58 protein-coding genes (2 of these 58 cut by a window edge) are annotated in these 57,671 nt (G+C 50.8%); 27 read left to right on the top strand and 31 right to left on the bottom strand.

Annotation, left to right across the window (positions count from 1 at the left end):
* The 4 genes from glmM to rlmE all read right to left on the bottom strand — a co-directional run.
* Window positions 1-537, bottom strand: partial view of a phosphoglucosamine mutase gene (gene glmM, locus EH228_RS16765; RefSeq protein ID WP_152322761.1) — the beginning only. It extends 798 nt beyond the left edge of the window; only the first 537 of its 1,335 coding nucleotides appear in the window; it begins with the start codon at window positions 535-537; the stop codon falls past the left edge of the window.
* A 4-nt stretch (window positions 538-541) separates the two neighbouring features.
* Window positions 542-1,378 carry a dihydropteroate synthase gene (gene folP / locus EH228_RS16770; protein ID WP_152322762.1) on the bottom strand — a complete coding sequence of 279 codons (837 nt, stop codon included), beginning with the start codon at window positions 1,376-1,378 and terminating at the stop codon, window positions 542-544.
* Window positions 1,379-1,477: 99 nt separating this feature from the next.
* Entirely contained in the window at window positions 1,478-3,409 is a 1,932-nt protein-coding gene (gene ftsH, locus EH228_RS16775; RefSeq protein ID WP_152322763.1) for an ATP-dependent zinc metalloprotease FtsH, read from the bottom strand.
* Between the two features lie 180 nt (window positions 3,410-3,589).
* On the bottom strand, window positions 3,590-4,219 hold the full coding sequence (rlmE, locus tag EH228_RS16780; RefSeq protein WP_152322764.1) for a 23S rRNA (uridine(2552)-2'-O)-methyltransferase RlmE: 630 nt from the start codon (window positions 4,217-4,219) through the stop codon (window positions 3,590-3,592).
* Window positions 4,220-4,347: 128 nt separating this feature from the next.
* Between rlmE and yhbY the strand changes: the two genes are divergently transcribed.
* Window positions 4,348-4,641 carry a ribosome assembly RNA-binding protein YhbY gene (gene yhbY, locus EH228_RS16785; protein WP_152322765.1) on the top strand — a complete coding sequence of 98 codons (294 nt, stop codon included), beginning with the start codon at window positions 4,348-4,350 and terminating at the stop codon, window positions 4,639-4,641.
* A gap of 121 nt (window positions 4,642-4,762) precedes the next feature.
* Here yhbY and greA read toward each other — a convergent pair whose 3' ends face one another.
* On the bottom strand, window positions 4,763-5,239 hold the full coding sequence (gene greA / locus EH228_RS16790) for a transcription elongation factor GreA (RefSeq protein WP_152322766.1): 477 nt from the start codon (window positions 5,237-5,239) through the stop codon (window positions 4,763-4,765).
* A gap of 251 nt (window positions 5,240-5,490) precedes the next feature.
* Between greA and dacB the strand changes: the two genes are divergently transcribed.
* From dacB to pmrB, 3 genes are read left to right on the top strand one after another with little or no spacing between them, the layout of a single operon-like run.
* A complete protein-coding gene (gene dacB / locus EH228_RS16795; RefSeq protein ID WP_152322831.1) occupies window positions 5,491-6,924 on the top strand; it encodes a serine-type D-Ala-D-Ala carboxypeptidase in 1,434 nt (477 codons plus the stop codon).
* A 5-nt stretch (window positions 6,925-6,929) separates the two neighbouring features.
* The gene (gene pmrA / locus EH228_RS16800; protein WP_152322767.1) at window positions 6,930-7,592 is read left to right on the top strand and encodes a two-component system response regulator PmrA; all 663 of its coding nucleotides are present in this window, start codon (window positions 6,930-6,932) and stop codon (window positions 7,590-7,592) included.
* Complete coding sequence (gene pmrB / locus EH228_RS16805; RefSeq protein WP_152322768.1) at window positions 7,589-8,644, top strand: two-component system sensor histidine kinase PmrB; 1,056 nt, start codon at window positions 7,589-7,591, stop codon at window positions 8,642-8,644. Before pmrA ends, pmrB begins: the two co-directional genes overlap by 4 nt.
* Before the next feature lie 20 nt (window positions 8,645-8,664).
* Here pmrB and EH228_RS16810 read toward each other — a convergent pair whose 3' ends face one another.
* From EH228_RS16810 to rplU, 5 genes are all read right to left on the bottom strand, one after another.
* Entirely contained in the window at window positions 8,665-10,944 is a 2,280-nt protein-coding gene (locus tag EH228_RS16810; RefSeq protein WP_152322832.1) for a TonB-dependent siderophore receptor, read from the bottom strand.
* A gap of 238 nt (window positions 10,945-11,182) precedes the next feature.
* Entirely contained in the window at window positions 11,183-12,151 is a 969-nt protein-coding gene (gene fepB, locus EH228_RS16815; RefSeq protein ID WP_152322769.1) for a Fe2+-enterobactin ABC transporter substrate-binding protein, read from the bottom strand.
* Between the two features lie 291 nt (window positions 12,152-12,442).
* The gene (cgtA, locus tag EH228_RS16820; protein WP_152322770.1) at window positions 12,443-13,609 is read right to left on the bottom strand and encodes an Obg family GTPase CgtA; all 1,167 of its coding nucleotides are present in this window, start codon (window positions 13,607-13,609) and stop codon (window positions 12,443-12,445) included.
* Window positions 13,610-13,849: 240 nt separating this feature from the next.
* The gene (gene rpmA, locus EH228_RS16825) at window positions 13,850-14,107 is read right to left on the bottom strand and encodes a 50S ribosomal protein L27 (protein ID WP_152322771.1); all 258 of its coding nucleotides are present in this window, start codon (window positions 14,105-14,107) and stop codon (window positions 13,850-13,852) included.
* A 15-nt stretch (window positions 14,108-14,122) separates the two neighbouring features.
* Complete coding sequence (rplU, locus tag EH228_RS16830; protein WP_067427523.1) at window positions 14,123-14,434, bottom strand: 50S ribosomal protein L21; 312 nt, start codon at window positions 14,432-14,434, stop codon at window positions 14,123-14,125.
* A 256-nt stretch (window positions 14,435-14,690) separates the two neighbouring features.
* On the opposite strand from rplU, the gene ispB reads away from it, so the two are divergent.
* Entirely contained in the window at window positions 14,691-15,662 is a 972-nt protein-coding gene (ispB, locus tag EH228_RS16835) for an octaprenyl diphosphate synthase (protein WP_152322772.1), read from the top strand.
* Window positions 15,663-15,877: 215 nt separating this feature from the next.
* Entirely contained in the window at window positions 15,878-16,138 is a 261-nt protein-coding gene (locus EH228_RS16840) for a helix-turn-helix domain-containing protein (RefSeq protein ID WP_152322773.1), read from the top strand.
* A gap of 56 nt (window positions 16,139-16,194) precedes the next feature.
* Here the strand turns inward: EH228_RS16840 and murA are convergent, their stop codons facing one another.
* The 7 genes from murA to mlaF form a co-directional block, all read right to left on the bottom strand.
* The gene (gene murA, locus EH228_RS16845; RefSeq protein ID WP_152322774.1) at window positions 16,195-17,457 is read right to left on the bottom strand and encodes a UDP-N-acetylglucosamine 1-carboxyvinyltransferase; all 1,263 of its coding nucleotides are present in this window, start codon (window positions 17,455-17,457) and stop codon (window positions 16,195-16,197) included.
* A gap of 74 nt (window positions 17,458-17,531) precedes the next feature.
* Window positions 17,532-17,786 carry a BolA family iron metabolism protein IbaG gene (ibaG, locus tag EH228_RS16850; RefSeq protein WP_152322775.1) on the bottom strand — a complete coding sequence of 85 codons (255 nt, stop codon included), beginning with the start codon at window positions 17,784-17,786 and terminating at the stop codon, window positions 17,532-17,534.
* Window positions 17,787-17,910: 124 nt separating this feature from the next.
* Entirely contained in the window at window positions 17,911-18,207 is a 297-nt protein-coding gene (gene mlaB / locus EH228_RS16855; RefSeq protein WP_152322776.1) for a lipid asymmetry maintenance protein MlaB, read from the bottom strand.
* Window positions 18,207-18,842: a phospholipid-binding protein MlaC gene (gene mlaC / locus EH228_RS16860; RefSeq protein WP_152322777.1), complete on the bottom strand. Its 636-nt coding sequence runs from the start codon at window positions 18,840-18,842 to the stop codon at window positions 18,207-18,209. The genes mlaB and mlaC overlap by 1 nt, the downstream gene beginning before the upstream one ends.
* Window positions 18,842-19,408: an outer membrane lipid asymmetry maintenance protein MlaD gene (gene mlaD / locus EH228_RS16865; RefSeq protein ID WP_152322778.1), complete on the bottom strand. Its 567-nt coding sequence runs from the start codon at window positions 19,406-19,408 to the stop codon at window positions 18,842-18,844. The genes mlaC and mlaD overlap by 1 nt, the downstream gene beginning before the upstream one ends.
* Before the next feature lie 4 nt (window positions 19,409-19,412).
* Window positions 19,413-20,195, bottom strand: a complete 783-nt coding sequence (gene mlaE, locus EH228_RS16870; RefSeq protein ID WP_152322779.1) for a lipid asymmetry maintenance ABC transporter permease subunit MlaE — start codon at window positions 20,193-20,195, stop codon at window positions 19,413-19,415.
* Window positions 20,196-20,202: 7 nt separating this feature from the next.
* Entirely contained in the window at window positions 20,203-21,015 is an 813-nt protein-coding gene (gene mlaF / locus EH228_RS16875; protein WP_152322780.1) for a phospholipid ABC transporter ATP-binding protein MlaF, read from the bottom strand.
* A gap of 230 nt (window positions 21,016-21,245) precedes the next feature.
* Between mlaF and EH228_RS16880 the strand changes: the two genes are divergently transcribed.
* The 11 genes from EH228_RS16880 (at window position 21,246) to npr (ending at window position 29,356) form a co-directional block, all read left to right on the top strand.
* Window positions 21,246-22,226 carry a calcium/sodium antiporter gene (locus EH228_RS16880; protein WP_152322781.1) on the top strand — a complete coding sequence of 327 codons (981 nt, stop codon included), beginning with the start codon at window positions 21,246-21,248 and terminating at the stop codon, window positions 22,224-22,226.
* A gap of 15 nt (window positions 22,227-22,241) precedes the next feature.
* Window positions 22,242-23,216, top strand: coding sequence for an arabinose-5-phosphate isomerase KdsD (gene kdsD / locus EH228_RS16885; RefSeq protein WP_152322782.1), 975 nt, complete (start codon window positions 22,242-22,244; stop codon window positions 23,214-23,216).
* 17 nt (window positions 23,217-23,233) lie between these two features.
* The gene (gene kdsC, locus EH228_RS16890; RefSeq protein ID WP_152322783.1) at window positions 23,234-23,800 is read left to right on the top strand and encodes a 3-deoxy-manno-octulosonate-8-phosphatase KdsC; all 567 of its coding nucleotides are present in this window, start codon (window positions 23,234-23,236) and stop codon (window positions 23,798-23,800) included.
* Window positions 23,797-24,372, top strand: coding sequence for an LPS export ABC transporter periplasmic protein LptC (gene lptC, locus EH228_RS16895; RefSeq protein ID WP_152322784.1), 576 nt, complete (start codon window positions 23,797-23,799; stop codon window positions 24,370-24,372). Before kdsC ends, lptC begins: the two co-directional genes overlap by 4 nt.
* On the top strand, window positions 24,344-24,901 hold the full coding sequence (lptA, locus tag EH228_RS16900; protein ID WP_152322785.1) for a lipopolysaccharide ABC transporter substrate-binding protein LptA: 558 nt from the start codon (window positions 24,344-24,346) through the stop codon (window positions 24,899-24,901). The genes lptC and lptA overlap by 29 nt, the downstream gene beginning before the upstream one ends.
* 6 nt (window positions 24,902-24,907) lie before the next feature.
* Window positions 24,908-25,633: an LPS export ABC transporter ATP-binding protein gene (lptB, locus tag EH228_RS16905; protein WP_152322786.1), complete on the top strand. Its 726-nt coding sequence runs from the start codon at window positions 24,908-24,910 to the stop codon at window positions 25,631-25,633.
* A 48-nt stretch (window positions 25,634-25,681) separates the two neighbouring features.
* Entirely contained in the window at window positions 25,682-27,121 is a 1,440-nt protein-coding gene (gene rpoN, locus EH228_RS16910) for an RNA polymerase factor sigma-54 (RefSeq protein WP_152322787.1), read from the top strand.
* Between the two features lie 22 nt (window positions 27,122-27,143).
* Window positions 27,144-27,431, top strand: a complete 288-nt coding sequence (gene hpf / locus EH228_RS16915) for a ribosome hibernation promoting factor (protein ID WP_152322788.1) — start codon at window positions 27,144-27,146, stop codon at window positions 27,429-27,431.
* A gap of 203 nt (window positions 27,432-27,634) precedes the next feature.
* Window positions 27,635-28,117 carry a PTS IIA-like nitrogen regulatory protein PtsN gene (gene ptsN / locus EH228_RS16920; protein WP_193323372.1) on the top strand — a complete coding sequence of 161 codons (483 nt, stop codon included), beginning with the start codon at window positions 27,635-27,637 and terminating at the stop codon, window positions 28,115-28,117.
* A gap of 115 nt (window positions 28,118-28,232) precedes the next feature.
* On the top strand, window positions 28,233-29,087 hold the full coding sequence (gene rapZ / locus EH228_RS16925) for an RNase adapter RapZ (RefSeq protein ID WP_152322790.1): 855 nt from the start codon (window positions 28,233-28,235) through the stop codon (window positions 29,085-29,087).
* Entirely contained in the window at window positions 29,084-29,356 is a 273-nt protein-coding gene (gene npr / locus EH228_RS16930; RefSeq protein ID WP_152322791.1) for a PTS phosphocarrier protein NPr, read from the top strand. The genes rapZ and npr overlap by 4 nt, the downstream gene beginning before the upstream one ends.
* Before the next feature lie 48 nt (window positions 29,357-29,404).
* On the opposite strand, the gene mtgA is transcribed toward npr, so the two are convergent.
* Window positions 29,405-30,121: a monofunctional biosynthetic peptidoglycan transglycosylase gene (gene mtgA / locus EH228_RS16935; RefSeq protein WP_152322792.1), complete on the bottom strand. Its 717-nt coding sequence runs from the start codon at window positions 30,119-30,121 to the stop codon at window positions 29,405-29,407.
* Between the two features lie 875 nt (window positions 30,122-30,996).
* Window positions 30,997-33,333, bottom strand: a complete 2,337-nt coding sequence (arcB, locus tag EH228_RS16940) for an aerobic respiration two-component sensor histidine kinase ArcB (RefSeq protein ID WP_152322793.1) — start codon at window positions 33,331-33,333, stop codon at window positions 30,997-30,999.
* Window positions 33,334-34,337: 1,004 nt separating this feature from the next.
* On the opposite strand from arcB, the gene gltB reads away from it, so the two are divergent.
* A complete protein-coding gene (gltB, locus tag EH228_RS16945; protein ID WP_152322794.1) occupies window positions 34,338-38,795 on the top strand; it encodes a glutamate synthase large subunit in 4,458 nt (1,485 codons plus the stop codon).
* A 9-nt stretch (window positions 38,796-38,804) separates the two neighbouring features.
* Window positions 38,805-40,223, top strand: coding sequence for a glutamate synthase small subunit (locus tag EH228_RS16950; protein ID WP_152322795.1), 1,419 nt, complete (start codon window positions 38,805-38,807; stop codon window positions 40,221-40,223).
* 97 nt (window positions 40,224-40,320) lie between these two features.
* Here EH228_RS16950 and sspB read toward each other — a convergent pair whose 3' ends face one another.
* The 6 genes from sspB to zapE all read right to left on the bottom strand — a co-directional run bounded on the left by sspB (window position 40,321) and on the right by zapE (window position 45,216).
* A complete protein-coding gene (gene sspB, locus EH228_RS16955; RefSeq protein WP_152322796.1) occupies window positions 40,321-40,821 on the bottom strand; it encodes a ClpXP protease specificity-enhancing factor in 501 nt (166 codons plus the stop codon).
* A gap of 5 nt (window positions 40,822-40,826) precedes the next feature.
* Complete coding sequence (gene sspA / locus EH228_RS16960; protein WP_152322797.1) at window positions 40,827-41,468, bottom strand: stringent starvation protein SspA; 642 nt, start codon at window positions 41,466-41,468, stop codon at window positions 40,827-40,829.
* A 338-nt stretch (window positions 41,469-41,806) separates the two neighbouring features.
* Window positions 41,807-42,562 carry an aspartyl/asparaginyl beta-hydroxylase domain-containing protein gene (locus tag EH228_RS16965; RefSeq protein WP_152322798.1) on the bottom strand — a complete coding sequence of 252 codons (756 nt, stop codon included), beginning with the start codon at window positions 42,560-42,562 and terminating at the stop codon, window positions 41,807-41,809.
* 442 nt (window positions 42,563-43,004) lie between these two features.
* A complete protein-coding gene (gene rpsI, locus EH228_RS16970) occupies window positions 43,005-43,397 on the bottom strand; it encodes a 30S ribosomal protein S9 (RefSeq protein WP_152322799.1) in 393 nt (130 codons plus the stop codon).
* A gap of 15 nt (window positions 43,398-43,412) precedes the next feature.
* On the bottom strand, window positions 43,413-43,841 hold the full coding sequence (rplM, locus tag EH228_RS16975; RefSeq protein ID WP_013507644.1) for a 50S ribosomal protein L13: 429 nt from the start codon (window positions 43,839-43,841) through the stop codon (window positions 43,413-43,415).
* Window positions 43,842-44,088: 247 nt separating this feature from the next.
* Complete coding sequence (gene zapE, locus EH228_RS16980) at window positions 44,089-45,216, bottom strand: cell division protein ZapE (RefSeq protein ID WP_152322800.1); 1,128 nt, start codon at window positions 45,214-45,216, stop codon at window positions 44,089-44,091.
* Window positions 45,217-45,403: 187 nt separating this feature from the next.
* Between zapE and zapG the strand changes: the two genes are divergently transcribed.
* The 3 genes from zapG (at window position 45,404) to degS (ending at window position 48,438) form a co-directional block, all read left to right on the top strand.
* Window positions 45,404-45,808, top strand: a complete 405-nt coding sequence (gene zapG, locus EH228_RS16985; protein WP_152322801.1) for a Z-ring associated protein ZapG — start codon at window positions 45,404-45,406, stop codon at window positions 45,806-45,808.
* Between the two features lie 121 nt (window positions 45,809-45,929).
* Window positions 45,930-47,303 carry a serine endoprotease DegQ gene (gene degQ / locus EH228_RS16990; protein WP_152322802.1) on the top strand — a complete coding sequence of 458 codons (1,374 nt, stop codon included), beginning with the start codon at window positions 45,930-45,932 and terminating at the stop codon, window positions 47,301-47,303.
* Window positions 47,304-47,379: 76 nt separating this feature from the next.
* Window positions 47,380-48,438, top strand: a complete 1,059-nt coding sequence (gene degS / locus EH228_RS16995; RefSeq protein ID WP_152322803.1) for an outer membrane-stress sensor serine endopeptidase DegS — start codon at window positions 47,380-47,382, stop codon at window positions 48,436-48,438.
* Window positions 48,439-48,498: 60 nt separating this feature from the next.
* On the opposite strand, the gene mdh is transcribed toward degS, so the two are convergent.
* Window positions 48,499-49,434: a malate dehydrogenase gene (gene mdh, locus EH228_RS17000; protein ID WP_152322804.1), complete on the bottom strand. Its 936-nt coding sequence runs from the start codon at window positions 49,432-49,434 to the stop codon at window positions 48,499-48,501.
* A 445-nt stretch (window positions 49,435-49,879) separates the two neighbouring features.
* Here mdh and argR point away from each other — a divergent pair, with 445 nt between their 5' ends.
* The 4 genes from argR to yhcN (EH228_RS17020) all read left to right on the top strand — a co-directional run bounded on the left by argR (window position 49,880) and on the right by yhcN (EH228_RS17020) (window position 51,828).
* Window positions 49,880-50,350 (top strand): transcriptional regulator ArgR, encoded by a 471-nt coding sequence (gene argR, locus EH228_RS17005; RefSeq protein ID WP_152322805.1) that lies wholly within the window; start codon window positions 49,880-49,882, stop codon window positions 50,348-50,350.
* A gap of 463 nt (window positions 50,351-50,813) precedes the next feature.
* A complete protein-coding gene (yhcN, locus tag EH228_RS17010; protein ID WP_152322806.1) occupies window positions 50,814-51,077 on the top strand; it encodes a peroxide/acid stress response protein YhcN in 264 nt (87 codons plus the stop codon).
* A gap of 115 nt (window positions 51,078-51,192) precedes the next feature.
* A complete protein-coding gene (gene yhcN / locus EH228_RS17015) occupies window positions 51,193-51,462 on the top strand; it encodes a peroxide/acid stress response protein YhcN (RefSeq protein ID WP_152322807.1) in 270 nt (89 codons plus the stop codon).
* 102 nt (window positions 51,463-51,564) lie between these two features.
* Window positions 51,565-51,828 (top strand): peroxide/acid stress response protein YhcN, encoded by a 264-nt coding sequence (yhcN, locus tag EH228_RS17020; protein WP_152322808.1) that lies wholly within the window; start codon window positions 51,565-51,567, stop codon window positions 51,826-51,828.
* 86 nt (window positions 51,829-51,914) lie between these two features.
* On the opposite strand, the gene EH228_RS17025 is transcribed toward yhcN (EH228_RS17020), so the two are convergent.
* The 4 genes from EH228_RS17025 to aaeX all read right to left on the bottom strand — a co-directional run bounded on the left by EH228_RS17025 (window position 51,915) and on the right by aaeX (window position 55,510).
* On the bottom strand, window positions 51,915-52,184 hold the full coding sequence (locus tag EH228_RS17025; RefSeq protein WP_152322809.1) for a barstar family protein: 270 nt from the start codon (window positions 52,182-52,184) through the stop codon (window positions 51,915-51,917).
* A 219-nt stretch (window positions 52,185-52,403) separates the two neighbouring features.
* On the bottom strand, window positions 52,404-54,362 hold the full coding sequence (aaeB, locus tag EH228_RS17030; protein ID WP_152322833.1) for a p-hydroxybenzoic acid efflux pump subunit AaeB: 1,959 nt from the start codon (window positions 54,360-54,362) through the stop codon (window positions 52,404-52,406).
* 4 nt (window positions 54,363-54,366) lie between these two features.
* On the bottom strand, window positions 54,367-55,299 hold the full coding sequence (aaeA, locus tag EH228_RS17035) for a p-hydroxybenzoic acid efflux pump subunit AaeA (RefSeq protein ID WP_152322834.1): 933 nt from the start codon (window positions 55,297-55,299) through the stop codon (window positions 54,367-54,369).
* Between the two features lie 7 nt (window positions 55,300-55,306).
* Window positions 55,307-55,510: a p-hydroxybenzoic acid efflux pump operon protein AaeX gene (gene aaeX, locus EH228_RS17040; RefSeq protein ID WP_152322810.1), complete on the bottom strand. Its 204-nt coding sequence runs from the start codon at window positions 55,508-55,510 to the stop codon at window positions 55,307-55,309.
* A 268-nt stretch (window positions 55,511-55,778) separates the two neighbouring features.
* Here aaeX and aaeR point away from each other — a divergent pair, with 268 nt between their 5' ends.
* Window positions 55,779-56,696, top strand: a complete 918-nt coding sequence (gene aaeR / locus EH228_RS17045; protein ID WP_152322811.1) for an HTH-type transcriptional activator AaeR — start codon at window positions 55,779-55,781, stop codon at window positions 56,694-56,696.
* Between the two features lie 79 nt (window positions 56,697-56,775).
* Here aaeR and tldD read toward each other — a convergent pair whose 3' ends face one another.
* A protein-coding gene (gene tldD / locus EH228_RS17050) for a metalloprotease TldD (RefSeq protein WP_152322812.1) crosses the window boundary here: on the bottom strand, window positions 56,776-57,671 show its 3' portion. Its footprint extends 550 nt past the window's final position; the window shows 896 of its 1,446 coding nt (coding positions 551-1,446); its start codon lies off the right edge, out of view; it ends in the stop codon at window positions 56,776-56,778.

Genomic DNA, 57,671 nt, shown 5'->3' on the forward strand with positions numbered 1-57,671 from the left:
CACCACGATTTTTAAACCATTCAGACTCAGTTCACTTGGAAACGTGCCTTTGCAGAATTCAATATAGCGACCGGCAGCATCAACGATGCGACTGGCGCGGCCCAGTTCGGCGGATTCCACACAGGTAATCGGCTTATTCATCTCAGCTTCAATGGCCTCTTCTACTTCATCCGGCAGTTTGGTGCCTTCAATAGAGAAGAATTTAATGCCATTGTCATCGAACGGGTTATGTGAGGCGGAGATGACAATTCCAGCCTCAGCCCGGAAGGTTCGGGTCAGATAAGCAATGGCTGGCGTCGGCATCGGACCGGTAAAAGCGGCAGACAGGCCTGCTGCTGCCAGCCCAGCCTCCAGTGCAGATTCCAACATGTAACCGGAAATGCGCGTATCCTTACCAATAATAATTTTCTTTGAGCCGTTTCTCGCCAGTACCTTACCCGCAGCCCAGCCCAGTTTCAGCACGAAATCAGGGGTAATTGGCGATTCACCGACTTTGCCACGGATGCCATCGGTACCAAAATACTTACGGTTGCTCATAGCGTTACTCTTCCTTCGCTGACAGTGTTGCTTCGACGACGCGCATCGCCTCAACGGTTTCTTTAACATCATGAACGCGCAGGATATGCGCGCCCTGCATGGCGGCAATCACCGCACAGGCCAGGCTGCCGGTCAGGCGTTGCGACGGTCCGACATTCAGCAACTGGCCAATCATACTTTTACGTGACATCCCCACCAGCAATGGCAAACCAAAACGGTGGAAATCGCCCAGATGGGCAAGAAGCTGATAATTGTGGGAGAGATTCTTACCGAAACCGAATCCAGGGTCGAGCAACAGCTGCTCTTTTTTAATGCCCGCCGCTTCACAGCGGGCAATATGTTTAACAAAGAAGGCGTCCACATCTTGCAGAAGGTGCTGATACTTCGGTGCCTGCTGCATTGTCCGGGGCTCGCCCTGCATATGCATCAGACAAACGGGCAGACCGCTAGCGGCAGCGGCTTCCAGAGCGCCAGGTTCCTGCAGGGAACGGATATCGTTGATCAAATGCGCGCCAGCATTAGCCGATTCACGGATAACTTCAGGTTTAGAAGTATCCACCGAGATCCACGCCTCGAAACGTTGAGAAATCGCTTCCACTACCGGTATCACTCGCTCCAGCTCCTGCTCAACACTCACCTCATCGGCACCAGGTCGAGTGGATTCGCCACCAATATCGATAATGGTGGCGCCGGCATTGATCATACCATTGGCATGAGTGAGAGCCTGGACTAAATCGTTATGCTTACCGCCATCTGAAAAGGAGTCCGGCGTCACATTCAAAATCCCCATCACGTGGGCATGTGATAAATCAAGCACGGAATCTCTGGCATAAAGCTTCATAACAGCTGTTCTCCTGACGGGTCTTACCGATAGCGGGTTTTTCGGGATATAAAAAACCCCGGTCATCGCCGGGGTTTGGGGTAACTCAAGCCAGGCGGTTTATTTATCGCCCAGTTGCTCTGACAGAGGATTGCCAGGGCTTGGCGCACGCGGCTCATCAGCCGGGCGAGGTGCCTTTGGCGTACCGTTGTTGCCAGAATTGTTAGTGTCTGGTTCTTCCCATCCTGCCGGTGGACGCACTTCACGGCGAGCCATCAGGTCATCGATCTGCGGCGCATCAATAGTTTCATACTTCATCAGCGCGTCTTTCATCGCGTGAAGAATGTCCATGTTTTCGTTCAGGATACGACGAGCACGTTGGTAATTACTCTCCACCAACGCTTTCACTTCCTGATCGATAATGCGTGCAGTCTCATCAGACATGTGCTTCGCTTTGGCGACGGAACGGCCAAGGAATACTTCACCTTCTTCTTCCGCATACAACAATGGTCCCAGTTTCTCTGAGAAGCCCCATTGAGTCACCATGTTACGTGCTATTGACGTCGCTACCTTAATGTCGTTAGACGCACCGGTAGAAACATGCTCTGGACCGTAAATGATCTCTTCAGCCAGACGGCCACCGTACAAAGTAGAAATCTGACTTTCCAGTTTCTGGCGGCTGGCGCTAATCGCATCACCTTCAGGCAAGAAGAACGTCACCCCTAATGCACGACCACGAGGAATAATGGTAACTTTGTGCACGGGATCATGTTCCGGCACCAGGCGACCAATAATGGCATGCCCCGCTTCGTGATAAGCCGTCGATTCTTTCTGCGCTTCCGTCATCACCATGGAACGACGTTCCGCCCCCATCATGATCTTGTCTTTCGCTTTCTCGAACTCAACCATCGAAACCACACGGCGATTACCACGAGCAGCGAACAGCGCAGCTTCGTTCACCAGGTTAGCGAGGTCGGCACCAGAGAAACCAGGCGTACCACGCGCGATGACCGACGCATCAATGTCGGTAGCCAGTGGTACACGGCGCATATGCACTTTCAGTATTTGCTCACGACCACGCACATCCGGCAGACCCACCACGACCTGGCGGTCAAAACGTCCTGGACGCAGCAACGCAGGGTCAAGAACATCTGGACGGTTAGTTGCAGCAATAACAATGATACCTTCATTGCCTTCAAAACCATCCATCTCGACCAACATCTGATTCAGCGTCTGTTCACGTTCATCGTGACCACCGCCTAATCCTGCGCCACGCTGACGCCCTACAGCATCAATCTCATCGATAAAGATGATACAAGGTGCCGCTTTTTTAGCCTGCTCAAACATGTCACGGACACGTGATGCACCTACACCAACGAACATTTCTACGAAATCAGAGCCAGAGATGGTGAAGAATGGGACTTTTGCTTCACCCGCGATGGCTTTCGCCAGCAGCGTTTTACCGGTACCCGGAGGGCCGACCATCAACACGCCTTTGGGAATTTTACCGCCCAGTTTCTGGAAACGGCTTGGCTCGCGCAGGTATTCAACCAGCTCGGCCACTTCTTCTTTCGCTTCGTCGCAACCAGCCACATCAGCAAAAGTGGTTTTAATCTGATCTTCCGTCAACATACGGGCTTTGCTTTTGCCGAAGGACATCGCGCCCTTACCGCCGCCGCCCTGCATCTGACGCATAAAGAATATCCAGACACCGATAAGCAAGAGCATTGGGAACCATGAAATGAAGATCGACGCCAACAGACTCGGCTCTTCAGGCGGTTCACCAACCACTTTTACATTTTTAGTCAACAGGTTATCGAGTAACTTGGGATCGTTGACGGGAATGTAGGTCGTGTATCGATTACTGTCTTTTCTGGTAACGTTGATCTCACGCCCGTTAATACGTGCCTCGCGGACCTGATCCTGGTTCACTTCCGACAGGAAGGTTGAATAGTCAACCCTACGGCCATTCGACTCGCTGGGCCCAAAACTCTGGAAGACAGACATCAGCACAACGGCTATGACTAACCAGAGAATCAGGTTTTTCGCCATGTCACTCAAGGGATTAACCTCTTATTACAACTGTGTTAACAGACAGCGTAGGGTACTATATATCCTTCATACTTGGAACCACTGCGGTATTGGCTGCGATCATTCACCCAAATCACTTACCTGTGTAAGCTCATAGAATTCACACATTTGTCGCCTTGCAGAGATTGCAATTATTTTGGGCTATACTTTGCGCCCTGTCGCTACAATATACACTTCACGCGAACGAGAGCGCGAAGCGTCCGGCTTACGAATTTTCACTTTCGTAAACAGGGAGCGAATTTCCCGGAGGTAATCTTCAAAGCCATCTCCCTGAAACACTTTCACTACAAAACTACCGCCAGGTGCCAGTACATCCCGGCACATCTCCAGCGCAAGCTCAACCAAATACATTGATTTGGGGATGTCTACCGCAGGCATCCCGGTCATATTGGGCGCCATATCAGACATGACAACCTGTACTTTCGCGTCACCAACACGGTCCATCAAAGCCTTCAGCACCCGTTCATCACGGAAATCGCCCTGAAGGAAATCAACACCGACGATAGGATCCATTGGCAGAATATCACAAGCGATTATGCGACCTTTATCACCAATCTGAGTCACAACATACTGAGACCAGCCGCCGGGCGCCGCCCCAAGGTCGACCACCGTTATCCCCGGTTTAAACAACTTGTCACCTTGCTGTATTTCATCAAGTTTAAACCAGGCACGCGATCGAAGCCCTTTTTTCTGCGCCTGTTGCACATATTTATCGCTAAAGTGTTCCTGCAGCCAGCGGCTGGAGCTGGCTGAACGCTTTTTACCAGTCATACTATTTCCAACGTTGATTCAACGTACGCGATAAATAAACCGCGCAAATCAGCAAGCCGATTTGGTGATACATCAGAGATGGCGGTAGAATGACCCGTTTTCAATCCCAATGTAAGTAAAAAAATACGATGAATCTGAGTACCAAACAAAAACAGCACCTGAAAGGCCTTGCTCATCCGCTGAAGCCCGTGGTGATGCTGGGCAACAATGGCCTGACCGAAGGCGTACTGGCCGAGATCGAACAAGCGCTGGAGCACCATGAGCTCATCAAGGTGAAAATCGCGACGGAAGACCGTGAGACGAAAAACCTGGTTATTGACGCTATCGTGCGCGAAACCAGGGCCGCAAAGGTGCAGGTTATCGGCAAGACGCTGGTGCTGTACCGTCCAACGCAGGAACATAAAATCACGCTGCCACGTTGAGGAGCAGGCGCTACCCATCAATTTAGTCACGGTAAAATGCCACACCCTTGATGCTGATAAAAGGCCGCAACGCGGCCTTTTTCTTTCTTTTACAATCTGACTTGCTTATGCGGCTCCGCAATCAGATGTATTCAACCTTCAGGATTTCATACTCGACATCGCCACCCGGCGTTTTGATAACGGTGACATCATCCACTTCTTTACCGATCAGGCCACGGGCCATTGGCGAGTTCACCGAAATCAGATTCTGTTTAAAATCGGCTTCGTCATCACCGACAATGCGATAGGTCGACTCTTCGTCCGTCTCCAGATTCAACACGGTAACGGTAGAACCGAAAATAACGCGACCATTCGCGTTCATTTTAGTCACGTCGATCACTTGCGCATTTGACAACTTGGCTTCAATTTCCTGGATTCGTCCTTCACAGAAGCCCTGCTCTTCACGTGCGGCATGATACTCTGCGTTTTCTTTTAAGTCACCGTGCTCACGCGCTTCAGCAATTGAGGCAATAATTCTGGGGCGTTTAATGGTTTTCAGCTCTTCGAGCTCTTCGCGCAGTTTCTCTGCGCCCCTTAACGTCATCGGAATCTGATTCATCTCAATACCTCGTAAACTCTGTCCTGTACAAAAGTTAGCCATCCTGACAGATTTTAATGCAGAAAAAGCGTTCTGCGACGCTGGCCACTGAATTACAAACAAAATAGACCTCCCCCGGAGGTACGCTCCAGAGGCCGAAGGTTTTGCATTTTGATACGTATTTTACCGCAGAGTTCCTTATGGGTCATCGTTTACTTTCGACCTTAATGCACCGTAGTATGACAGCATCACCTGTCAGTAAACGCGAGATTATGCGATTTTCACGAATTGTAGCCGGTTTAGCCTGCGTATTTATGCTGAATGCCAACGCCACCCCGGTTGAAGAATACACACAATATTTACCTGATGGCGCAAACCTGGCGCTAATTGTACAAAAAATAGGTGCAAGCACGCCCTCGATTGACTATCACAGCAAGCAAATGTCGCTGCCTGCCAGTACCATGAAAGTGATCACCGCTCTGGCAGCTTTGCTGCAATTGGGACCCGATTTTCGCTTTCACACCCAGTTAGAAAGCAAAGGAACCATTAGCGGCGGAACGCTAAAAGGGGATCTGGTGGCACGGTTTGGCGGTGATCCCACGCTGACCCGCCAGGATCTGCACAACATGGTCGCCACGCTGAAAAAACAAGGCATACAGCATATTCAGGGGAACCTGGTTATCGATACCTCTGTTTTTGCCAGCCATGACAAGGCGCCAGGCTGGCCCTGGAACGACCTGACGCAGTGCTTCAGCGCGCCGCCCGGCGCGGCTATCGTTGACCGCAACTGTTTTTCAGTATCACTTTACAGCGCGTCAACTCCCGGTGATAACGCCTTCATTCGTGTAGCGTCTTATTATCCGGTCAATATGTTTAGCCAAGTGCGTACGCTCGCCCGCGGCTCGTCTGAGGCGCAATACTGCGAGCTGGACGTGGTGCCTGGCGAACTGAATCGTTTTACGCTCACAGGTTGTATGACTCAGCGCGCGGAACCACTGCCACTGGCCTTTGCTATCCAGGACGGTGCCAGCTATGCCGGTGCTTTGCTGAAAGCCGAACTGCAGGACGCCGGTATTGATTATTCAGGTCACCTGTTGCGCCAGACGCAAGCTACCTCCCCCGCCACCACTCTGGCAGAAAAACAGTCAGCACCATTGCATGACTTGCTGAAAATCATGTTGAAGAAGTCCGACAACATGATCGCCGACACGGTATTCCGCACCATTGGTCATGCACGTTTCGGTGTACCTGGCACCTGGCGCGCCGGGTCCGATGCCGTACGCCAAATTCTGCGACAAAAAGCCAACATCGATCTGGGTAACAGCGTCCAGGTTGATGGTTCTGGACTTTCTCGTCATGATCTGGTTGCGCCTGCTACTATGATGCAAGTGTTACAGTACATTGCAAAAAACGATCAACAGCTGAACTTTATTTCAATGTTACCGTTGGCCGGCTATGACGGCACATTACGCTATCGCGGTGGTCTGCACGAAGCCGGCCTGGATGGCAAGGTCTCAGCAAAGACCGGTTCGCTACAAGGTGTATACAACCTTGCTGGTTTTATAACCACTTCCAGCGGGCAACGGGTGGCCTTCGTCCAGTATCTTTCAGGCTATGCCGTTCCCCCGCAGGATCAGAAACAGCGCCGTATTCCGCTGGTTCGCTTTGAAAGCCGACTCTATAAGGATGTTTACCAAAACAACTAACAACAATGAAACTACTGATTATTGAAGATGACGCTCTCTTGCTGGGGGGGCTGGTTCGGGCGTTAACCAGTGAAGGCTACGCTGTAGACTCGGCAACAAAAGGGGCAGAAGCCAGTGCCCTGTTGCAGAGTGGGCAGTATAGCTTGATCGTGTTGGATCTGGGGCTACCGGATCGCGACGGAGGTGATTTGTTGCGTCAGTGGCGTAAAGAGAATGTCGATCTGCCGGTACTGATCCTTACGGCCCGTGACTCGTTGGAAGACCGGGTTGAAGGGCTTGATGCCGGGGCCGATGACTATCTGGTGAAACCTTTCGCACTGGCTGAACTAAAGGCTCGTGTACGGGCACTGATCCGTCGTTATCAGGGACGAAGCGATAATTTACTCCAGCATGGCGATATTTCGCTGAACCTCTCTTCACAGCAAGTTTATCTCGATAGTCAGCCGGTAGAAATCACCCCAAAAGAGTTCTCCCTGCTAACCCGTTTACTGATGCGTATCGGGCAAACTGTTCACCGGGAAACACTGCAACAGGATCTCTACAGTTGGCAGGATGATACCGGTTCCAACACGCTGGAAGTGCACATCCACAACCTTCGTCGTAAACTGGGGAAAGATCGGATCAAAACCGTGCGTGGCGTGGGTTACCGTTTGGAAGAAAGATCGTGAACAGTATGCGTCGGCGTTTGCTGATTATGTTGGCGCTCATTCTTCTGACCTGTCAGTTGATGAGCGCAGCCTGGCTGTGGCATGAAAGCCGTGAGCAGATTGGTTTTCTGGTCAATGAGACGCTGTCAGCCCACGCTCGCAATGAACGGGTCGAAAGAGAGATTCACGAAGCCATCGCCTCACTCCTGCTGCCCTCTATCGTGATGGTCTGCTTCACCCTACTGCTGTCGTTCTGGGCGATCAGCTGGATTATTAGCCCACTGCGTTCGCTGCAAAAAAGTCTGTCAGAACGCTCAGCCGATAACCTCACGCCCTTACCACATTTCTCGGATATGGATGAGATTGCCGCCGTAACGGGTGCAATAAACCAACTACTGGCCAGACTTGACCATACGCTGCGGCAAGAAAGGTTATTTACCGCGGATGCCGCGCATGAATTACGCACGCCGCTCGCCGGATTGCGTCTGCATCTTGAACTGCTTGAACAGCAGGGAGTGACACAAGGGCCGATGCTTATCCAACGTATAGACCAGTTGATGCATGTCATTGAACAATTGATGATGCTGTCACGTGCCGGCCAGGCACTGGCCAGTGGCCATTATCAGGTAGTGAGCTGGCACGAGGTGTTTGAACCGCTGCAACTGGAAATGCTCGAAATGCTGTCATTGCGCAAACAGACCCTTGAACTTACAGGAAACACCGCGCAGGAGGTCCAGGGCGATGCGGTACTACTCCGGCTCATGCTGCGTAATCTGCTGGAGAATGCCTCCAGATACAGTCCGGAAGGCAGTCATATCATCCTGATTGTGCAGCAAGAACAGCATGGCAGCAGCTTCACGGTCCAGGATGAAGGCCCTGGCATCGCTCCCTCCGCTGCGCAGGAACTCACCAAAGCCTTTCGACGGCTGGATCAACGCTACGGCGGGAGCGGGCTGGGCTTGAATATTGTTCAGCGGATAGCCCAACTCCACCACGGTGAACTGCGTCTGATCAATCGTCAGGATCGTAGCGGACTGAATGCCACCTGCTGGCTGCCCGCTAAACTGAACTGACACTCAGCCGCCAGTTCTGATCAAAAATGTGTATTGACACTCATGTACCAGGTACGACCTGATTCGTTATAGGTATTCGCGCCAGCGCCGTACATATAGGCACCCGTGGTGGCATTCCCTGTGGTCTGCGCATTCCCTTCACGGAAGTGGCGTTTGTCAAACAGGTTATCGACACCCAAAGTGACGCTGGCATATTTATTTACCTCATAAGTGCCACTCAGGCCCAGTATCGAGTAAGGGCTAACGGTGGATTTCTCCGTACCGGTGACCGCCTCTCCCTTGTAGTTGTACTTCTTCGGCGTCTGGCGCCCATACCAGGTGAAGGTGGTTTGTAGCGACAGGTCTTCTGTCACCTGCCATGCCAGCGTCGAGTTGAGGGTGTATTTCGGGATAACTGATAAACGGTCGCCGGTGCTTTTGTTCTTACTCTGCAGCATGTAGGTCAGGTTATTATTCCAGGTTAGGGTATCGATAACCGGGAAGTTCACTGTTCCTTCCAGACCTTCAACCACGGCTTTGGGGACGTTTTCCCATTTGTAAACATCAGTGCTGCCGGTGGTAGACACGCCACTTGGCAAATAGCCAGCTTCAATCTTATTACGGTAGTCGTTGCGGAACCAGGTCAACCCTGCCTGGTAACCTTCATGTTTATACTCAATCCCCACTTCCTTATTAATACTGGTTTCAGCTTTGAGATCATCATTACCAATCAGGTAACACCCTCCTGAACTGGCTGCACATCCCTGGCCTTTGCTATACAACACATAGTCCGGATTGGTCTGGTACAGACTCGGTGCTTTGTATGCTCTGGCGATCCCCAGTTTCAGCGTAACGTCATCAATCAGCGCTTGCGACAGATTTAGTGACGGGCTCCAGTTGTTACCCACAATACTGTGATGATCGAAGCGCAGTCCAGGTACCAGCATGGTGCTGTCAGTCAGCTCCATGTTGTCTTCCACAAACAGCGAGAAAATTTCGGCGGAAGAGTACGGGCTGCGGTTAGTACTGTCGATCCCCTCGATCCCCCCGCCGGACAGGGCCTGAGTATTCGATACACCATCCTTCATACGCTGCTGATTCCACTCAGTTCCCAGTGTCGCAGTCTGATTCACCAGAAACTCAAACGGAATACTGACTTCACTGTGCAACAGAACATCATTCAGTTGAATAGTGGAGAAACCACCATCGGAGAAAATCCCCTCGGTACCTCCTGCCAGTCCTTCATTCATACGCGAATTACGCGTATTTTCGTATTGCGCATAAGAATTCGTACTGACGCCATTATCCCAGACACCCGTCCAGTTAACCGCAAAATTCTGGCGGTACAAGCGGTTGGTCTCATCGCCATACTTGCTTTGTACCAATGTGCTAGTATTGGTATTTTGTGTATCCCCAGCGTAAAGATTTCCCTGGCGACTATAACCTGCGGTGAATTCCAGCGCCTGCTGCGGCGCAAACTCCCAACGCAGCTTAGCGTGAATATCCTTATTCACCGCACCTTCGCGTCCTGCGGGAACAGTATCCGCATAAGTACCGGTTCTCAGCGACTGATGCCCTTCATTAATGTATTGAGCATCAGCCTGAGTCTTGCTGAGGTTACCGTATAACGTGAAACTGAAATCATCCCCCAACGGCCCATTTAGCGAGAAATTCGTACGCTTAGTGGCACCTTCAGATTTATGTTCCGGCATATTCAGATAAGTGTTCCAGGAGCCATGCCATTCATGCGTGGTCGGTTTGGTAATAATGTTCACCACCCCGCCAGCAGCGCCGTTGCCATAGCGAGCGGCTGCCGGGCCTCTGATGACTTCAATATGATCAACCATCTCTGGCGCAACCCAACTGGTATCCCCGCGAGTATCGCGTTCGCCACGCCAGCCGAGGCGAACTGAGTTACGGCTGGAGACTGGCAGACCATCGATCAGGATCAGGGTATTTTCCGGCCCCATGCCACGAATATCGATTTGACGATTATTACCGCGCTGTCCGCTGGTTGAGTTTCCGGTCAGGTTTACCCCCGGCATAGTACGGATGATTTCAGACAGATCACGGGCAGGAGGCCGCTTTTTGATCTCGTCGGCAGTAATGGTCGACACACCCGGTGCCTGAAGAGTCTGCTGAGCAGCGGTCACTATCAGGGTACTCTCTGTGGAGTCAGCATGTTCCGTTGCTGTCGCTGTCACATTTTTTTGCCGGGAAATTCCGGTGGTTTCCTGAGACGTTTCCCCCGCAGCCATCGCTGTTGTAGCTATTCCATGCACAATAAAGATAGCGAAAGATAAACGCGATAATTTGTTCAACACTTTGGTTCTCTGCAAATCCGCCTCGTCAGCATCGTTGAGGCAGGTCATAGGATAAATGGGCGGGAAACACATTATTGCAAATAAAAACAATTATCAATTAGATTGTTAATATCATTACTATTTTGTAGTGTTTTTTGTGGCAGTGACCACAAGTCACTGAATATTCCATTTCCCCGGATTAAAGGAAGTGTTACCCGAAAGCATCATCAACTGCGGAGGTGCATCAGAGGAGGTATCAGGATTTGGCAAAAAGTTGCTCAAGACGAGTCAAAAGATGATTGGCACTGTAATAGTCGAGACGAAAACTGTCATTGCCCAGCGCCCAAACCTGCCGATCGCGAATCGCACTTGAACCTGCCACTAACGGTTCTGATAATAGTGCCGTCTTGCCCGTCTCATCGGTAGCGAACATCAATACTGACTTGCCAGTGATACCCGTTGCCAGATTCTCACCGACGAGCGGGATAATATCTTTACGCTTCAGGCGCTGACTACCGCGGAGTATATTTTCTGGTGGCGTAGCGAGCGTAAAGCCCAGGGCTTCCAGCATCTTGCCCTGTGCTGACTCTCTGGTCCACAGATTCGCTTTACTGCCATGGGGATTATAAACCAGCGCCGAGACCGGTTGCGGGGGCAAAGCCAGCTTCGCTTTCACTTCAGTTTCACGCTGTGTATAAGACTGGATAGAACGCTCTGCACCAGCCTCATTACCCGTGGCCTGAGCCAGTTCCCGCTCGACCTGCTGCCAGCTTTTGTTGTCATAGTTGATAACCAGAGTCGGCGCCAACTTAGAAAGACGGTCGTAAAACACGATAGCAGAATCATTGCCCGTGGCACTAACAACGATCAGATCCGGTTTTTCCGCCGCAATAATTTCCAGGTTGGGTTCTCCTGCATACAATCGCTTAACCCCTTTTGCCACAGCGACATCGCTCCACTGGCGGAAGAACCCCTGATTGTCGACAAAGCGTTGCCCCGGCATGGCGGCGGCACTGGCAATAACCGGCGCGCCAATCGCCAATAGCGATCCGGTCAGCGTAATGCTGGTCGACACAATACGTTTGGGCGGATGATGAATAACCAGTTCCCCTTTACGATTGGGCACGTTACGGGGCCAACCATCGGCAGCTCTTGCCTGGTAAAGAGGGAACAAAACAAGAGCACACAGTAATAGCGAAAATAATCGCAAAACAGAAAATCTCATGATGATTGGCTCTTTCCGCGAAAACGACACAACCGGACCGAACAGTCCTGGAGAAATAAGGATGATAATGATTATCTTTACTATTTGAAAGCGATATTTATATCGAAAAGGTCCGTTCGGGAAAACGAATAATTCATTCGCGTATCCAATGGCTTTAACACACTCCTTTTTCATGCTGGCCATCGTCCAGGCTTCCGGTATACTGCCGGCGCGGATCTCCGGCGACTTATCTGAGTATGCTACTGAGGATCTGATGAAGAAAAGGGACACCGATAGCGTCCCTTCAGGGGATTAACGCTGATAGATAATTTCGACGCCCTCGTCGTCTTCGTCGTCCCAGTCATCATCTTCTTCCAACGGCTCTTCCGCTTCTTCAAGCTGCTGCCGGTGGTAGTCATCCCACATGAACGCCACTTTTTCAGGCTGCTTCTCTTCGACTTCCGCTTCTTTCGGATTAGCGTTCAGGAAGGACATCACATCCCAACACAACGGCGTCACGCCAGTACGGTTAGCGGCAGAAATCAGATAGTATTTATCAGTCCAGCCCAACGCTTGCGCAATGGCCTTAGCACGAGCTTCCGCTTCTTCCGGGTTCAACAGGTCAACTTTATTGAACACCAGCCAGCGTGGTTTGCTGAACAATTTTTCGCTGTACTTCTCCAGCTCGCCCAAGATGACACGGGCATTTTCCACAGGATCGGACTCATCAATCGGTGCCAAATCAATGGTGTGTAACAGCACCCGACAACGTTCCAGATGCTTAAGGAAACGAATGCCTAAACCCGCACCGTCAGAGGCGCCTTCGATCAGACCCGGAATGTCCGCCACCACGAAGCTTTGCTCGCTGTCCATGCGCACGACACCCAAACTTGGCACCAGCGTGGTAAACGGGTAATCAGCGACTTTCGGTTTGGCCGCAGAAACTGCGCGGATGAAAGTCGATTTACCCGCATTTGGTAGCCCCAACATCCCGACATCAGCCAACAACATCAGCTCAAGCTGCAAATCACGTTTTTCACCCGGCGTACCCATTGTTTTCTGGCGCGGCGTACGGTTAACGGAAGATTTAAAACGCGAGTTCCCCAGGCCATGCCAACCGCCTTTAGCCACCATATGCAGTTGACCATGAGTCATCATGTCTCCCAGCGTTTCACCCGTTCCCTGATCGATAATACGAGTGCCGACGGGGACTTTAACAATGATGTCCTGCCCGCGCTTGCCGGTACAGTCACGGCTCTGACCATTCTGCCCACGCCCCGCCCGGAAGGATTTTTCAAAACGGTAATCGATCAAGGTATTCAGGTTTTCGTCGGCCTGCAGGTAAACATCGCCGCCATCGCCGCCATCACCACCATCAGGGCCGCCTTTCGGAATATATTTTTCACGACGGAAACTGACGCAGCCATTGCCGCCATCACCCGCAGCAACGAAGATCGTCGCTTCATCAACAAACTTCATGTTACTTCTCCGTAAATCATGCGCCCGTACCGTTGAGTGATCGTGGTCCGGGGGGATTCACCTCAGTACATCGCACAACTGAATATAAAGTGTACAGCAAAAAAGGACCATGCGGTGAACTCACGGGCATCAACACACCCCGTGGATTGGAAAGCAGAATGTAAAAAGCCCCGCAATGATAGCGGGGCTTCTTATTCGCTGCTAAAAGCGGTACAAATACCGCTTTCAGGCACGAAAACCTTACTCAGCAACAATACTGATATATTTACGGTTGTTCGGGCCTTTAACTTCGAATTTGACCTTACCGTCTGCAGTTGCAAACAGGGTGTGGTCACGGCCACAGCCTACATTGATGCCCGCGTGGAATTTTGTGCCACGCTGACGAACGATAATGCTACCTGCCAGAACAGCTTCACCGCCAAAACGCTTAACGCCGAGGCGTTTTGCATTGGAATCGCGACCATTTCTGGTGGAACCACCAGCCTTTTTATGTGCCATTTGTCAGATCTCCTCTTAGGCGCTGATACCAGTGATCTTCACATCAGTGAACCACTGACGGTGACCCTGCTGCTTGCGATAGTGTTTACGACGACGAAATTTAACAATTTTAATTTTCTCGCCACGACCATGAGCAACGATTTCTGCCTTGATCACGCCACCTGAAACCAAAGGCGCACCAATAGTCACCTCTTCACCGTTGGCAATCATCAGAACCTGGTCGAACTCAATAGTTTCGCCGGTTGCGATGTCCAGCTTTTCCAGGCGAACGGTCTGACCTTCGCTTACTCGGTGTTGTTTACCACCACTTTGGAAAACCGCGTACATATAAAACTCCGCTCTCGCGCTTGCCGTCTTTAGTTTCAGGCTGCGCTATAAATATTCACAATAGGGCGCGAATTCTACGCAACTTCGTGGGCAATGACAAGTGCCTGGTACGGAGTATCGTAGAAAAAAAACCAAAGCGAATGCAAACGTTTCACCGTCGCGTTTTTCAAGTACAATCGGTTATACATTAATATGGCGCAGGCACGGACAAAGACGCTTATCATAGCAGTATACCGAGCAATAGCTGAACAGACTGATGAACTTAGAACAGATAAACGAACTCACCGCGCAGGATATGGCGGACGTCAATACGACGATCCTGGAACAGCTGAATTCCGAGGTTTCCCTCATCAATCAGTTGGGTTACTACATTATTAGCAGTGGGGGTAAACGTATCCGCCCGATGATCGCCGTGCTGGCTGCTCGAGCGCTAAATTACACAGGAAAACAACACGTTACTGTAGCCGCGCTGATTGAATTCATCCACACCGCCACATTGCTGCATGACGATGTCGTTGATGAATCGGACATGCGTCGCGGTAAGGCTACCGCTAATGCAGCTTTCGGCAACGCCGCCAGCGTGCTGGTCGGGGATTTTATTTATACCCGCGCCTTCCAGATGATGACGAGTCTTGGATCGCTTCGCGTGCTGGCACTGATGTCCGAAGCGGTGAATGTGATTGCTGAAGGGGAAGTCATGCAGTTGATGAACTGTAACGACCCGGATATCACCGAAGAAAGCTACATGCGGGTGATCTACAGCAAAACGGCACGATTGTTTGAAGCGGCGGCACAGTCTTCCGCGATCCTCGCGTCTGCCACCCCGGAGCAAGAGAAATCATTACAGGATTATGGTCGATTTATTGGAACCGCTTTCCAGTTAATCGATGATTTACTGGATTATAGCGCTGATGGAAAAACGTTGGGTAAGAATGTCGGCGATGATCTGAGCGAAGGAAAACCGACGCTGCCGCTGCTACATGCTATGCGTCACGGCACGCCCGAGCAGTCAGCGTTGATCCGGGGGGCGATTGAGCAGGGAAATGGTCGCCATTTGCTTGAATCTGTACTGGAAACGATGCACCAGTGCGGCTCTCTCGAATGGACACGTCGGTCCGCTGAAAAGGAAGCAGACAAAGCGATTGCTGCACTGAAAGTGTTACCTGAATCCCCCTGGCGCAGCGCGCTTGAAGCTCTGGCCCATATGTCAGTTCAACGCGAATTTTGATGACTAAAAGCGCGGTTCTCTGCGCTTTTGCTCTTCTCCGCATTTTTTCTTTCCATATGCTCAGTTCCTGAGCGATACCGCAAACATTTCTCAACTCTTGCGTATCATCACGCAAAATTAGCGTTATCTTTTAGATAATACAGGAAATAACTGGAAATTTTCGGTAACAGCTTCTATAACTATAAAAAGTATCGTGCACCATGGAGGAACAGCACATGCTTAACAAGAAAAAAGATTGGCATAATGCCGACATCATTGCCGGTTTACGTAAACAGGGTACGTCACTTGCCGCCGTATCTCGTGAGGCGGGATTGAGTTCTTCAACCCTGGCGAACGCGCTATTCCGGCCCTGGCCTAAGGGAGAGTGGTTGATCGCTAATGCGTTATTAGTTCATCCCTCCGAAATCTGGCCCAGCCGGTATTTCGATCCCGTGACTCACACCCTGATAGATCGAAAGAAACTGATGAGGTCATAAAAAAAGGCCGGTAGAGAAACTGAGACTCTACCGGCCTTTCTTCAGAATCAGAAAATTTACACTTCGCCACTGATCCGTTCAATGTCTGCGCCCAGAGCCCTGAGCTTGTCTTCTATATGCTCGTAGCCACGGTCAATATGGTAAATACGATCAACAATAGTCGTGCCTTCAGCGATACATCCTGCCAATACCAGGCTGGCTGAAGCGCGCAGGTCGGTAGCCATCACCTGGGCACCCGAGAGTTTCGCCACACCGTGGCAAATAACGGTGTTGCTCTCAATCTCAGCATGAGCCCCCATACGGATTAACTCAGGAACATGCATGAAACGGTTTTCGAAGATGGTCTCGGTTATCACCCCAGTCCCTTCAGCGACCAGGTTTAGCAAACTGAACTGAGCCTGCATATCAGTAGGAAAACCAGGATGCGGCGCCGTACGGAGATTGACCGCTTTAGGACGCTCGCCGTGCATGTCCAGGCTTATCCAATCCGGTCCCAGCTCAATATCCGCTCCCGCTTCACGCAGTTTAGCCAGGACGGCATCCAGCGTGTCAGGCTGGGTTGCCCTGCACACCACTTTACCGCCTGAGATAGCGGCAGCCACCAGGAAGGTTCCGGTTTCAATACGGTCAGGCAGTACGCGGTAAACACCGCCGCCCAGGCGTTCAACACCTTCGATGGTGATACGATCGCTACCGGCGCCACTGATTTTCGCTCCCAACGTATTCAGAAAGTTGGCGGTATCAACAATCTCAGGTTCGCGCGCAGCATTCTCAATAATGGTGGTACCGGTAGCCAGGGTTGCGGCGCTCATAATCGTCACCGTCGCGCCCACGCTGACCTTATCCATCACAATATGCGCACCTTTCAGGCGCCCTTCAACTGAGGCTTTAACATAGCCCTCTTCCAGTTTGATCTCAGCCCCCAACTGTTCCAGACCGGAGATATGCAAATCAACCGGGCGAGCACCAATCGCGCAACCGCCTGGAAGGGATACCTGCCCCTGGCCAAAACGCGCCACCAGCGGGCCCAACGCCCAAATGGACGCACGCATCGTTTTCACCAACTCATAAGGTGCACAGTAAATACTCACGTCACTGGCATCCAGATGCACTGAACCATTACGCTCTGCCTTAACGCCCAACTGGCTGAGCAGCTTCATGGTGGTATCGATATCCTTCAGCTTTGGAACATTCTGAATCTCTACTGGCTCAGACGCCAACAGAGCGGCGAACAGGATCGGCAGCGCGGCGTTCTTCGCGCCTGAAATTGTAACTTCCCCGCTTAAACGGGTTGGACCCTGCACACGAAATTTATCCATTGCACCAGCTCTCTTTAATCAGACATTCATTTTTACAACTCATCACGGCCAGCGCGATGGACACAGTGAACAGCTTAAAAACCGTTTAGCTTGCGGTCTCGCGCCCACTCTTCAGGGGTATACGTTTTAATTGATACCGCGTGGATGCGATTATCTGCGATATAAGCCATCAGCGGCGCATAGACCACCTGTTGCTTCTTCACACGGCTCAGCTCACCAAACAGTTCACCAACAGCGATAACCTGAAAGTGACTGCCATCGCCTGTTACGTGGACTTCCTGCAAAGGCAACGCGCCCATCAGCACGGATTGAATTTCACTCGTTTCCATGATGTATCTATTTTCAATTGAGGATTAACAGGCACACATCTTAGTAGAAAGTGCCACTATCTTAAACAAGCAAAAAAGCCCCAGCGGGAGCAAGGGCTTTCTTTGTTCAGTCAATAACGGCTGTTCAGACACGAGAAACGATAATGTGCTGTAGGTTATACAGCGCAATCAGTGAATGGAGTTTATCCGTTATACCAGAAAACTGTGGTGTTTTGCCCTGCTGCAGGGAAATCTGTCGGAGATGAACCAGTAAGGCCAGCCCCGATGAATCTACCCTTTCCAGAGCGGACACATCGATGGTATCGATCTGTTTCATCACTGATTCGCGCTGTGCCCACAACCCCAGCAATGTTTCCCGTTCCAACTCGCCGGAAAGATACAGCTGGTTCGCTTCTGCACGCCAGCTCAATTGCCCGTCCATTACTGCTGTTTTTCCAAAGTGATAGGATGACTCGCATAGGATTTCAGTAATTCTGTCAGGCCATTCACCCCTTTCTGACGTAGCACATCGCTCCATTCATTTTGCTTGGTGGTTATCATACTGACGCCTTCGGCAATCATATCGTAAGCCTGCCAGTCTCCCGTACGGCTGTTTTTGCGCCACTGGAAGTCAAGGCGAACCGGAGGCCGACCATTTGGATCGATTATCGTCACCCGAATGGCAATAATGTTGTCATTGGCATACGGCTTTTCAGGCTCTATCTGGTAGGTCTGGCCGTTGTACATGGCCAGCGCCTGGCCGTAGGCCTGAGCAAGATAGTCGCCAAATGCTTTAAAATAAGCCTCACGCTGATCAGGCGTCGCCTCACGATAATAACGGCCCAGCACTAACGCGCCAGCATACTTGATCTGCACATACGGCAGTAGCTCTTCACGGACGATCTGTCGCAAGTAGTTTGGATCCTGCTTGATTTTTGGCTGTTCATTTTTTAAACGGGTGAAAACTTTCCCCGCCGCCTCATTCATCAATTGATAAGGATTCGTTTGATCTGCTGCCGCATGTGCTGCAACCGGAGCAATAACCAGCATTGCCACCATCAGGAAACGTTTAAACATTACTTGCCCTCTTGAGGATTAGTCGTTGCCGCCGGCACCGGTTGCCCATTGGTTTCCGATGTCGCCGACGAAGAATTTTTATTGTCATTACTGTTGCCAGGGCCACTCTTATACAAGAACTGACCAATCAAATCTTCCAGCACCATGGCGGATTTAGTGTCTTGTATCGTGCTACCGTCTTTAAGCATCGACGTACCCATCTCAGGATCGTCAAACCCCACGTTCAACGCCAGGTATTGCTCCCCCAATAAACCGGAGGTTCTCACAGCCAGCGAACTGGTATCCGGTAACTGGTCGTATTTTTTATCAATGTCCATGCTGACGCGCGGGGAATAGGTTTTGTTATCCAACTCAATGTCCGTGACCCGGCCAATCACCACACCGCCAATTTTGACCGGGGAACCGACTTTCAATCCACCAACATTGTCGAAGATAGCGTAGAGTCGCCAGGTAGGCTCACTCCCCAGGGACTTAAGATCAGCCACCCTCAGGCAGAGGAACAGCGCAGCACACAGCGCCAGAAGTAAAAAAACGCCTACCCAAATTTCGCTTTTTTTCGTTTGCATTGCATCAATTCCCAAACATCAGTGCTGTTAGCACAAAATCTAAACCGAGTACCGCCAGAGAAGCATGTACCACAGTGCGCGTCGTAGCCCGGCTAATTCCTTCAGAGGTTGGAATCGCATCGTAGCCGTTGAAGAGGGCAATCCAGGTCACCGTAAAGGCGAAGACAGCACTTTTGATAATACAGTTGACAATATCAGCCCGCACATCGACCGCATTCTGCATTGCCGACCAGAAAAAGCCAGAATCAATCCCCTTCCAACTCACGCCGACCATTGCCCCACCGATGATCCCAACGGACACAAAGATCAATGTCAGCAACGGCATACTAATAAACCCGGCCCAAAAGCGCGGTGAAATAATCCGACGCAATGGATCGACCGCCATCATTTCCATGCTGGAAAGTTGTTCAGTCGCCTTCATCAGCCCAATCTCGGCGGTCAATGCTGAACCCGCCCGCCCCGCGAACAGTAGCGCGGTCACCACCGGTCCCAGTTCACGCAAGAGTGACAGCGCCACCAGCATTCCCAGGCTGCTATCAGCACCATAAGTGTTTAAAACCAGATAGCCCTGCAATCCGAGCACCATGCCGATAAACAAGCCGGAAACTACAATGATCAACAGCGACATAACCCCGATACTGTATAGCTGTTTCACCACCAGCGGCGCATGCTTACGGAAACGCGGCACTCCCACCAATGCATGAAACAACATGAGTCCGGCGCGACCAAACGAGGCGCAGGTATTGATTCCCTGGCGCCCCAAAGACGCCAGTGCACGTAGAAACATCAGTTTTTTAACTCCCTGAACTGGTTAAATCTTGCAGATAATCGCCTGCGGGGAAACGAAACGGTACCGGACCATCCGCAATACCATCAATAAACTGGCGCACCCGGGGATCCGCTTCCTCACGCAGAGCTTTCGCCGTTCCCTGAGCTATCACCCTCTGATCAGCAATGATATACGCATAGTCAGCAATACTCAGTACTTCAGGCACATCGTGGGAAACCACAATACAGGTCATACCAAGAGAATGATTCAACTCATCAATGAGTTTGACCAGTACCCCCATCGTAATCGGGTCCTGGCCGACAAACGGCTCATCAAACATGATCAGATCAGGTTCTAATGCAATAGCCCTGGCCAGCGCCGCGCGACGCGCCATTCCACCTGAAAGCTCCGAGGGTTTCAACTGTGCTGCGCCTCGTAACCCCACCGCTTCCAACTTCATCATCACCGTGCTGTGTAACAATGGCGGTGGTAATTGCGTGTGTTCGCGCAACGGCCAGGCAACGTTATCAAAGACGGTAAGATCCGTAAACAAGGCGCCGGATTGAAAAAGCATGCTCATTTTCTTGCGCACTTCATACAATCGGGAACGCGACAGACTGGGAATATTTTCACCGTTGAACCATATTTCACCGCTGTCCGGCCGCAACTGACCGCCAATCAGACGTAACAAAGTCGTCTTACCAATACCTGAAGGTCCCATAATAGCGGTGACTTTCCCTCTGGGCACTGTAAGCGAGATGTTATCGAAAACCGGCCGGTCCCCACGAGCGAAGCTGACGCCGCGGACCTCTACCAAATTCGTCTCCGTCTGGCCCATAGTTACCTCTTATCCTCTTTTTCAGGCAGTTAATTTATCTTCGATGGTAGCGCATAACTGATAAGACAGAACACTTTTACAGAAACTTACTTCGAAGACGTGGCTAAAGTTGGCATAAGTTTTACTTTTTGCTTTCAGACCGTCAAAATCAGCGCATTATTTTTACCTTCTTGTTGCTTTATACGTCGTGCAAGGTGAGCCGACGATTATCCCCATTCAAAGGACATTTCATGCTCGTAGCTATAGCACTATTGATTATCGGTTTGGTCCTGCTGGTATATGGTGCAGATCGTCTGGTATTCAGCGCAGCCATTCTTTGCCGCGCCATGGGCATTCCCCCTCTGATCATCGGTATGACCGTCGTTGGCATCGGCACTTCGCTACCCGAACTCATCGTCTCCTTCTCTGCTGCCACTCACGGTCAGATGGATATCGCCGTCGGTACTGCGATAGGCTCGAATATCACCAATATTCTGTTAATCCTGGGGGGTGCCGCGCTGCTTCATCCCCTCACCGTCCATTCGAATTTAATTCGTCGTGAACTTCCGCTGATGCTGTTGGTCACTCTGCTGTGTGGTGTGATGCTGCTTGATAACACGCTCAGCCGCGGCGACGGAGTGGCAATGATCGCCATCGCGGTGGCTTATCTGCTGTTTATTATAAAAATTGCCCGTAAAGCCGAACGTGACGATAACGATTCACTCACTCGCGAACAATTGGCCGAACTGCCACGGGACGATGCGGGCAACACCGTGGCGTTCTTATGGCTAGGCGTCGCCCTGCTCATTCTGCCAATGTCGACCAGGATGGTTATCGACAATGCCACGGTCATCGCGAACTACTTTGAGATCAGCGAACTGGTTATCGGCCTGACGATTATCTCGGTGGGAACCAGTCTGCCAGAGCTGGCGACAGTGATTGCCGGGGCGATGAAAGGCGAAGACGATATCGCCATCGGTAACCTGATTGGTTCTAACATCTACAATATTGTTATCGTGCTTGGCATTCCGGCACTGATTCATCCTGGCCGTGTTGATATGCACGCTTTTACTCGTGATTATTGGGTCATGTTGGGCGTCAGCGCCCTGTTTACGCTTATCTGCTTACAGCGCCGCCGCTGTATTGGCCGAAGAGCGGGCACCTTGCTGTTGTGCGGCTTTGTTGCCTGGGTTGCGGTACTTTACAGCCTGCCCTCGGCTACCCTCTGGTAATAAGGATTGGAAATTATGACACTTGTTGCTTTCGATTTTCAGCAAGCAGGAAAAGATGTCCTGGATATTGAACGCCAGGGTCTGGAGCAGCTCGATCAGTACATTAACGACGACTTTACCGAAGCCTGTAAGCGCATTGACCACTGCATGGGAAAAGTGGTGGTGATGGGCATGGGTAAGTCAGGCCATATTGGAAAAAAAATGGCGGCGACCTTCGCCAGCACCGGTACCCCGGCTTTTTTTGTCCATCCGGCGGAAGCCAGCCACGGCGACCTGGGCATGGTCAGCGCAGGCGATATCGTCATTGCCATTTCCAACTCCGGCGAATCCGCCGAGATTCTGGCGCTGATCCCGGTGCTTAAACGCTTGCATGTGTCACTGATATGCATGACCAGCCGCCCGGAGAGCGCAATGGGGCGTGCTGCTGATATCCATCTGTGTGTTAAAGTACCGCAGGAAGCCTGCCCACTGGGCCTGGCTCCTACCGCCAGCACCACCGCAATGCTGGTAATGGGCGATGCGCTGGCGGTCGCCCTGCTGAGGGCCCGGGGATTCACCGCCGAAGACTTCGCGCTGTCCCATCCTGGCGGTGCACTGGGCCGTAAGTTGCTACTGACGGTTAATGATATTATGCACAGCGGTGATGAAATCCCTCATGTCAGCAGTGACGCGTCGCTGCGTGATGCGCTGCTGGAGATCACCCGTAAAAATATGGGTATGACGGTTATTTGTAACGATTTGATGAAAATTGAAGGTGTTTTCACCGATGGTGACCTGCGGCGGGTATTCGATATGGGCATTGATATCCAGCATGCCAGCATCGCCAGCGTGATGACACCAGGCGGCATTCGGGTACGCCCGAACACACTGGCGGTTGATGCCCTGAATCTGATGCAAAATCGTAATATCACCGCCGTAATGGTCGCTGACGGCGATTTGCTACTCGGCGTGGTACACATGCATGACATGCTGCGTGCTGGTGTCGTTTAACAAGGAACCGAAGAAAAATGAGCAGTGCTGCGAGCTGGATTGAAACTTGTTATGGCAAAGTAAGCCTGGATGTGATGACCCGTGCGCGTCAGGTTAAATTACTGATTTGCGACGTGGATGGCGTGATGTCCGACGGTTTGATTTATCAGGGGAATAATGGTGAAGAGTTGAAAGCCTTTAACGTGCGTGACGGCTATGGCATTCACTGCCTGCTGGCCTCGGACGTGGAGGTCGCTATTATTACCGGCCGCAAAGCAAAATTACTGGAAGACCGTTGTGCGACGCTGGGAATTACCCATCTTTACCAGGGGCAGTCCGATAAGACTTTGGCCTTCCGCGAACTTCTGGATAAACTGTCGCTTCAGACAGAACAAGTGGCTTATATTGGCGACGACTTGATCGACTGGCCAGTCATGGCAGAAGTGGGGCTAAGTGTCACCGTGGCGGATGCGCACCCACTACTGATCCCCCGCGCTGACTATGTCACCCGACTGGCAGGCGGCCGCGGAGCAGTACGCGAAATTTGTGATCTGATTTTGATTGCACAGGATAAGTTTGATAAGGCCAAAGGACAGTCTGTATGAGTAAAACAAAGCGTTGGATTACGCTATTACTGGCCCTGGTTGCCATTGTGCTTATCGGCTGGAACCTGGCTGGCGAGGATAACAACACCGTCCCGGCGGCTGGAAACGCGCAGGAACCAACCTATACCAGTCAGCGCTCCAATACCGTGGTTTATAACCCGCAGGGCGCCCTGAGCTACAGGCTGATTTCTGATAAAGTGACCTACTTTTCCACCGATGCAGTGAGCTGGTTCGATAATCCAGTGATGACCACATTCGATACAAACAAAATCCCGACCTGGTCTGTACGGGCGGACAAAGCCAAGCTAACGAACGATCGCATGCTGTACCTTTACGGTCATGTAGAGGTCAACAGCCTGACACAGGATGCCCAACTTCAGAGAATTAAAACTGATAACGCCGTGGTCAATCTCGTCACGCAGGATGTCGCCTCAGACGATCAGGTGACGCTTTATGGTAGTAGCTTTAACTCTACCGGTATGAAAATGCGTGGGAATCTACGGAAGAAAACTGCCGAGTTGATTGAAAAGGTCAAAACCTCCTATGAAATTCAAAATGCAAAACAACCTTAAGTTATTGACGCTCGGCCTGCTGCTGACTGCCAGCCTGCCAGCCTTTGCCCTGACAGGTGATTCGGACAAACCGGTCAATGTGGATTCCGAGAACCAGTCTCTGGACATGCAGGGTAACGTGGCGACCTTCACCGGGAAGGTCGTCGTCACTCAAGGTTCGATCAAGATAACCGCCGATAAAGTCGTGGTCACTCGTCCCGGCGGCGACAGTAACAAGACGCTTGTTGATGCTTACGGCAGCCCCGCGACCTTCTACCAGATGCAAGACAATGGTAAACCGGTACAAGGTCACGCTCAAAAGATGCACTATGATCTGGCGAGAGATTTCGTCGAACTGACGGGGAACGCCTATCTGGAACAGTTGGACAGCAACGTGAAAGGCGATCGCATCACTTATTTGGTGAAAGAACAAAAAATGCAAGCCTATGGCAACACGGGCAAACGCGTCACCACCGTACTGGTTCCTTCGCAGCTGCAGGATAAGGGAACCCAATCCGGGCAGAAACAAAAACAGAAAAAGAGTAACTAATTAACTATGGCGACTTTAATTGCAGAAAACCTGGCGAAGGCCTACAAGGGTCGTCGTGTGGTCGAGGATGTCAGCCTGCAGGTCAAATCCGGCGAAATTGTCGGCCTGCTTGGCCCCAACGGGGCAGGCAAAACCACCACCTTCTACATGGTGGTGGGTATTGTGCCACGTGATGCGGGGCGTATCGTCATTGATGATGAAGACATCAGTGTTCTGCCACTGCACGCCCGCGCCCGACGAGGCATTGGCTATCTGCCGCAGGAAGCCTCCATTTTTCGCCGACTGAGCGTGTATAACAACCTGATGGCCGTTCTGCAGATCCGCGACGATCTGACCAGAGAGCAACGTGAAGATCGCGCGAACGAACTGATGAATGAGTTCCATATTGAGCATCTTCGCAACAGCCTGGGACAGGCGCTGTCTGGCGGTGAGCGGCGTCGGGTGGAAATAGCCCGCGCGCTGGCAGCCAATCCGAAATTTATCCTACTGGATGAACCCTTTGCCGGCGTTGACCCGATTTCAGTTATCGATATCAAGAAGATCATTGAGCATCTGCGCGACAGTGGACTGGGAGTGCTTATCACTGACCATAACGTGCGTGAAACGTTGGCCGTCTGTGAGCGGGCATACATTGTCAGCCAGGGGCACTTGATCGCCCATGGTTCACCAGAGCAAATCCTGGCAGATGAACAAGTTAAGCGAGTCTATTTGGGCGAAGAGTTCAGACTCTGATAAGGTGTTAAAACCAGGTAAGATTTTTAAGGAATTGGTATCCTGAATATGAAGCAAGGTTTGCAACTCAGGCTTAGCCAACAGCTTGCCATGACGCCACAACTGCAACAGGCTATCCGTCTGCTGCAACTCTCTACGCTTGAACTACAGCAGGAAATTCAACTGGCGCTGGAAAGCAATCCATTGCTTGAACAAACTGACATTCATGAGGAAGTGGACTCACGGGAGTATCAGGAACAAGAAACGCTTGATACCCGTGAGGCGTTAGAACAAAAGGATATACCGGAAGAACTGCCGCTGGATGCCACCTGGGATGAGATCTATACCGCTGGAACCCCGTCAGGAACCGGAACTGATTATCATGACGACGAGCTTCCCATTTATCAGGGAGAAACGACCCAAACATTACAGGATTACCTGATGTGGCAGGTAGAGCTGACTCCGTTCACCGATACTGACCGTGCCATCGCCACTTCTATTGTTGATGCGGTGGACGAGACCGGCTATCTGACTGTGCCGCTGGAAGAGATTCTGGAAAGCATCGGTATCGGTAATGAAGAACTGTCCCTTGATGAAGTCGAAGCGGTACTTAAACGCGTACAACGCTTTGATCCGGTCGGCGTCTGTGCCCGCGATCTGCGTGACTGCCTGCTGGTGCAGCTCTCACAGTTTGCGCCGGAACAACCTTTTCTTAAAGAGGCCCGCCTGATTGTCAGTGAACACCTGGATTTACTGGCAAACCATGATTTCCGTAGTCTGATGCGCATGACCCGGCTGAAAGAAGACGTGCTGAAAAATGCGATGCAGTTGATCCAGTCTCTCGATCCTCGTCCGGGACAGTCGATCAATACCAGCGAGCCTGAGTATGTCATTCCTGACGTGCTGGTACGCAAGGTCAGTACACGCTGGACTGTAGACCTGAATACGGACAGCATTCCCCGACTCAAAATCAATCAGCACTATGCCTCGCTGAGCGGAACCACCCGCAATGACAGCGACAGCCAGTTTATCCGCAACAATTTACAGGAAGCGAAGTGGTTGATTAAAAGTCTGGAAAGCCGCAACGACACGTTACTGAAGGTCACACGTTGCATTGTCGATCAGCAGCAAGCATTCTTCGAACAGGGAGAAGAGTTCATGCGCCCGATGGTGTTGGCCGACATCGCCAGCGCAGTGGATATGCATGAGTCCACCATCTCCCGGGTTACCACGCAAAAATATCTGCACAGCCCACGCGGTATTTTTGAATTAAAGTATTTTTTTTCCAGTCACGTCAATACCGAGGGCGGCGGCGAAGCTTCCTCTACGGCTATCCGCGCACTGGTGAAAAAATTAATCTCGGCGGAGAATCCCGCTAAACCTCTTAGCGACAGCAAACTAACCACCTTGCTCTCCAATCAGGGCATTATGGTGGCTCGCCGAACTGTAGCGAAATATCGAGAGTCTTTATCCATCCCGCCCTCAAACCAGCGTAAACAACTGGTCTGAACGAACAGATAAGGAAGACCGTATGCAACTCAATATTACTGGGCAAAACGTTGAAATTACTGAGTCTTTACGTGAATTTGTAACGGCAAAGTTCACCAAACTAGAGCAATATTTTGACCGAATTAATCAGGTCTATATTGTTCTGAAAATTGAAAAAATCATGCAAATCGCTGATGCGACATTACATGTTAATGGGGGGGAATTGCATGCCACCTCCGAAGAAAAAGATATGTACGCGGCGATTGATGGCCTGATAGATAAGCTCGCACGACAACTCAACAAACATAAAGACAAGCTGAAACAGCACTAAATTTCATCCAGACATTGATTATTTTTTCGTCACCCTTATTTAATAATCACTGATGCATGAAGGACCGGCCCGTTCCCAGATTCTGGGTTCGGGCCGTTAATCAATAAGGCAGGTTGTCGTTGATCGGTAACTGACCAGGATCCTTGCAGATCCCGCGTGTCAGCCATTTGCCAGGCGAAAGTGAACACCCAAGTGAAACTATGATGAACAATGAATTAACACTGGAATTGAGCTCGGTACTGAGTGTGTCCTGTACCCGCAACGACGTACACTGTCAGAGCAAAAAACGGGCGCTGGAAATTATTAGCGAGCTGGCGGCGAAACAACTGAATCTCCCGCACCAGACTATCTTTGAAGCGATTCTGACCCGAGAGCGCATGGGCAGCACGGGTATCGGCAATGGTATCGCTATCCCACATGGCAAGCTGGTCGAGGATACCATGCGAGCGGTGGGGGTGTTTATTCGCCTTGAGCAGCCTATCGCCTTCGATGCCATTGATAATCAGCCGGTGGATTTGCTGTTTGCACTGCTGGTGCCTGCCGAACAGTGCAAAACACATCTGCATACGCTGTCACTGGTTGCGAAACGCCTTGCTGATAAAACCGTGTGCCGTCGATTGCGCGCGGCACAAAGTGATGAAGAACTCTTCGAGATCATGGCGGAAAGCCCTGAGGAGAGCCACTAGTCTTTCCTGTCTGCCGGGTGATTCCGGTCAGATGCAAGTGTGTCGCCTTTCAGCGAGGCACACATCCGATATGGGCGGAATCCCCAAAGAACAGACAAAATCAGGAGAATATGTCATGGTGCTGATGATTGTCAGCGGTCGTTCTGGTTCTGGCAAGTCCGTCGCATTACGGGCACTGGAAGATATGGGTTTTTACTGCGTGGATAACCTGCCCGTCGTGTTACTGCCCGCACTGGCAAATTCCCTGGCCGAGCGTAATATGTCTGCAGCAGTCAGTATAGACGTCAGGAATATGCCAGAATCACCAGAAGTTTTCGAAACAGCGCTGACCGATCTCCCCGACTGCTTCTCTCCACAATTATTGTTCCTGGATGCCGATCGCAATACGCTGATCCGTCGCTACAGCGATACGCGCCGTTTGCACCCCCTCTCAAATAAAAATCTGTCGCTGGAAAGCGCCATTGATGAAGAGAACATCCTGCTGGAGCCTTTACGTTCCAGAGCCGATCTGATTGTGGATACTTCGGAGATGTCAGTCCACGAGCTGGCCGAGATGCTGCGTACGCGCCTGCTGGGCAAACGTGAACGTGAATTGACGATGGTTTTTGAGTCCTTTGGCTTCAAGCACGGCATCCCTATCGATGCAGACTATGTATTCGATGTGCGCTTTTTACCGAATCCACACTGGGATCCTAAACTACGTCCGATGACGGGGCTTGATCGACCCGTTGCAGCATTTCTTGATCGCCACACCGAAGTACACAATTTCATTTACCAGACCCGCAGTTATCTGGAACAATGGTTGCCAATGTTGGAAACCAATAACCGCAGCTATCTTACCGTCGCCATTGGTTGTACCGGGGGTAAGCATCGTTCTGTTTATATCGCCGAACAACTGGCTGAGTATTTTCGTTCACGCGGTAAAAACGTCCAGTCTCGCCATCGCACGTTGGAAAAACGCAAATCATGACAGTCAGGCAAACCGTTGAAATTAAAAATAAGCTGGGGATGCATGCCCGACCGGCAATGAAGCTTTTCGAACTGGTTCAGAGTTTCGATGCAGAAGTCTTGTTACGCAATGAAAGCGGCGTTGAGGCGGAAGCCAGCAGCGTCATCGCTCTATTGATGCTCGATTCGGCCAAAGGCGGACACATTGAAATCGAAGCCAGCGGCCCGGAAGAAGAACCAGCCTTAATGGCGGTGATTGAACTGTTTAACGCCGGTTTCGACGAAGATTAATCAACTTAAGACTTGGGGATATTTTTTATTTCTGAGCCATTTCTTTCACTACAGCAAATTATGTTGCCGCAAAAAATCGGTGCCGCCCAGTTGGCGCATCTGCCGTAAAATCCATTGCTGCCGCTGACGAACATAGGCAGAAGGCGCATTGGCCCTGAATCGAATGGGGTTAGGCAATACCGCAGCCAACAGTGCCGCTTCAGACGGGGTCAGACGGCTGGCTGACTTGTGAAAATAACGCCGGGATGCCTCTTCCACACCAAATACCCCTTCACCAAATTCAGCCACATTCAGGTAAACAGTCAGAATTCTTCGCTTGGTCCATACCGTCTCAATACCTACCGTCAGGCCCGCCTCCAGCCCTTTACGCAACCAACTCCGACCATCCCATAAGAACATGTTTTTGGCTGTCTGCTGTGACAATGTGGAAGCACCACGTATCCTGCCACCATCACGGTCCAGTACGGACAGAATAGCCTGAACATCAAATCCCCAGTGAGATGGAAATTTTTGATCCTCTGCAGCAATAACAGCCAGCGGCATCCAGGGGGCAATATCGTCCATAGCCATCCAATCAGAATGCGCCACATAACCGAAATCACCGCGCAGCCATGCGCCCAATTGACGTTCGGCCATCACAGCCGAAAAAGGCACAGGCAGGAAAGAAAACAATACAATACCGGCCCCCCATCCCCCCAGGATGCTGAATATCCCCCTCAATAGCCACTTTTTAATCCACGGTTCTGTTCTTTTACGCTGACTCATACCATTATATCCATAACAATCTTTATCAATTCCTGACCAATTGGTGCCAGTTAGTGCCAGTAACGATTTGACACTGCGCAGCAAAACAGGAAATGAGAAACAACCTCAGACTTGCTTACTGGCATAGCGCATCATAAATGCCTCAACAGCTTCAACCACTTCCGAGTAGGCGGAATCAGCTTCATTTGCTAAACAAATTAGTCGTACAAGTAAACAAGCATGCTTTAATGGTGCCAAATGTTAAAAACGAAATGATTCATATTGCTTATAAATTTCACCCGTTAGTATTTACAAAATTAATCTTATAGCCTTTTTGATACCACTATCAAACAGAATACCAGCCTGTCCTAACCGATATTAACCACGGTGCGTCCAGAAAGAAATAACTATCAATTCAGAAAAATTAATGCTCTAAACCTTACCATTGGTGTTTCCTTACTCACGCAAAATACTGGCAGATATTAGAAACCGTAATCTCATAAAAAGAATATGTTTTACAGTGATTTAATTATCACCATTTCGTAACGAAATTTCTGTGGCAATGTCGGTCGTGATTAAGGGATCCGGTAACGATGAGACGTCAATCGCAGTCGGTTAAAAAACACCACAAGAGACTATTTTTCAGGCAAATATACGGATAAATTCATTCCGGACTTGACTGTGTCACCAAATTAATGTTTTCTGTGTGGGAACGCTGTTCAACATCACACATTTTAATGAATCTGGTAACATGTGATGTAATATTTGCTAAGGTAGTTCTTAGGCGTTTAACCAATACCGAACCTGCGCTTTTAAACTTTTCTTCTCATAATAGCGTGGGTCATCTTTTTCCCTGGTGTTGGCGCAGTATTCGCGCACCCCGGCCTCGGTCGGGGTCATTTTTTTTCAGCATACGCAACCCACTCACGTAAGACCTCTACGTCGTGCCGCCAGTCCTGTTTCAATTCGTCAATCCATTCCTGCACGTTGTCCCACCATGCCGGCAATTCAGGGCTTTGAATTTGTTTCGCCAACTGCTGGAGATGTACCAACCCAACCGATCCTGCCGCCCCTTTAATCTTGTGGCCCTCTTCCGCGATGCCCTTCTGGTCTCGAGCCATCATGTTTGAATCCAGTACTTCCAGATAGCCCGGCATCATCTGCTCGAACATATCCAGACTCTGATGAATCAGCTGTGGACCAACCAATTCGATGTACTGTTCAAGCATCGTGAGATCCAGTAATCCCAGTTTTTTATCGTCCACTCCGCCCTCCTGAGATTTATCTTCATGCTGCTGATAATTCCAGTATTTTTGGATGGTTGCGGTCAATGCAGGTACCGCCAGCGGCTTGCTGAGTACGTCATTCATGCCCGCATCCAGATACTCTTTCTTATCCTTCAAGACGTTTGCCGTCAGCGCCACTAACGGCGGCAATTGCTGACCGGCGTAACGCTGATGAATGCTACGCGCGACATCCAGCCCGGTCATATCCGGCAGTTGAATATCCAGTAAAACCAGGTCGAACTCATCCGGATCAAACATGGCCAACGCCTCTTTACCGGTCATCGCCACCTCTACACTGTTACCCAGTTTTTCCAACACGGAGCGAGCCACCACCACATTAAGCTCGATATCTTCCACCAACAGCACATGCAACGCGGGCAGTGGCATATCATCGTCAGATTGTTCATCCTCGCTCAACTCAGCGATGCGAGGCGCATTGACGGTCAGGGTAAAACAAGAACCGGTGCCAGGTGCGCTGCGCACAGAAATATCACCGCCCATCGCCTGCGCCAGTCGACGCGAGACCGCCAGCCCGATGCCGGTTCCTGTTGCAGGCTTGCCACCATGCTGATCTTTCACCTGGTAATACATCGCAAAAATCTTGTCCTGTTCATCCGGCGGAATCCCCATGCCAGAATCTTCCACCTCAAAACGCAGACAATCCTCGCCCTGACAGCTGACCCGCACGATAACACTGCCCTTTTGCGTGAATTTAACCGCGTTACCAATCAGGTTCCACAGAATCTGGCGCAGACGCGTGCCATCAGTAATGATTTTATGGGGCAACGGCAGTTCCGGTTCCAGCACAAAGCTCAGCCCTTTAGGCTGTACCAGCAATCCGGAGAGGTTTTCAAGATCGGCCAGAAAACCCGTAAAATCCACAGGTTGGTTATCCAGTTGCATCTTACGTCGTTCAATTTTGTCCATTTCAATGACATCATTGAAAATATTTCCCAATGTGATTGCTGAGACATGGATGGTTTTAAGGTATTTCAATTGCTCAGCATTGAGATCGGTATCCAGCAAAATGCGGCTGAGACCAACAATGCCATTAAGCGGCGTACGAAGCTCGTGGCTGATGGTAGAAATAAAAGTGGTCTTTTCCCTGCTGGCACTCTCCAGAGCATCCTGATAGCGTTTACGCTCGGTGATATCGCGTCCGAATCCCATCAGCCCACTACGCTTCCCTACCCGATCGTAATAAGGCACTTTACGGATCTCGAAACAGGCCTTCTTGCCGTCAGGATACTGCAACCACTGTTCGTAAGTGAGGGAGACATTGTGGCGGAACACTTTCTCGTCGGTTTCCAACACTTTAATGGCGGTATCGTCATCGTAAACATCATAGGGTGTCAAACCGATCAGCTGTTTCTCACTTTTGCCGATCAGCAGTTCCATTGCACGATTACAGCCAGAGAACTGCTGATCGCTATTACGGTAAAAAACCAGGTCTGGTGAAGCATCAAGGAAAGAACGCAGGAAGGAGGTTTGCTGCTCAAGTTCAATCTGCGCCTGCTCACGCCGCGCCATCTCTTCAGTCAGTTTATCCAATACCTGTAAGCGGGCCTTTTCGGCTTTGATACGATCAGCAATCTCCTGATTGAGCTGAGTAATATTTTCCTTCATCTGTTGGTTCAGCTCCAAATCCCGGTGACGCATCTCTTCCAGCTTATCGACCAACCGCGACAGTCGCTGACGGGACTCCTCAAGCTGCTCCACCACTACCGAGAGGAAATAGACGGCCCACGGGGTGATCAATAGCCCGAAAAATACCGAACGAATCATATCGATGGTTTCGACATGCCCATGCAGCACCATGGTGACCGCCATTTGCACGATCATGGCCAGTACCACCAGCGCAGAAGCCAGCAGCAGAGAAAAACGCACCAGCCCCAGTTTTACCATCAGATCGACGTAATACTGGGCCAACAGACGAATTTGTTTCATAAAGCATTCCTTCCAGACCGGTCTCCCAATCATACCGTAAAAGCGCAAAAGACCAACGCAACCCACTCCATGATTACCCTGCACTGAAATTGTGCAGTTCAGACCAACAGTGACTGATTAAGCATTACATCTGACGTTGCCCCTTCTTTTAAAGCGTATTGACGAAGAAAAAACCACCAAACTGTCACTGGCACGATCCGCTTTATTCGCTGCGCTTAAAAGCGAAATTTGTCAGGAGAATACCGCCGATATTTTTAACGTCTCTGCGGATTTTCATGGTTGTAGCTGATAAACGCTAAACTGCTCACTCTTTTTATTCATTGAATAATCTATCAGCCCAACTGGCGAAAGGGAGGCTCTTATGGTGCATGCTTTTCATCATGATGAGCGTACAGCCCGGTAACATTCACAATTATGTAACGAATAATCATTCACATTACGCGAGAATTTACTCACCTACTCGACGATTAATTTTACTAATGATGTCGACCTGTTTAATTCAAATAAGACTTAAGCTTAAAAACAGTGTGTTTATGCGGTTAAGATAGCTCAACCAGCATATTATGCTGGCAATAACCCCAGCACCAGCATGGTGCAGATATTTGCTGCCTGCACTACAGTGAGACAGCTCACATTTCATTAAGTAGCAACATTGAAACGAATGACAGAAAAAACGCGAAAAAATATTTAAAAATCAAATAAATAACACATAAAAAGAGCAAAAAAAACGCAGTGAGAATGCTATTTGACCTGAGTGCGCTTTCCCGATAAGTTGGGGATCCGCTGGAAGCTTTCTGGATGGGTGTTCCACCCGTCATATTTATGCAGTTATTGAGATTCCCTCTGTAGCAAGTCCTCGACACTTGTGACACCGATGCTAACGGCCAGACAGGAGGGGCGACATAATAGGCGAGCATTAAGCTCAAAACCTGTCGCCATGCCCTTTCTACGTCTGCCCTTCATCGACGCGGGGAATCCCTCAGAGCCTGGGGAGGTTCACTAATATGTTGTACGATAAATCCCTTGAAAAGGACAACTGTGGTTTTGGCCTGATCGCCCACATAGAAGGCGAACCAAGCCATAAGGTAGTGCGTACCGCAATTCACGCACTGGCCCGTATGCAACACCGTGGCGCGATCCTTGCTGACGGCAAGACCGGCGACGGTTGTGGCCTTTTATTGCAAAAACCCGATCGTTTCTTTCGCATTGTCGCCCAGGAACGCGGCTGGCGTTTGGCCAAAAACTACGCGGTAGGCATGTTGTTCCTGAACCAGGATGACGAACTGGCTCGCGAAAGTCGCCGTATTGTAGAAGAAGAAGTACTGCGTGAAACGCTGTCTGTGGTTGGCTGGCGCGACGTGCCGCTCAACCAGGATGTATTGGGTGAAATAGCCCTTTCCTCCATGCCGCGCATTGAGCAACTGTTTATCAATGCCCCGGCTGGCTGGCGTCCACGTGATATGGAGCGTCGCCTGTACATGGCGCGACGCCGTATCGAAAAGCGCATCGAAGATAAAGAATTCTACGTGTGTAGTTTCTCAAATCAGGTCAACATTTATAAAGGTCTGTGTATGCCGGCAGATTTGCCGCGCTTCTACCTGGATCTGGCTGACCTGCGTCTGGAGTCCGCTATTTGCCTGTTCCACCAGCGCTTCTCTACCAATACCGTTCCACGCTGGCCGTTAGCTCAGCCATTCCGCTATATGGCGCACAATGGTGAAATCAATACCATCGCCGGTAACCGTCAATGGGCGAAAGCCCGCGCCTATAAATTCCGTACACCATTGATCCCCGATCTGCAGGATGCTTCGCCATTCGTCAACGAAACGGGGTCAGACTCCAGTTCAATGGATAACATGCTGGAATTGTTCCTCAACGGCGGTATGGATCTGATTCGCGCCATGCGTCTGCTGGTACCGCCAGCCTGGCAAAACAACCCGGACATGGATCCAGAGTTGCGTGACTTCTTCGACTTTAACTCCATGCATATGGAACCCTGGGACGGTCCTGCGGGTATCGTGATGTCTGACGGTCGCTATGCCGCCTGTAACCTTGACCGTAACGGTCTGCGGCCTGCCCGCTATGTCATCACTAAAGATAAACTCATCACCTGTGCCTCTGAGGTCGGCATCTGGGATTATCAGCCAGATGAAGTCGTGGAAAAAGGTCGTGTCGGCCCCGGTGAACTGATGGTTATCGATACCCGTGCGGGACGCATTTTGCACTCCGCTGAAACCGATAACGATCTGAAAAGCCGTCATCCTTACAAAGAGTGGATGGAGAAAAACGTCCGCCGTCTGGTGCCATTTGAAAATCTGTCCGACGATCAGGTTGGTCGCCGCGAAATGGATAACGATCTGCTGGCGACCTTCCAGAAGCAGTTCGGTTACAGTGGCGAAGAGCTCGACTCAATCATCCGCGTTCTCGGAGAGAATGGCCAGGAAGCGGTAGGTTCAATGGGCGATGATACCCCGTTCGCCGTCCTGTCCAGCCGTCCTCGTGTGATTTATGACTATTTCCGCCAGCAGTTCGCTCAGGTCACCAATCCGCCAATCGATCCGCTGCGTGAAGCGCACGTTATGTCACTGGCGACCAGCATCGGTCGTGAAATGAACGTGTTTTGTGAAGCGGAAGGCCAGGCGCATCGACTGAGCTTTAAATCACCTATCCTGTTGTATTCAGATTTTAAACAGCTGACCTCTCAGGAAGAAGAGTTTTATCGTGCGGATACGCTGGACTGCACTTTCGATCCGGCGGAATCTTCATTGAAAGACGCGATCCTTGCGCTATGTGACAAAGCGGAAGCATTGGTGAAAGACGGTACCGTACTGCTGGTGCTGTCTGATCGGGCGATCAGTGCGAAACGTCTGCCGATCCCGGCGCCAATGATGGTCGGTGCTATCCAGACCCGTCTGGTCGATAAGAGCCTGCGCTGTGACGCCAACATCATTGTTGAAACCGCCAGCGCTCGCGACCCACACCACTTCGCCGTATTGCTGGGCTTTGGCGCGACGGCCATTTATCCGTACCTCGCCTATGAATCATTGGCGAAAATGGCCGACACTGGCGTGATAGCGAAAGATTACCGCAGCCTGATGCTGAACTACCGTAACGGCATCAATAAAGGCCTGTACAAAATCATGTCGAAGATGGGTATCTCCACCATCGCGTCATATCGCTGTTCAAAACTCTTCGAAGCCGTTGGACTGCACCGTGACGTGTCAGACCTTTGCTTCCAGGGCGTGGTGAGTCGAATTGGCGGTGCCACCTTTGCTGACTTCCAGCAAGACCTGATGAACCTGTCCAAACGCGCCTGGCTGCAACGTAAACCACTGGATCAGGGTGGCCTGCTGAAATACATCCATGGCGGCGAATATCACGCCTACAACCCGGATGTCGTCGGTACGTTGCAAAAAGCGGTGCAAAGTGGCGATTACAGCGATTATCAGCAATACGCCAGGCTGGTGAATGAGCGTCCGGTTGCGACATTACGCGATCTGCTGGCGATAACGCCATCCGGCAACGCTATTAGCGTCGACGACGTTGAGCCCGCCAGTGAGCTCTATAAGCGTTTCGATACGGCGGCGATGTCTATCGGGGCGTTGAGCCCGGAAGCACATGAGTCTCTGGCCGAGGCGATGAACAGCCTGGGCGGATTTTCTAACTCCGGTGAAGGCGGTGAAGATCCGGCGCGTTATGGCACCCAAAAAGTGTCCCGTATCAAGCAGGTCGCGTCGGGGCGCTTCGGTGTCACACCCGCCTATCTGGTCAACGCTGACGTTATCCAGATCAAAGTGGCTCAGGGCGCTAAGCCGGGCGAAGGCGGTCAACTACCGGGCGATAAAGTCACCCCTTATATCGCCCGGCTGCGTTATTCCGTGCCTGGCGTCACGCTTATTTCGCCACCGCCACACCATGATATTTATTCTATCGAGGATCTGGCGCAGTTGATCTTCGATCTGAAACAGGTCAACCCGAAAGCGATGATCTCGGTGAAACTGGTTTCAGAGCCAGGCGTAGGGACTATCGCTACCGGGGTAGCCAAAGCCTATGCGGACCTGATAACTATCGCGGGTTATGACGGCGGTACCGGAGCCAGCCCGCTCAGTTCAGTAAAATACGCGGGCTGCCCGTGGGAACTGGGTTTGGTGGAAACACAACAAGCGCTGGTTGCTAACGGACTGCGCCACAAAATCCGCCTGCAGGTGGATGGTGGCCTGAAAACGGGCCGCGATATCATTAAAGCCGCTATCCTGGGCGCTGAAAGCTTCGGCTTTGGTACCGGCCCAATGGTCGCACTGGGCTGTAAATATCTGCGAATTTGCCATCTGAACAACTGCGCAACCGGCGTGGCAACCCAGGACGAGAAACTGCGTAAGAACCACTACCATGGCCTGCCGTACCGCGTAACGAACTACTTTGAGTTCATTGCCCGTGAAACGCGTGAGCTCATGGCTGAACTGGGCGTGAAACGCCTGGTTGATCTGATTGGTCGTACCGATCTGCTGACTGAGCTGGAAGGCTTTACCGCTAAACAGCAAAGTCTGGATCTCTCAGCCCTGCTGAAAACCGCTGAGCCGATGGCTGGCAAAGCCGTGTACTGTACCGAAAGCAATCCGCCGTTTGATCATGGCGTACTTAACAAATCCTTGTTGGATCAGGCAATGCCGTTTGTGGAAGCGAAACAGAGTAAGACCTTCTACTTTGATATTCGCAACACAGATCGCTCAGTCGGCGCCACCCTGTCAGGCGCGATTGCACAGGTGCATGGTGATCAGGGCCTGGCTGCCGACCCGATCAAAGCTCACTTCAGCGGCACCGCTGGCCAGAGTTTTGGCGTGTGGAACGCCGGTGGTGTTGAGCTAACCCTGACCGGCGACGCTAACGATTATGTCGGTAAAGGTATGGCGGGCGGTATGCTGGCGGTACGTCCTCCGGTTGGCTCGGCTTTCCGTAGCCATGAAGCGACGATTATCGGTAACACCTGCCTGTACGGCGCTACTGGCGGTAAGCTGTTTGCCGCGGGTCGTGCAGGTGAACGTTTTGCAGTACGTAATTCTGGCGCAATCACCGTGGTGGAAGGGATTGGCGACAACGGCTGTGAATATATGACAGGCGGCATTGTCTGCGTACTGGGGCGTACCGGCGTAAACTTTGGCGCAGGTATGACCGGTGGTTTCGCCTACGTGCTGGATGAAGATGGTGAATTCCGTAAACGCGTGAACCCAGAGCTGGTAGAAGTACTGAGTGTCGACGATCTGGCGATTCATGAAGAGCACCTACGCGGTCTGATAACCGAACACGTTCAATACACCGGCTCATCCCGTGGTGAGGAAATCCTGGCGAACTGGCCAGCCTGGTCGTCTAAATTCGCGCTGGTTAAACCAAAGTCCAGTGATGTGAAGGCATTGTTGGGTCACCGTAGTCGTTCCGCAGCGGAGCTGCGGGTGCAGGCGCAGTAAGAGGTCACGATGAGTCAAAACGTTTATCAATTTATCGACTTGCAGCGTGTCGATCCGCCGAAAAAATCGCTAAAAATCCGCAAAATCGAGTTTGTGGAGATTTACGAACCGTTCTCGGAAAGCCAGGCGCAGGCGCAGGCTGATCGCTGTCTTTCTTGCGGAAACCCATACTGTGAGTGGAAGTGCCCGGTACACAACTACATTCCTGACTGGCTGAAGCTGGCGAATGAAGGTCGTATCATTGAAGCCGCCGAGCTGTCACATCAGACCAACAGTTTACCGGAAGTCTGCGGGCGCGTTTGCCCGCAGGATCGTCTGTGTGAAGGATCCTGTACGCTAAACAGTGAGTTTGGTGCGGTGACTATCGGTAATATTGAGCGCTATATCAATGATAAGGCGCTGGAAATGGGCTGGAAACCAAACATGGACGGCATTAAGTCAACCGGCAAACGTGTGGCCATTATCGGTGCGGGGCCCGCCGGACTTGCCTGTGCTGACGTACTGACCCGTAACGGCGTGAAAGCGGTGGTGTATGACCGCCATCCTGAAATCGGCGGCCTGCTAACCTTTGGTATTCCGGCCTTTAAGCTGGAAAAAGACGTGATGGTCAAACGTCGCGAAATTTTTTCCGGCATGGGTATTGAGTTCAAACTGAATACTGAAGTGGGTCGCGATATCCAGATGGGCGACCTGTTGGCTGATTTTGACGCCGTGTTCCTGGGTGTCGGTACGTATCAGTCGATGAAAGGCGGCCTGGAAAATGAAGACGCGGAAGGGGTTTATGATGCCCTGCCATTCCTGATTGCCAATACCAAAAACACCATGGGCTTCGCCCATACCGCAGAAGAACCTTACATTTCGATGAACGCCAAACGTGTGGTGGTTCTGGGTGGGGGGGATACGGCGATGGACTGCGTGCGTACCGCTATCCGCCAGGGGGCCTCACACGTCACCTGCGCCTATCGTCGTGACGAAGAGAATATGCCTGGCTCACGCCGTGAAGTTAAAAACGCGCGTGAAGAAGGGGTGGAGTTCCAGTTCAACGTGCAGCCGCTGGGAATTGAAATCAACAGTAACGGCCGGGTTTCTGGGGTAAAAATGGCCCGTACTGAGATGGGACAGCCCGATGCCAATGGCCGTCGCCGTGCGGAGATCATCGCTGGCTCTGAGCACGTTGTCCCCGCTGATGCGATAGTCATGGCGTTTGGTTTTCGTCCACACCCAATGTCCTGGCTGGAACAGTACAGTGTCGAGCTGGATGCTCAGGGCCGTATTATTGCCCCTGAAGGCAGTGAAAACGCGTTCCAAACCAGCAATCCCAAGATTTTCGCTGGGGGCGATGCAGTCCGCGGTTCCGATCTGGTGGTCACGGCGATTGCTGAAGGCCGTAAAGCGGCTGAAGGTATCATGGACTGGCTTGAGGTGTAAAAAATGGCCAGGGGAGGAAATGCCCCAGGCCATAATAAAGCGAAAAGACCAGCTCGTATAACCAGGCTGGTCTTTTGTCGAATACGGGCCTTGTGCGTTATTTCACCACGCGTAAAGCCGGACGCCCACCGCGCGGTGGCGGATCATCTTCAGGGTTATTGTCATCATTCGGTACACTGTCATCGGGGCGATCACCATCAATGACGGACATTACCGTTTCTGGCGACTCATCCTGCCGCGAAGACGGCTGATATTCCCCGGCCTGCTCATAAAACGACTCAGGTTCAAACATCGTCCCCGCGCCATTTTCACGTGCATAGATAGCCATAACCGCAGCCAACGGTACCCTCACCTGACGCGGTACACCACCAAAACGGGCGTTGAATGTCACTTCGTCATTACCCAATTCCAGGTTGCCTACCGCACGCGGGGCAATGTTCAGTACTATCTGACCATCACGCGCATACTCCAGGGGCACCATCACGCCAGGCAGATTAATATCCACCACCAGGTGCGGCGTCAGTTGGTTGTCCAGCAGCCAGTCATAGAATGCCCGTAGCAGATACGGGCGGCGAGCAGTGAGTTGCGACATTTCCATAGTAATTAGCCCCGCGTTTGCAGGCGCATTTCACGTTCCGCTTCCGTCAGGGAAGCGAGGAAGGAATCACGCTCAAAGACACGTGTCATGTAACCTTTCAGCTCTTTCGAACCACTGCCGATCAGTTCAATACCCAACTGTGGTAGCCGCCACAACAGCGGTGCCAAATAACAATCCACCAGGCTGAACTCTTCGCTCATAAAAAACGGAGTACGGGAGAACAGTGGAGCTATCGCCAACAGTTCTTCACGCAGCTGTTTACGCGCAGCTTCCGCTTCCTGTACCGTACCGCTCTCCACCTTACGCATCAAACTATACCAGTCCTGCTCAACACGGTGCATCATCAGACGACTTTCGCCGCGCGCTACCGGATAAACAGGCATCAGCGGTGGATGAGGAAAACGCTCATCAAGGTATTCCATGATGATGCGGGATTCGTACAACGTCAGTTCACGATCAACCAGTGTCGGGACTGTACGGTACGGATTGAGGTCAATCAGATCCTGGGGCAGGCTGTCCATTTCTACCTGCTCGATCTCTACGCTGACACCTTTTTCCGCCAGGACGATACGCACCTGATGGCTAAAAATGTCAGTCGGACCAGAAAACAGCGTCATTACCGAACGTTTGTTGGCAGCGACAGCCATGTAAACCTCCAAGTTTATCCAGAAAATTACTGCGCAAGTCCGCCATGTGGCGACTAACCTGCTTAATAAATTGCCATTAGCCATTAACAAATCTGTGGCCTGCGTCAATCCCCTCAGGCACTCACACATCAAAGCCTTGCTAACGGACACAAAGTGACGCACAGTCTACCAGATTTTAGACAGCTTGTGGGGGCAGGAATAAGGATTTGCGGGGAAAATGCCGGAACCGGTCGTGTTTTCACTCTTTTAAGACGATTTAGCCCTACTGACCTTTACTCAGGCATGCCAACCCCTTCGAGGCTGGCAAATTCCATTGATGCTCATCCGAAATATTGACCTCAATGATTGCTCTGTCTCCAGGCTGCCAAATTCTTGAGCGGTTTTTTCACATAAGGGCTCGCCTTTATCAGGGCAAAAAGTATACGGTTAAAAAACGTTCCAATCTTATCCATTGGCCGAACAATATCTAAAAACAATACTGCGCGCAGTTCATCCGTATCATTAAGTACTTCATGCTCATAAGAATCATCAAAGAGCAGCACTTTACCTTCTTCCCAATGCAGAATTTGGTCATCAACTCTAATCCACACTTTTTCCCGCTCCTTCGGCACCTTCAGGCCCAAATGAGCACGAACGACAGCACGCGTCGGACCTTTGTGAGGAACAATGTGATAATGCGGCTTCAGAATAGAGAACATCGCGGTATACATACCCGGGATGGCACTGATGGCTTCCGCAGTTCGCGGGCAAATCTCACAATTTTGATCGATTCGCTGTCCGTAGACATACATACCAAAAGTTTTCCAATTATCACCCTTGGAAATTCGCTTCTGATCAGGGGATATTTGGTGGAAGGATGGAATATCTTCCGGATGCTCAAGCAAATGATCGAGCTCAGCCCGTATTTCAGGCCAGGCATCCTCCAGACGAGTGACCCAATCAAATACTTCATTGTTGATTTTAGGCGTGGCGGGAATAAGCGAATGCCGTGCCTGAAAACGCCCGTTCCAGCGTAAAAAGTGTTTCGCTATTTTTTTAGGTAAGCGCCACCAAAAAACTCGAGATTTTGACTGGTTTTCTTGTATTTCTTGCATGGTAAGGATTCACTCCCTGTTCGATAACTTCACGCTTGATACCTTGAGCCTGCAATAGCTAAAAGGAGAGCAGATAACGATTTTATATAATCTCGCTATAAAAATTAGACACTTGTTTCCACAGTGAATAACCGTTTTATTTTATTAACGGATTTTTTATCGATCAATATCCTAAAATGCGGTGCCTTCTTGCGTGGGAGTTTTGAGCACTAAAAGTTAATTAATCCGGTAGTGAGGAAACGGGGTATATCGTATTAATCAATAGCAACCCATCCCCCTGCAGCTTGATGTGTGACGAGTACCACATATTACCGAATTGTATTTATCGTCTCATCCATTGATAGTTCTGCCAAATAAGATGAGCGTTGAGGAAACAGAAAAGAAAAAGCCCGGTGCAAAACACCGGGCTTTTCGATAATCGATTCCGCCGGAGCGAAATAAATTAACGTTTGGAGAACTGTGGACGACGACGTGCTTTACGCAGACCGACTTTCTTACGTTCAACCTGACGAGCATCACGCGTCACGAAGCCAGCTTTACGCAGGTCCGCACGCAGAGACTCATCATACTCCATCAGTGCACGGGTGATACCATGACGGATAGCACCAGCCTGACCAGAGATACCACCGCCTTTAACGGTGATGTACAGATCGAATTTACCGACCATGTCCAACAGTTCCAGTGGCTGGCGAACTACCATGCGGGCAGTTTCACGGCCAAAGTACTGTTCCAAAGAACGCTGGTTGATAACGATATTACCACTGCCCGGTTTGATAAATACACGAGCGGTAGAGCTTTTGCGGCGACCAGTGCCGTAGTTTTGATTCTCAGCCATTGCCTGTAATCCCGATTAAATGTCAAGAACTTGCGGTTGCTGTGCCGCATGGTTGTGCTCATTGCCCGCGTAAACTTTCAGTTTACGGTACATCGCACGACCCAACGGCCCCTTTGGCAGCATGCCTTTAACCGCGATTTCAATCACACGCTCAGGACGGCGAGCAATCATCTCTTCGAAGGTCGCTTGCTTGATACCACCGATGTGACCGGTATGATGGTAATAAATCTTGTCGTTACGCTTGTTACCTGTTACGGCAACTTTCTCAGCGTTTAAAACGATGATGTAATCACCGGTATCAACGTGCGGAGTGTATTCCGCTTTGTGCTTACCACGCAGACGACGAGCCAGTTCAGTCGCTAAACGACCTAAAGTTTTGCCTGTCGCGTCAACAACATACCAGTCACGCTGGACGGTTTCTGGCTTAGCTGTAAAAGTTTTCATCTAAAAGCTTACCCAAATTAAGTTACACGTTGGTGAAATCCCAAACGCTTGAATAAACGGTTGAGGCTCACACGACCATCTTGACCAGCAAGCCCACCCCTTCGGATAGAGTTACTGGAACACAAAGAGTTTTGGGAAAAAACCTTTGTTGTAACGTGGGGTCGCAAGATTATAGAGAAGTCGCCTGGAAAGCGCGACTCTTTTTTCAATTAAAAAAATGCATCCCGTGGCCTTGATGGCTGATGCCTCAGGGTAAATGCGGTAACTTCAGATACTCCGCGCTTTGCATCTCCTGCAGACGTGAGACACAACGCTGATATTCAAATTTCAACCGCTCTCCCTGGTAGATCTCATACAACGAGGCTTCGGCAGAGACAACCAGCTTCACATGCCGCTCATAAAATTCATCCACCAGTGCCAGGAAACGTCGCGCCTGGTCTTCCGTTTTATAAATCATCACCGGCACGTTAAACAGCAATACGCTATGGAAACGTTTGGAAAGCTCAATATAGTCATGCTGGCTACGCCCTTCACCGCACAACGCGAGGAAATCCATCGCCACCACCCCGTTGGCAACCCCCTGCGTGGGCAGGGAACGATGATTAATTTCCAACACCGGCTGATTGGAACGATCTTCACCACTCAACATGACAAACATGCGGTCCATTTCTTTCGACGTGGCCTCGTTCAGCGGCATCATCCACAGATGGGCGGAAGTCAGAGTCCGCAGGCGATAATCAACCCCGGCATCCACGTTCATCACATCACAATGCTGTTTAATCAGCGCTATCGCAGGCAGGAAACGCGCACGTTGCAGACCATTGCGATACAGGTCATCCGGTGGGATGTTGGATGTCGCGACCAGGGTTATTCCTCTGGCAAACAGCGCCTCCATCAGCGTCCCCAACAGCATGGCATCCGTAATATCTGAAACAAAAAACTCATCAAAGCACAGCAGATCAGTTTCACTTTTGAAACGATCTGCCACAATTTGCAGCGGATCACTCTGTCCCTGCAACTGTGTCAGTTCCTCATGAACACGCAACATGAAACGGTGAAAGTGCAGACGTTGTTTACGCTCTCCAGGAATTGCCTGAAAAAACAAATCCATCAGCCAGGTTTTTCCCCGCCCCACGCCCCCCCACATATACAGGCCACGAACGGGTGCTGGCGGCTCATTTTTTCCCATCCCCAATAACTTATTCAGCTTACCAAACACCCCTTTCAGCGGCGGAGGTGTGGAAGGTCTGCTTCGGGTCAAAGCCTGATAAATCCCGTCCAATCGGGTGATCGCTTCATGTTGAACATCATCAGGTTGATATTCACCGTTTCCCAGCGCCTGCTGGTAAAGAGCCAAAGGAGACATAGTTTGCATAATTTCTTCACATTCCCTGAAAAATTTGGAACGTCAGGTGGTTAAACATCGCAAAAAAGGCCGTTCTACACTAAGCGATGCGGTCTCAGGATTCCACTTCCATGGGATTAACGGTTATAGTGACAGGTAGTGAACTGGCCGTTGCCAGGCGTCCCTACGGAACAACGAAGACAACACGGGAGTTATTATGACCTGGGAATACGCGCTTATAGGGTTAGTAGTTGGATTAATTATCGGCGCGCTAGCAATGCGTTTTGGTAACAAGAAACTGCGTGAACAGCGGAGCCAACAATATGAGTTGGAAAAAACCAAAGCTGAACTGGCAGACTATCGTGAAGAATTGACCAACCACTTTGCGCAAAGTGCCGAGCTGCTGGATAACATGGCGCGTGATTATCGCCAGTTGTATCAACATATGGCGAAAGGATCTAACAGCCTGTTGCCGAATCTACCGGGTGAAAAAAATCCTTTTGCTTACCAACTCACTGAATCTGAAGCAGATAACGATCAGGTGCCGGTGCAAATGCCACGAGACTATCCTGACAGCGCCTCAGGGCTGTTGCGGAGTGATCGTGTCGCCCGCGAGAAGTAAAACCAGGGCGCATCGGCGCCCTTTTTTGTCTGTTGACATTGTCGCCGATGCAAAAACGTCAGGTTACAGTCTGTCTGGATAATTGACTCCCCCACTTTTATGTAGCGAGAGCGTCGTAACGATGAAGAAAAAATCATTACTTTTAAGCGCATTAGCACTAAGCACTGGCATGAATCTGGCTGTAGCCCCAGCGGCGCACGCTACGCTTCCCGCACAAATTCAGGGACAGCAGATTCCCAGCCTGGCGCCGATGCTGGAAAAAGTTTTACCGGCCGTGGTCAGCGTGCATGTCGAAGGCACCCAGCCCCAGACACAGAACATTCCTGAACCATTGAAACGCTTCTTTGACCAACAAGGCCTGAGCGGAGGCGACTCTCAGCCCCAACCTTTTGAAGGTCTGGCTTCCGGTGTAGTGATTAACGCCGATAAAGGTTACATATTAACCAACAACCATGTGGTCAATGGTGCCGATAAAATCAGCGTACAACTGAATGATGGCCGGGAATTTGACGCTAAACTGATCGGGCATGACGAACAAACTGATATTGCCTTGATCCAGATTAGCGGCGCGAAAGGTCTGACCCAGGTGAAAATTGCCGATTCAGACCAGCTAAAAGTCGGTGATTTTGCGGTGGCAATTGGTAACCCGTACGGGCTGGGAGAGACGGCCACCTCTGGCATTGTTTCCGCGCTGGGCCGCAGTGGTCTCAATATTGAAGGGCTGGAAAACTTTATTCAAACCGATGCCGCCATTAACCGGGGCAACTCTGGCGGAGCGCTGGTTAATCTCAACGGAGAGCTGATCGGCATCAATACCGCGATTCTGGCTTCTTCCGGGGGCAACATTGGTATTGGCTTTGCCATCCCAAGTAATATGGCGATAAACCTCGCGCAACAGCTGATTGACTATGGAGAAGTGAAACGCGGCCAGTTGGGGATCAAAGGAACAGAAATGACCGCAGATATGGCGAAGGCATTCAATGTCGACGTACAGCGCGGCGCCTTTGTCAATGAAGTGCTACCGGAGTCTGCGGCTGCCAAAGCCGGGATCAAAGCCGGAGACATCATTACCAGCCTTGATGGCAAACCGATCGAGAGCTTTGCCGCCTTACGGGTGAAAATCGGCACCACCGCCCCAGGCACCGAGGTCAAAGTAGGCCTGCTACGTGGCGGCAAGCCAATGACCGTCGCCGTTAAGCTGGATACCAGTAGCCAAAGCACCACCAGCGCCGAGCAGATGACCCCGGCACTGCAGGGCGCCTCCCTGAGCGACGGAACGGCGAAAGACGGCAGCAAAGGGGTCATGGTCGATTCGGTTGATAAGTCCACACCTGCCGAACAGTTCGGCCTGCATAAAGGTGATGTGATTGTTGGTCTGAACCGTACCCCCGTTCATAACCTGGCGGAACTGCGCAAACTACTGGAAGCAAAACCGCCCCTGATGGCGTTGAACATTATCCGCGGCGATCAGAACATCTACCTGCTTTTACGCTAAATCATGAAGCGGACACCTGCGTGTCCGCTTAACTCATGTTATCCTGCCCTCGTTCATTCACTCATCATTTAAAGCCATGTTTCCTAAACTATTGCGTTCAGTGCTTTTTGGCCTTGTGGTAGCGGGTATTCTGCTGGCTACTGTGCCAACACTGCGAATCGGCGGGGACTTTCTTGCCTATAGAGATAGCAGCGACGATCAGATGCCTGTCAGCTATAATGGCGCGGTTCGCCGAGCCGCCCCCGCCGTGGTGAATGTTTATAACCGCAGCGCTAACTCACCCGCAGATAATCTGGAGATCCGTACGCTCGGATCGGGGGTGATCATGGATGCCCGTGGCTACATTCTGACGAACAAACACGTGATTAATGATGCTGACCAAATCATTGTCGCCTTACAGGATGGGCGTATTTTTGAAGCCATGCTGGTCGGATCTGACAGCCTGACCGACCTTGCCGTACTGAAAATCACGGCATCCAGCCTGCCGGTTATCCCGATAAACCCGAAACGTGTTGCCCACATCGGTGACCTGGTGATGGCGATCGGCAATCCTTACAATATTGGTCAAACCGTGACACAAGGGATTATCAGCGCCACCGGACGCGTAGGCCTGAGCCCTTCTCGTTACCAGAATTTCCTGCAGACCGATGCATCAATCAATAAAGGTAACTCGGGGGGAGCATTAATAAACTCTCTGGGAGAACTGATGGGCATTAACACACTGTCGTTTGACAAGAGTAACGACGGTGAGACGCCGGAAGGCATTGGTTTTGCGATCCCTACGGCGCTGGCAACAAAAATCATGGATAAACTGATCCGCGACGGTCGGGTGATCCGTGGCTTTATTGGCATTAGCGGCAGAGAGATCCCTCAAATGCACGGTCATAACTCCAGCCTCGATCACATCCAGGGCATCGTGGTGACTAACGTCGCACCAGGGGGACCCGCAGCAAAAGCGGGCCTGCAGGTTAATGATGTGATCACTAACGTGAATCAGAAACCCGCCGTTTCAGCACTGGAAACAATGGATCAAGTCGCCGAAATCCGTCCGGGCACAGTGATTGAGGTCGAAATCATTCGCAGCGAACACAAATTGACGCTGCCAGTTACCGTACAGGAATATCCAGAAAATTAGCGCTTCAGGCAGAATCACATCGTTGGCCAGGAGCCCCTGGCCTGAGGTGAGGATAAAGGGTTACTCCACAAACGCTTCGCCCAGAATGATATCTTGCTTCAGCGTGTCCAGCATACCTTCCAGCGCCTGCTGTTCATAGACGCTCAGTGGGCCAATTGGCTTGCGCTCGACAATACCGTTTTTACCCAGCAACAGCGGCTGTGAGAAGAAACGGGCATGAGTGCCATCCCCCTCCACATAAGCACACTCAACTACGTTGCTTTCACCATTCAGTGCTCGTACCAGGGCAAGGCCAAATTTAGCCGCGGCTTGTCCCATCGACAACGTAGCCGATCCGCCTCCCGCCTTCGCGTCTACCACTTCGGTACCTGCGTCCTGAATACGTTGGGTCAGGTCAGTAATTTCCTGATCGGTAAAGCTCACACCTGGGATCTGCGACAGTAGAGGCAGAATGGTTACGCCAGAGTGACCACCAATCACCGACACATCCAGCTCGGCCGGATTTTTGCCTTTCAGTTCGGCAACAAAGGTATTGGCACGGATGATATCCAACGTCGTTACACCAAACAGCCTGTTCTTGTCATAAACGCCGGCTTTCTTCAGCACTTCAGCGGCGATCACCACCATAGTATTAACCGGATTGGTGATTATCCCAGTCAGGGCTTTAGGGCATGTTCTGGCAACCTGTTCAACCAGATTACGCACAATCCCCGCATTCACCTTAAACAGGTCTGAGCGGTCCATGCCTGGCTTACGCGCCACACCTGCTGAAATCAGCACGACATCCGCATCCTGCAGCGCTGGAGTCGCATCTTCCCCACTGAAACCTTTAATTTTGACCGCCGTAGGAATGTGACTCAAATCAACGGCAACGCCGGGTGTGACAGGAGCGATATCATATAAAGTGAGTTCTGATCCTGCCGGAAGCTGGATTTTAAGCAGAAGAGCGAGAGCCTGGCCAATACCGCCAGCTGCACCGAGAACTGCGACTTTCATCCTAAACTCCTTATTATAGTAAACATAATTGCCGGGAATCCATTTGGTCATCAACATACAAAGAGCCATGCGCCTTTGCGAAAACTTTCATTCTACTTTGCGCACTGGCGCAGGCAACTCAATGAAAGTGTGGATATTGTCGATATTATGTCTGTAGGTAAAGCCCTGTTCATCGCCAGGTGGTACAAAAAGTGTATTATTACATTTTTATTATTTAGTTTAGCAGGGCAACATCAAAACAATAACAAATTGTTCACTTTTCAGTCAGCCAGTAAAGATGGTGGACACCTGCTTTTTGCTTAAAAATTTGTCAGACTACTGCACCATCCACTACGGATGGAAATCCTCTCACTTCTCATTTGCATAAAAATTCACTTAATTGCATAATTAATGTCATATTCTGCCCAGAAAATTAATTTCTTTACTGACTTTTAACGGACACCACATGCGTAATCCATCAAAACAAGAAGATCTGATCAGGGCCTTCAAAGCCTTGTTAAAAGAAGAAAAGTTCAGTTCTCAGGGAGAGATTGTCACCGCTCTGCAAGAACAGGGCTTCGAAAATATCAATCAGTCAAAAGTCTCGCGCATGCTAACCAAGTTTGGCGCAGTGCGCACCCGCAATGCCAAAATGGAAATGGTGTACTGCTTACCCGCCGAGCTGGGGGTGCCAACCACCACCAGCCCACTGAAGAACCTGGTGCTGGATATCGACCATAATGATGCGTTGATTGTTATCCACACCAGTCCCGGTGCGGCCCAACTGATTGCCAGAATGTTGGATTCGCTCGGTAAGCCAGAAGGGATCCTCGGAACCATTGCCGGGGATGATACTATTTTCATCACGCCAGCACGCCATGTGACTGTCAAACAGCTACTTGCCTCGGTGATGGTATTATTTGAACAAGAGCTATAGTCAAAGCCGCTCCATGATGATGCATGACATGTATAAGCGGCGCTCAGCATTAACCTGATACTCACTATCGCACATCATTATCTCTACTCAGGGCCGACGTCAGTCGGCTCTACTTTTTCACCCATTATCTGGCTTCACCATCAGCATGATAAACTGCCTTACAAGGAATAAGTCAGGTATTAACTCGACTAAATCCCCCCTCTTGTCGGGATCAGACCACAAATAAGCGCACAAATAGTTAAAGTCATGCATCTCCATGTTTTTACATGAATTCAACACTGGCAGCGCAAACTATAAGCGATTTTTATAACACAATGTTATTAAAAGCTGACTAATGGGTTAAGCGTATCAATAAAATATTATTAGCAGGCTATTAATATTTTCCGTTATTAGATCTATACTTCTTTTCGTGATGTGAATCACAGTAAACAACAAGATAAAAACAGATGACGAGGGAAATATGATGAACGTTAAAACTACTATTGCTACGTTGAGTGTTCTTTCTGCCCTGTCTTTTGGTGCATTTGCAGCTGATTCTATCAACGCAGAACAGGCGAAAAATCTGCAACCAATGGGCTCCATCAGCGTCAGCGGCGTGAGTGCCGCCCCAATGGATATCAACGCTCAGTTGAACCAGAAGGCTGATGCTCAAGGCGCCTCTGCCTACCGTGTTGTAGAGGCTTATAACAATGGCCACTACCACGCCACCGCAGAGCTGTACAAATAACAGAAGTTAGACAACATTTTTGCTGAGTTTAACCAAGAAATAACGGTAACCATTGGAATAATAATCGTTTTTTAACTCACCCGGTTACCGTACAACACTATCTGGAGCATTGATCATGAAAAACAAAATCGCAATTGCTGTGTTTGGCCTGGCTTCCATCTTCTCTTTCGGTGCCAGCGCTGCAAACCTGGTGACCAATCAGCAGGTTGAGAGCGAAAACCTGCAATCTATCGGTACCATCAGTGTGAGTGGTATCGATGGCACCCCAACGGATATCCGTCAGCAGCTTTCTCAGAAAGCCGATAAAGAGGGGGCTAAATCCTACCGGGTGATCGAGGCCTACAATAACGGTAACTATCACGCTACCGCGGAACTGTATAAATAAGCCCGACGACCTACGGACATCTCCCCACGTTCAGCCATGACATCGACGAGCTGATCGTGATGTTTAAACCCGCAGGTTGTTAAGTGCAATGAGGAGAAGATAATGAAAATCAAAACAACCATCGCTGCATTGAGTCTGCTGTCCGCTGTCTCTTTTGGCGCATCTGCCGCCCAACTGGTCAATGCGCAACAGTCAGAAAATCTGCAATCTGTGGGGACGGTAACATTAAGTGGTGTAGCGGGTGTGCCGATGGATATCCGCCAGCAACTGTCACAAAAAGCAGATGCACAGGGAGCCCGTGCTTATCGGGTAATCGAAGCACGTAATGACAATTCCTGGCATGTCACCGCTGAGCTTTATAAATAATTCCTCGTCATCCGGGCGGTGTCGAAAGCTGCCCTCGACGATCCCTTTGGCCCCGCTCGCGGGGCCTTTTTTTGCCACAACCTTTATTACCGAATGTTGAAGCGAAGCTGCCCTTCCAGTTCCTCTTCAGCTTCATCGAACAACAAAATCAGTGCGCCATATCGTCTTTTCTGCCCGTTACCCATATTGATAAATACAATTTCCAACGGTAACGGCAATATATCAGCATTAACCACATCCCATAAACTGTCCAAATCACTGATCCGTTGACAGTTCAGCGCGAAGCGCTCGCTGAACTGGCGATAGAAATGCGCCTGATCGACAATCTCATCAAAATCAAAAATCTCTGTTCTCATGCTGGCCGCTCCACAAGGCAAACAGTCAGGGCGGCTAAAACCGCCCGATGAGTTACAGTCCCCCAATACCGCAAAAAAAAGAGAGGTTCATTGTCTTCTCCTGGAGGGGGTTGCCATCCTTATGGGATAAGTATAGATGGCGACCTGTATGACGGTATAAACCAGACCATGTGATCGATGAATGAGAAAGCGCTGATATCCGCGGGAATCAGCCACCAGTTAGATTTGGATGAGGGCGTTCTGGTACTTCTTCAGCATCACAGACAGTCCTTGTACGGGTTCTGTCACACTCAATGGAGCCTCGTAATGCCTGAGTTTTTCCTGATAGATATCCAACTCCGCTAACAGACATTCAAAGTACTGCCGACGTTTTTCCTCACTTCCTGCCGCAATCACCCGATCCGCAGTGTGACGCAGTTGCTTATGCCAGGCGGAGAGATCGTCGTTAATCGGAATATCTGCATTACGCAGGCGTTGATGACTGATAATCAACAACAGGGCAATCCGAAACTTATCGCTATCTCCCGGGAACATATTCAACAGCATAAACAGCTGGTGATAAAGCGCCGGTAAATGGTTCTCCCGGCGTCTGGCCTTGTTGGTGGTCATCGCTGCCACCGCGGCATACATAAAACGATTGAGCAACGTCCGTCCAGTACGGGCTTTGGGGGTATCACGGATCAGCAGGATAACCAGTAGCGCCAGGAAACAACCGATGGCCTGGCCCAGTGCATTATCAAGAAAAGAACTCACCCCAAAACTCATTGGATTACCCAGCGTAATAATATTGACCGTACCCACCAGAGCGCCCAGCGTCCCTGTCTGTCGACGCTGGATTAAGACCCCGCAGATAAACGCCATTCCCCCCAGCGCAATACACAGCAATAGCATACTCTGCTGGGTAGCTGGCATGATCAGCATGTAGTAGAGCGAGCCCAATGGGATGGCGACGATCATGCCATACAGAAAGTCTTTCGCCATCATCAACGGGTTTGGTGTGCGCATCGCCAACGCCGTGATGACCGCGAGCATCACCATTGCGGCACTACCGGAAGACCAACCGCTCCATAACCAGAACAGTGAACCAATCGCCGTCGCCACAAAGGTACGGATCCCGTTGATCAGCGCATGGCGGGATTCCGCGGAACGCATTTTCACCACCGGCTCCCCAACCAGCACGCCTTCTTCTATCCGGCTGATACGGCTATTAGTCTGGATCCCTTTCAGCAGCAGCAGATAACGCGTGGCAGCCCCCACCCAATTACTGATAGTCGGCGGAGCGTCCTTGCCACCACAGGTTGCTATCAGCCGGCGTATGATTTTCATATGCTTGTGAATATCGCCAACATTTTCCACCGGCTGGCCGAATAACTGCTGGAACTGCGGCGGCACATAATCCTTGCGAGTATTCTGGATCAGGAAAGTTTCACAAGCCTGCGTGATCAGCATCAGAGACTGAGTATTGAGCGCCCACATACGCCGCTCAACGCGCTGCCAGCGACTGGATTCCAGCATCAAATGGCGCCGCATGCCTTCAAGTGCTTTCGTACGACGTAGCAGGGAAGTCCAGATTTTATCGAGTTCGCCTTTATCACCATGGGCGACACACAGCTGCATTAGTTTGTACTGTTCTACCAGCAAACTGTCGATTTCACGATCGATATCCTGTTTGATCGAGCGCGGTGAAAACAACATATCGGCCAGGATCGCACAAACAATGCCAATAATGATTTCACTACAACGTTCGACCGCAAACTGTGGCGCCAGCAAAAACGAGCCGTTGGCATTCAAACTCACCACAATAATCAGTGCGGTATAGCCTGCCAGTCCCCAGGCATAGGCGTTTTCAACCTTGATCAACGAAGACAACCAGACACAAAATCCAGCCCAGATGCAACATAAGAACAACATCAGTGCTGGCGCGCGGATAGTGGCAATCATAATCGCCAATGCGGCAATACAGCCCAGGAAAGTACCGATAATACGCAACATACCGCGATGGCGGAGCGCCCCAGAGAAGGGGTCGCCACCTGCCGCGAATGCCGAACCACCAGCCACAATACAGGCCGTCATCACCGCCCATCGGGGGGTTTCAAGATTGAAATGAAAACCGATCAGCAACGCCAGTAAAATGGCAAAAGTGAGCTTAATCGGAAATCGGAAACGATACCACTGCATACGCTTAGCCGAACTCACGCAGTCGATGCATCAGCTTCATCATTGGTGACATTTGCTCTGGTTGACGATCTTGCGCCCCTGTCACCACTACGGTAGCCGTGGTACCTGAAGGATAAAGATTGCCCGGTTGTTCATCCAGCCGGATACGTACCGGCACCCGCTGAGCCAGACGCACCCACTCCAGATTAGAGTCAATCGTGGCCATACCTTTGCTGTCAACGGTACTGCTGCTGTTAGTCACCCCTGCGGCAATACTGTCGACCGTACCACGCAACACACGGTTGCTGCCCAGCGGGGTGATTTCCACCCGATAGCCAGGACGCACCCCTTCCAGTTTGGTTTCTTCCATATAGGCAAGCACGTAGAACGTATTCTGCTGTACCAGCGCCACTGAGGTAGAGCCACGGGTAATAAATTCGCCGCGATAAACGTTGAGGTTAGTCACCCAACCATCGGCAGGCGCTTTCACTACGGTACGCTCCAGGTCAAGTTTGGCCGTATCGCGGCTGGCAATCGCCTTCGCCAACTGGTGCTCGGTAGTCTGGTAATCATTGTTAGCCTGATCGATAGCCTCACGAGACATAGCGGAAACGCCCAGCTGATTACGACGTATCGCTTCCCGGCGTTTCTCATCCACCTGAGCCTGGTAGTAAGCAACGTCTGCTTCCGCCTCATCCAGCGCTTCCTGATAACGAGGTTGATCGATAACAAACAGCACCTGATCTTTTTTAACCAATTGGTTGTCATGCACACGCACTTCGGAAATCAGCCCACTCACGTCAGGCGCGATAGCCACCACGTCAGCGGTAAATTTAGCGTCACGGGTCCAGGGTGATTCGGTATAGAATACCCAAGCGCGAAAAATGGCAATGACAGCAATGACAACCAGGATGATGGTTATGGCAAATCGAATAATTTTTCTTGTTAGCGCTTTCACTATGACCTCAGACAAACAATCGGGAAACCAGGTAGAACAGACAGCAATAAAGTGCTGTATTAAATAATGCCGGATGCCAGACCAGATCATAGATCCCTGTGGGCGTGACCAGCCTGCGTACCAGCCAAAACAGCAGCAATGACACTATAATTTCAAAGAATATGGGCGGAAAAGAGAGCCCAAATATCACAATAACCGGAAGCACACTCATCTCTTATCCTTGTCAATACTTTACCGGACACATTTTTCACCACACACAACTCACCTCCCGAGGGGCTGCTTTACCGATTGAGATGATGGAATAATCGATCCACTGTCAGATAATCATAACCAGCGCTCAATGAATAATAGCTTATTCAAGCGCCAACAATTTGGCGAGTTGAGTTACTGAATTGTAACCCGGTGGTGCTATAGTAACGCGGCTGACTATGTGTTTTCTACCTAATGTGATCTAAATCACTTTTAAGCCAGGGTTAATAATGGAAAGACTGAAAGGCATGTCCGTGTTTGCCCGAGTGGTTGAAATGGGCTCCTTCACCGCAGCAGCCAACCAAATGCAGATGAGCGTTTCCGCCGTCAGCCAGACAGTTGCCAAACTGGAAGATGAGCTACAGGTAAAATTATTAAACCGCAGCACGCGCAGTATCGGGCTGACCGAGGCTGGAAAAATCTACTTTCAAGGTTGCCGCCGGATGATGTCGGAAGCGCAGCAGGTCCATGAGCAACTTTACGCCTTTAATAATACCCCTGTAGGCACACTGCGCATCGGCAGTTCTTCGACAATGGCACAAAATGTGTTAGCAAACATCACCTCAGAAATGCTGAAAGAGTATCCGGGACTCACAGTGAATCTGGTTACCGGTATTCCTGCGCCAGACCTGATTGCCGACGGGCTGGACCTGGTTATCCGGGTTGGCGCATTACAGGATTCGAGCCTGTTTTCACGGCGGCTGGGATCAATGCCAATGGTTGTCTGTGCAGCGAAAAGCTACCTGGCGCAGCATGGCACACCGGAAAAACCGTCTGATATCAGTAATTTTTCCTGGCTGGGATACAGCGTTCGGCCAGATAACGACTTTGAACTGACCGCGCCGGAAGGAATTTCCACTCGTCTTTCGCCACAGGGAAGGTTCGCCACCAACGATTCTCAAACGCTGATCCGCTGGCTGGTTGCCGGGACCGGTATTGCGTATGTACCACTGATGTGGGTCATTGATGAGATCAATACTGGAAAAGTCGAGATCCTGTTTGCTCACTATCAGTCAGATCCCCGCCCGGTGTATGCGGTTTATACGCAGAAAGACAAGCTGCCGCTGAAGGTGCAGGTATGCATTAACTATCTGACGGAATATTTCGATAAAGTGGCGGATATTTATCAGGAGTACCGGAAAGAGTAACGGTTGGTAGCGATAAACACGCATTTTCCCTGGCTTTAATAACGAACGGGACGAATCGCTCGTCCCGAACAGGCATTCATCAGGCCGTGCCGCCGACCGTCAGTTTATCCAGCTTCAGCGTCGGCTGCCCCACGCCAACCGGCAGGCTCTGACCTTCTTTACCGCAGACGCCCACGCCTTTATCTAACGCCAGGTCATTACCGACCATGGAGATCTGCTGCATCGCTTCAATACCAGAACCGATCAGCGTCGCTCCTTTCACCGCCTTAGTGACTTTCCCCTTCTCAATCAGATAAGCCTCAGAAGTGGAGAAGACAAATTTACCAGAGGTGATATCCACCTGACCGCCGCCGAAATTGGGGGCATAAAGGCCATACTCAACGCTGGCGATAATATCTTGCGGGGTGGATTTACCCGCCAGCATGTAGGTATTGGTCATCCGTGGCATTGGCAGGTGTGCATAAGATTCACGGCGACCATTACCCGTCGGTTTGACGCCCATAAGACGGGCGTTGAGCTTATCCTGCATATAACCTTTCAGAATACCGTTCTCGATAAGCACGTTGTATTGTCCCGGCACGCCTTCATCATCAATAGCCAGAGAACCGCGACGCCCGTCGATGGTACCATCATCAACCACAGTACACAGCTCAGAAGCCACCAGTTGGCCTATCTGACCGCTGAACACGGAGGTTCCGCGACGGTTAAAATCACCTTCCAGACCATGCCCTACCGCTTCATGTAACAGAACGCCAGGCCAGCCAGCGCCCAGAACCACTGGGATCGATCCCGCTGGCGCCGCGATAGCATTCAGATTAACCAGCGCCATACGGACAGCTTCACGCGCCCAGGCTTCAGCACGGACTTCACCGGATTCATCTGCAAGGAAAAATTCGTAACCAAAACGCCCACCGCCGCCGCTGGAACTACGCTCACGCTTACCATTTTCCTCAACCTGCACACTGATAGAAAGTC

This window comes from Erwinia endophytica (assembly GCF_009295515.1).
Lineage (GTDB): Bacteria > Pseudomonadota > Gammaproteobacteria > Enterobacterales > Enterobacteriaceae > Erwinia > Erwinia endophytica.

Bases quoted from the DNA above. Each gene is read 5' to 3' on its own strand.
- folP (WP_152322762.1), bottom strand. From the start codon at position 1,378: ATGAAGCTTTATGCCAGAGATTCCGTGCTTGATTTATCACATGCCCAC.
- ftsH (WP_152322763.1), bottom strand. From the start codon at position 3,409: ATGGCGAAAAACCTGATTCTCTGGTTAGTCATAGCCGTTGTGCTGATG.
- rlmE (WP_152322764.1), bottom strand. From the start codon at position 4,219: ATGACTGGTAAAAAGCGTTCAGCCAGCTCCAGCCGCTGGCTGCAGGAA.
- yhbY (WP_152322765.1), top strand. From the start codon at position 4,348: ATGAATCTGAGTACCAAACAAAAACAGCACCTGAAAGGCCTTGCTCAT.
- greA (WP_152322766.1), bottom strand. From the start codon at position 5,239: ATGAATCAGATTCCGATGACGTTAAGGGGCGCAGAGAAACTGCGCGAA.
- dacB (WP_152322831.1), top strand. From the start codon at position 5,491: ATGCGATTTTCACGAATTGTAGCCGGTTTAGCCTGCGTATTTATGCTG.
- pmrA (WP_152322767.1), top strand. From the start codon at position 6,930: ATGAAACTACTGATTATTGAAGATGACGCTCTCTTGCTGGGGGGGCTG.
- fepB (WP_152322769.1), bottom strand. From the start codon at position 12,151: ATGAGATTTTCTGTTTTGCGATTATTTTCGCTATTACTGTGTGCTCTT.
- cgtA (WP_152322770.1), bottom strand. From the start codon at position 13,609: ATGAAGTTTGTTGATGAAGCGACGATCTTCGTTGCTGCGGGTGATGGC.
- rpmA (WP_152322771.1), bottom strand. From the start codon at position 14,107: ATGGCACATAAAAAGGCTGGTGGTTCCACCAGAAATGGTCGCGATTCC.
- rplU (WP_067427523.1), bottom strand. From the start codon at position 14,434: ATGTACGCGGTTTTCCAAAGTGGTGGTAAACAACACCGAGTAAGCGAA.
- ispB (WP_152322772.1), top strand. From the start codon at position 14,691: ATGAACTTAGAACAGATAAACGAACTCACCGCGCAGGATATGGCGGAC.
- EH228_RS16840 (WP_152322773.1), top strand. From the start codon at position 15,878: ATGCTTAACAAGAAAAAAGATTGGCATAATGCCGACATCATTGCCGGT.
- murA (WP_152322774.1), bottom strand. From the start codon at position 17,457: ATGGATAAATTTCGTGTGCAGGGTCCAACCCGTTTAAGCGGGGAAGTT.
- ibaG (WP_152322775.1), bottom strand. From the start codon at position 17,786: ATGGAAACGAGTGAAATTCAATCCGTGCTGATGGGCGCGTTGCCTTTG.
- mlaB (WP_152322776.1), bottom strand. From the start codon at position 18,207: ATGGACGGGCAATTGAGCTGGCGTGCAGAAGCGAACCAGCTGTATCTT.
- mlaC (WP_152322777.1), bottom strand. From the start codon at position 18,842: ATGTTTAAACGTTTCCTGATGGTGGCAATGCTGGTTATTGCTCCGGTT.
- mlaD (WP_152322778.1), bottom strand. From the start codon at position 19,408: ATGCAAACGAAAAAAAGCGAAATTTGGGTAGGCGTTTTTTTACTTCTG.
- mlaE (WP_152322779.1), bottom strand. From the start codon at position 20,195: ATGTTTCTACGTGCACTGGCGTCTTTGGGGCGCCAGGGAATCAATACC.
- mlaF (WP_152322780.1), bottom strand. From the start codon at position 21,015: ATGGGCCAGACGGAGACGAATTTGGTAGAGGTCCGCGGCGTCAGCTTC.
- EH228_RS16880 (WP_152322781.1), top strand. From the start codon at position 21,246: ATGCTCGTAGCTATAGCACTATTGATTATCGGTTTGGTCCTGCTGGTA.
- kdsD (WP_152322782.1), top strand. From the start codon at position 22,242: ATGACACTTGTTGCTTTCGATTTTCAGCAAGCAGGAAAAGATGTCCTG.
- kdsC (WP_152322783.1), top strand. From the start codon at position 23,234: ATGAGCAGTGCTGCGAGCTGGATTGAAACTTGTTATGGCAAAGTAAGC.
- lptC (WP_152322784.1), top strand. From the start codon at position 23,797: ATGAGTAAAACAAAGCGTTGGATTACGCTATTACTGGCCCTGGTTGCC.
- lptA (WP_152322785.1), top strand. From the start codon at position 24,344: ATGAAATTCAAAATGCAAAACAACCTTAAGTTATTGACGCTCGGCCTG.
- lptB (WP_152322786.1), top strand. From the start codon at position 24,908: ATGGCGACTTTAATTGCAGAAAACCTGGCGAAGGCCTACAAGGGTCGT.
- rpoN (WP_152322787.1), top strand. From the start codon at position 25,682: ATGAAGCAAGGTTTGCAACTCAGGCTTAGCCAACAGCTTGCCATGACG.
- hpf (WP_152322788.1), top strand. From the start codon at position 27,144: ATGCAACTCAATATTACTGGGCAAAACGTTGAAATTACTGAGTCTTTA.
- ptsN (WP_193323372.1), top strand. From the start codon at position 27,635: ATGAACAATGAATTAACACTGGAATTGAGCTCGGTACTGAGTGTGTCC.
- rapZ (WP_152322790.1), top strand. From the start codon at position 28,233: ATGGTGCTGATGATTGTCAGCGGTCGTTCTGGTTCTGGCAAGTCCGTC.
- npr (WP_152322791.1), top strand. From the start codon at position 29,084: ATGACAGTCAGGCAAACCGTTGAAATTAAAAATAAGCTGGGGATGCAT.
- mtgA (WP_152322792.1), bottom strand. From the start codon at position 30,121: ATGAGTCAGCGTAAAAGAACAGAACCGTGGATTAAAAAGTGGCTATTG.
- arcB (WP_152322793.1), bottom strand. From the start codon at position 33,333: ATGAAACAAATTCGTCTGTTGGCCCAGTATTACGTCGATCTGATGGTA.
- gltB (WP_152322794.1), top strand. From the start codon at position 34,338: ATGTTGTACGATAAATCCCTTGAAAAGGACAACTGTGGTTTTGGCCTG.
- EH228_RS16950 (WP_152322795.1), top strand. From the start codon at position 38,805: ATGAGTCAAAACGTTTATCAATTTATCGACTTGCAGCGTGTCGATCCG.
- sspB (WP_152322796.1), bottom strand. From the start codon at position 40,821: ATGGAAATGTCGCAACTCACTGCTCGCCGCCCGTATCTGCTACGGGCA.
- sspA (WP_152322797.1), bottom strand. From the start codon at position 41,468: ATGGCTGTCGCTGCCAACAAACGTTCGGTAATGACGCTGTTTTCTGGT.
- EH228_RS16965 (WP_152322798.1), bottom strand. From the start codon at position 42,562: ATGCAAGAAATACAAGAAAACCAGTCAAAATCTCGAGTTTTTTGGTGG.
- rpsI (WP_152322799.1), bottom strand. From the start codon at position 43,397: ATGGCTGAGAATCAAAACTACGGCACTGGTCGCCGCAAAAGCTCTACC.
- rplM (WP_013507644.1), bottom strand. From the start codon at position 43,841: ATGAAAACTTTTACAGCTAAGCCAGAAACCGTCCAGCGTGACTGGTAT.
- zapE (WP_152322800.1), bottom strand. From the start codon at position 45,216: ATGCAAACTATGTCTCCTTTGGCTCTTTACCAGCAGGCGCTGGGAAAC.
- zapG (WP_152322801.1), top strand. From the start codon at position 45,404: ATGACCTGGGAATACGCGCTTATAGGGTTAGTAGTTGGATTAATTATC.
- degQ (WP_152322802.1), top strand. From the start codon at position 45,930: ATGAAGAAAAAATCATTACTTTTAAGCGCATTAGCACTAAGCACTGGC.
- degS (WP_152322803.1), top strand. From the start codon at position 47,380: ATGTTTCCTAAACTATTGCGTTCAGTGCTTTTTGGCCTTGTGGTAGCG.
- mdh (WP_152322804.1), bottom strand. From the start codon at position 49,434: ATGAAAGTCGCAGTTCTCGGTGCAGCTGGCGGTATTGGCCAGGCTCTC.
- argR (WP_152322805.1), top strand. From the start codon at position 49,880: ATGCGTAATCCATCAAAACAAGAAGATCTGATCAGGGCCTTCAAAGCC.
- yhcN (WP_152322806.1), top strand. From the start codon at position 50,814: ATGAACGTTAAAACTACTATTGCTACGTTGAGTGTTCTTTCTGCCCTG.
- yhcN (WP_152322807.1), top strand. From the start codon at position 51,193: ATGAAAAACAAAATCGCAATTGCTGTGTTTGGCCTGGCTTCCATCTTC.
- yhcN (WP_152322808.1), top strand. From the start codon at position 51,565: ATGAAAATCAAAACAACCATCGCTGCATTGAGTCTGCTGTCCGCTGTC.
- EH228_RS17025 (WP_152322809.1), bottom strand. From the start codon at position 52,184: ATGAGAACAGAGATTTTTGATTTTGATGAGATTGTCGATCAGGCGCAT.
- aaeB (WP_152322833.1), bottom strand. From the start codon at position 54,362: ATGCAGTGGTATCGTTTCCGATTTCCGATTAAGCTCACTTTTGCCATT.
- aaeX (WP_152322810.1), bottom strand. From the start codon at position 55,510: ATGAGTGTGCTTCCGGTTATTGTGATATTTGGGCTCTCTTTTCCGCCC.
- aaeR (WP_152322811.1), top strand. From the start codon at position 55,779: ATGGAAAGACTGAAAGGCATGTCCGTGTTTGCCCGAGTGGTTGAAATG.